This window comes from Streptococcus sp. OMI750 (assembly GCF_047463895.1).
In the GTDB taxonomy this organism is placed as follows: domain Bacteria; phylum Bacillota; class Bacilli; order Lactobacillales; family Streptococcaceae; genus Streptococcus.
Map to the genome: position 1 here is coordinate 1 of NZ_JASHCZ010000004.1, position 57671 is coordinate 57671.

Annotated in this window: 59 protein-coding genes and 2 tRNA genes (1 of these 61 running past the window's edge); 53 read left to right on the top strand and 8 right to left on the bottom strand. The window is 42.0% G+C overall.

Features of this window, described 5'->3' with window-relative positions; translation table 11 throughout:
- The 22 genes from QM830_RS08020 to rsmA all read left to right on the top strand — a co-directional run.
- A partial coding sequence (locus tag QM830_RS08020) for an LPXTG cell wall anchor domain-containing protein (protein WP_414326392.1) occupies positions 1 to 3399 on the top strand: 3399 nt, incomplete at its 5' end.
- A gap of 187 nt (positions 3400 to 3586) precedes the next feature.
- Positions 3587 to 4588 (top strand): sugar transferase, encoded by a 1002-nt coding sequence (locus tag QM830_RS08025; RefSeq protein ID WP_414326393.1) that lies wholly within the window; start codon positions 3587 to 3589, stop codon positions 4586 to 4588.
- Between the two features lie 227 nt (positions 4589 to 4815).
- A complete protein-coding gene (secY2, locus tag QM830_RS08030; protein ID WP_414326395.1) occupies positions 4816 to 6033 on the top strand; it encodes an accessory Sec system protein translocase subunit SecY2 in 1218 nt (405 codons plus the stop codon).
- An 8-nt stretch (positions 6034 to 6041) separates the two neighbouring features.
- The gene (gene asp1 / locus QM830_RS08035; protein WP_414326396.1) at positions 6042 to 7631 is read left to right on the top strand and encodes an accessory Sec system protein Asp1; all 1590 of its coding nucleotides are present in this window, start codon (positions 6042 to 6044) and stop codon (positions 7629 to 7631) included.
- Complete coding sequence (gene asp2 / locus QM830_RS08040; RefSeq protein WP_037613957.1) at positions 7624 to 9168, top strand: accessory Sec system protein Asp2; 1545 nt, start codon at positions 7624 to 7626, stop codon at positions 9166 to 9168. Before asp1 ends, asp2 begins: the two co-directional genes overlap by 8 nt.
- The gene (gene asp3 / locus QM830_RS08045) at positions 9165 to 9635 is read left to right on the top strand and encodes an accessory Sec system protein Asp3 (RefSeq protein ID WP_009731770.1); all 471 of its coding nucleotides are present in this window, start codon (positions 9165 to 9167) and stop codon (positions 9633 to 9635) included. The genes asp2 and asp3 overlap by 4 nt, the downstream gene beginning before the upstream one ends.
- Before the next feature lie 25 nt (positions 9636 to 9660).
- Positions 9661 to 12045 carry an accessory Sec system translocase SecA2 gene (gene secA2, locus QM830_RS08050; RefSeq protein WP_414326523.1) on the top strand — a complete coding sequence of 795 codons (2385 nt, stop codon included), beginning with the start codon at positions 9661 to 9663 and terminating at the stop codon, positions 12043 to 12045.
- 11 nt (positions 12046 to 12056) lie between these two features.
- The gene (gene gtfA, locus QM830_RS08055) at positions 12057 to 13571 is read left to right on the top strand and encodes an accessory Sec system glycosyltransferase GtfA (RefSeq protein WP_414326398.1); all 1515 of its coding nucleotides are present in this window, start codon (positions 12057 to 12059) and stop codon (positions 13569 to 13571) included.
- Positions 13555 to 14910, top strand: a complete 1356-nt coding sequence (gene gtfB / locus QM830_RS08060; RefSeq protein WP_414326400.1) for an accessory Sec system glycosylation chaperone GtfB — start codon at positions 13555 to 13557, stop codon at positions 14908 to 14910. Before gtfA ends, gtfB begins: the two co-directional genes overlap by 17 nt.
- Positions 14903 to 15094: an accessory Sec system protein Asp4 gene (asp4, locus tag QM830_RS08065; protein WP_037613955.1), complete on the top strand. Its 192-nt coding sequence runs from the start codon at positions 14903 to 14905 to the stop codon at positions 15092 to 15094. The genes gtfB and asp4 overlap by 8 nt, the downstream gene beginning before the upstream one ends.
- Before the next feature lies 1 nt (position 15095).
- On the top strand, positions 15096 to 15320 hold the full coding sequence (gene asp5 / locus QM830_RS08070) for an accessory Sec system protein Asp5 (protein ID WP_009731765.1): 225 nt from the start codon (positions 15096 to 15098) through the stop codon (positions 15318 to 15320).
- A 108-nt stretch (positions 15321 to 15428) separates the two neighbouring features.
- Complete coding sequence (locus QM830_RS08075) at positions 15429 to 16322, top strand: TDT family transporter (RefSeq protein ID WP_414326403.1); 894 nt, start codon at positions 15429 to 15431, stop codon at positions 16320 to 16322.
- Between the two features lie 83 nt (positions 16323 to 16405).
- Complete coding sequence (locus QM830_RS08080; RefSeq protein ID WP_414326405.1) at positions 16406 to 17083, top strand: lysostaphin resistance A-like protein; 678 nt, start codon at positions 16406 to 16408, stop codon at positions 17081 to 17083.
- Between the two features lie 78 nt (positions 17084 to 17161).
- Complete coding sequence (gene rnpA / locus QM830_RS08085; protein WP_414326406.1) at positions 17162 to 17503, top strand: ribonuclease P protein component; 342 nt, start codon at positions 17162 to 17164, stop codon at positions 17501 to 17503.
- Between the two features lies 1 nt (position 17504).
- Positions 17505 to 18320: a YidC/Oxa1 family membrane protein insertase gene (locus QM830_RS08090; RefSeq protein WP_414326408.1), complete on the top strand. Its 816-nt coding sequence runs from the start codon at positions 17505 to 17507 to the stop codon at positions 18318 to 18320.
- A 15-nt stretch (positions 18321 to 18335) separates the two neighbouring features.
- Positions 18336 to 19283 carry an RNA-binding cell elongation regulator Jag/EloR gene (jag, locus tag QM830_RS08095; RefSeq protein WP_009731760.1) on the top strand — a complete coding sequence of 316 codons (948 nt, stop codon included), beginning with the start codon at positions 18336 to 18338 and terminating at the stop codon, positions 19281 to 19283.
- A 76-nt stretch (positions 19284 to 19359) separates the two neighbouring features.
- On the top strand, positions 19360 to 19989 hold the full coding sequence (locus QM830_RS08100) for an HI_0552 family protein (RefSeq protein WP_414326410.1): 630 nt from the start codon (positions 19360 to 19362) through the stop codon (positions 19987 to 19989).
- Positions 19990 to 20136: 147 nt separating this feature from the next.
- Positions 20137 to 20271 carry a 50S ribosomal protein L34 gene (gene rpmH / locus QM830_RS08105; RefSeq protein ID WP_003003086.1) on the top strand — a complete coding sequence of 45 codons (135 nt, stop codon included), beginning with the start codon at positions 20137 to 20139 and terminating at the stop codon, positions 20269 to 20271.
- A 125-nt stretch (positions 20272 to 20396) separates the two neighbouring features.
- Positions 20397 to 21167: a TatD family hydrolase gene (locus QM830_RS08110; protein WP_414326412.1), complete on the top strand. Its 771-nt coding sequence runs from the start codon at positions 20397 to 20399 to the stop codon at positions 21165 to 21167.
- Positions 21139 to 21723, top strand: a complete 585-nt coding sequence (rnmV, locus tag QM830_RS08115; RefSeq protein ID WP_414326524.1) for a ribonuclease M5 — start codon at positions 21139 to 21141, stop codon at positions 21721 to 21723. Before QM830_RS08110 ends, rnmV begins: the two co-directional genes overlap by 29 nt.
- A gap of 20 nt (positions 21724 to 21743) precedes the next feature.
- Complete coding sequence (locus QM830_RS08120; RefSeq protein ID WP_414326414.1) at positions 21744 to 22370, top strand: DUF2185 domain-containing protein; 627 nt, start codon at positions 21744 to 21746, stop codon at positions 22368 to 22370.
- Positions 22371 to 22433: 63 nt separating this feature from the next.
- A complete protein-coding gene (gene rsmA, locus QM830_RS08125) occupies positions 22434 to 23309 on the top strand; it encodes a 16S rRNA (adenine(1518)-N(6)/adenine(1519)-N(6))-dimethyltransferase RsmA (RefSeq protein WP_414326415.1) in 876 nt (291 codons plus the stop codon).
- A gap of 446 nt (positions 23310 to 23755) precedes the next feature.
- Here rsmA and QM830_RS08130 read toward each other — a convergent pair.
- Together QM830_RS08130 and QM830_RS08135 are read right to left on the bottom strand one after the other, a co-directional pair.
- A tRNA-Ser gene (locus QM830_RS08130) sits at positions 23756 to 23844 on the bottom strand.
- Positions 23845 to 23848: 4 nt separating this feature from the next.
- Positions 23849 to 23931, bottom strand: a tRNA-Leu gene (locus QM830_RS08135).
- Between the two features lie 198 nt (positions 23932 to 24129).
- Between QM830_RS08135 and rsgA the strand changes: the two genes are divergently transcribed.
- The 11 genes from rsgA to gap all read left to right on the top strand — a co-directional run bounded on the left by rsgA (position 24130) and on the right by gap (position 34799).
- Complete coding sequence (gene rsgA, locus QM830_RS08140; protein WP_414326417.1) at positions 24130 to 25008, top strand: ribosome small subunit-dependent GTPase A; 879 nt, start codon at positions 24130 to 24132, stop codon at positions 25006 to 25008.
- Positions 25009 to 25022: 14 nt separating this feature from the next.
- Positions 25023 to 25682, top strand: a complete 660-nt coding sequence (gene rpe, locus QM830_RS08145) for a ribulose-phosphate 3-epimerase (RefSeq protein WP_155170280.1) — start codon at positions 25023 to 25025, stop codon at positions 25680 to 25682.
- Positions 25675 to 26307, top strand: a complete 633-nt coding sequence (locus QM830_RS08150) for a thiamine diphosphokinase (protein WP_414326419.1) — start codon at positions 25675 to 25677, stop codon at positions 26305 to 26307. The genes rpe and QM830_RS08150 overlap by 8 nt, the downstream gene beginning before the upstream one ends.
- 1 nt (position 26308) lies before the next feature.
- Positions 26309 to 27559: a DNA recombination protein RmuC gene (locus QM830_RS08155; RefSeq protein WP_049523441.1), complete on the top strand. Its 1251-nt coding sequence runs from the start codon at positions 26309 to 26311 to the stop codon at positions 27557 to 27559.
- Positions 27546 to 28493 (top strand): 3'-5' exoribonuclease YhaM family protein, encoded by a 948-nt coding sequence (locus tag QM830_RS08160; RefSeq protein WP_414326421.1) that lies wholly within the window; start codon positions 27546 to 27548, stop codon positions 28491 to 28493. Before QM830_RS08155 ends, QM830_RS08160 begins: the two co-directional genes overlap by 14 nt.
- 132 nt (positions 28494 to 28625) lie before the next feature.
- On the top strand, positions 28626 to 29441 hold the full coding sequence (purR, locus tag QM830_RS08165; RefSeq protein WP_037613949.1) for a pur operon repressor: 816 nt from the start codon (positions 28626 to 28628) through the stop codon (positions 29439 to 29441).
- A 23-nt stretch (positions 29442 to 29464) separates the two neighbouring features.
- Positions 29465 to 30043 (top strand): hypothetical protein, encoded by a 579-nt coding sequence (locus tag QM830_RS08170; protein ID WP_414326422.1) that lies wholly within the window; start codon positions 29465 to 29467, stop codon positions 30041 to 30043.
- Positions 30044 to 30248: 205 nt separating this feature from the next.
- Positions 30249 to 30662 carry a 30S ribosomal protein S12 gene (gene rpsL, locus QM830_RS08175; RefSeq protein ID WP_001142332.1) on the top strand — a complete coding sequence of 138 codons (414 nt, stop codon included), beginning with the start codon at positions 30249 to 30251 and terminating at the stop codon, positions 30660 to 30662.
- Between the two features lie 19 nt (positions 30663 to 30681).
- Positions 30682 to 31152: a 30S ribosomal protein S7 gene (gene rpsG / locus QM830_RS08180; RefSeq protein WP_003003105.1), complete on the top strand. Its 471-nt coding sequence runs from the start codon at positions 30682 to 30684 to the stop codon at positions 31150 to 31152.
- Positions 31153 to 31419: 267 nt separating this feature from the next.
- On the top strand, positions 31420 to 33501 hold the full coding sequence (gene fusA, locus QM830_RS08185; RefSeq protein WP_414326430.1) for an elongation factor G: 2082 nt from the start codon (positions 31420 to 31422) through the stop codon (positions 33499 to 33501).
- Between the two features lie 287 nt (positions 33502 to 33788).
- Entirely contained in the window at positions 33789 to 34799 is a 1011-nt protein-coding gene (gap, locus tag QM830_RS08190) for a type I glyceraldehyde-3-phosphate dehydrogenase (protein WP_009731746.1), read from the top strand.
- A 531-nt stretch (positions 34800 to 35330) separates the two neighbouring features.
- Here gap and QM830_RS08195 read toward each other — a convergent pair.
- Entirely contained in the window at positions 35331 to 35720 is a 390-nt protein-coding gene (locus QM830_RS08195; protein WP_414326432.1) for a hypothetical protein, read from the bottom strand.
- A 216-nt stretch (positions 35721 to 35936) separates the two neighbouring features.
- Here QM830_RS08195 and QM830_RS08200 point away from each other — a divergent pair, with 216 nt between their 5' ends.
- The 4 genes from QM830_RS08200 to glnA all read left to right on the top strand — a co-directional run bounded on the left by QM830_RS08200 (position 35937) and on the right by glnA (position 40051).
- Positions 35937 to 37136, top strand: coding sequence for a phosphoglycerate kinase (locus QM830_RS08200; protein ID WP_006151517.1), 1200 nt, complete (start codon positions 35937 to 35939; stop codon positions 37134 to 37136).
- 568 nt (positions 37137 to 37704) lie between these two features.
- Positions 37705 to 38238, top strand: coding sequence for an FUSC family protein (locus tag QM830_RS08205; protein WP_009731743.1), 534 nt, complete (start codon positions 37705 to 37707; stop codon positions 38236 to 38238).
- A 67-nt stretch (positions 38239 to 38305) separates the two neighbouring features.
- Positions 38306 to 38665: a MerR family transcriptional regulator gene (locus QM830_RS08210; RefSeq protein WP_414326433.1), complete on the top strand. Its 360-nt coding sequence runs from the start codon at positions 38306 to 38308 to the stop codon at positions 38663 to 38665.
- Between the two features lie 39 nt (positions 38666 to 38704).
- A complete protein-coding gene (gene glnA / locus QM830_RS08215) occupies positions 38705 to 40051 on the top strand; it encodes a type I glutamate--ammonia ligase (protein WP_009731741.1) in 1347 nt (448 codons plus the stop codon).
- Between the two features lie 251 nt (positions 40052 to 40302).
- Here glnA and rnjA read toward each other — a convergent pair whose 3' ends face one another.
- Positions 40303 to 41985, bottom strand: coding sequence for a ribonuclease J1 (gene rnjA, locus QM830_RS08220; protein WP_414326436.1), 1683 nt, complete (start codon positions 41983 to 41985; stop codon positions 40303 to 40305).
- Between the two features lie 3 nt (positions 41986 to 41988).
- Positions 41989 to 42219: a DNA-directed RNA polymerase subunit epsilon gene (locus tag QM830_RS08225; protein WP_414326437.1), complete on the bottom strand. Its 231-nt coding sequence runs from the start codon at positions 42217 to 42219 to the stop codon at positions 41989 to 41991.
- Positions 42220 to 42512: 293 nt separating this feature from the next.
- Here QM830_RS08225 and tsaB point away from each other — a divergent pair, with 293 nt between their 5' ends.
- The 9 genes from tsaB to QM830_RS08270 all read left to right on the top strand — a co-directional run bounded on the left by tsaB (position 42513) and on the right by QM830_RS08270 (position 48816).
- A complete protein-coding gene (gene tsaB, locus QM830_RS08230) occupies positions 42513 to 43196 on the top strand; it encodes a tRNA (adenosine(37)-N6)-threonylcarbamoyltransferase complex dimerization subunit type 1 TsaB (RefSeq protein ID WP_414326439.1) in 684 nt (227 codons plus the stop codon).
- The gene (gene rimI, locus QM830_RS08235; protein WP_414326526.1) at positions 43193 to 43633 is read left to right on the top strand and encodes a ribosomal protein S18-alanine N-acetyltransferase; all 441 of its coding nucleotides are present in this window, start codon (positions 43193 to 43195) and stop codon (positions 43631 to 43633) included. Before tsaB ends, rimI begins: the two co-directional genes overlap by 4 nt.
- Positions 43623 to 44633 (top strand): tRNA (adenosine(37)-N6)-threonylcarbamoyltransferase complex transferase subunit TsaD, encoded by a 1011-nt coding sequence (tsaD, locus tag QM830_RS08240; protein ID WP_414326440.1) that lies wholly within the window; start codon positions 43623 to 43625, stop codon positions 44631 to 44633. The genes rimI and tsaD overlap by 11 nt, the downstream gene beginning before the upstream one ends.
- The gene (locus QM830_RS08245; protein WP_414326442.1) at positions 44545 to 45750 is read left to right on the top strand and encodes a hypothetical protein; all 1206 of its coding nucleotides are present in this window, start codon (positions 44545 to 44547) and stop codon (positions 45748 to 45750) included. Before tsaD ends, QM830_RS08245 begins: the two co-directional genes overlap by 89 nt.
- A 45-nt stretch (positions 45751 to 45795) precedes the next feature.
- The gene (locus tag QM830_RS08250; RefSeq protein WP_414326444.1) at positions 45796 to 46335 is read left to right on the top strand and encodes a hypothetical protein; all 540 of its coding nucleotides are present in this window, start codon (positions 45796 to 45798) and stop codon (positions 46333 to 46335) included.
- A gap of 54 nt (positions 46336 to 46389) precedes the next feature.
- Positions 46390 to 46944, top strand: a complete 555-nt coding sequence (locus QM830_RS08255; protein ID WP_414326446.1) for a DUF3592 domain-containing protein — start codon at positions 46390 to 46392, stop codon at positions 46942 to 46944.
- A gap of 109 nt (positions 46945 to 47053) precedes the next feature.
- Positions 47054 to 47749: an AzlC family ABC transporter permease gene (locus QM830_RS08260; protein ID WP_414326447.1), complete on the top strand. Its 696-nt coding sequence runs from the start codon at positions 47054 to 47056 to the stop codon at positions 47747 to 47749.
- On the top strand, positions 47736 to 48062 hold the full coding sequence (locus QM830_RS08265; protein ID WP_414326449.1) for an AzlD domain-containing protein: 327 nt from the start codon (positions 47736 to 47738) through the stop codon (positions 48060 to 48062). The genes QM830_RS08260 and QM830_RS08265 overlap by 14 nt, the downstream gene beginning before the upstream one ends.
- 103 nt (positions 48063 to 48165) lie before the next feature.
- A complete protein-coding gene (locus tag QM830_RS08270) occupies positions 48166 to 48816 on the top strand; it encodes a hypothetical protein (protein ID WP_414326451.1) in 651 nt (216 codons plus the stop codon).
- 46 nt (positions 48817 to 48862) lie between these two features.
- Here the strand turns inward: QM830_RS08270 and gla are convergent, their stop codons facing one another.
- A complete protein-coding gene (gla, locus tag QM830_RS08275; protein WP_009731729.1) occupies positions 48863 to 49735 on the bottom strand; it encodes an aquaglyceroporin Gla in 873 nt (290 codons plus the stop codon).
- A gap of 123 nt (positions 49736 to 49858) precedes the next feature.
- On the bottom strand, positions 49859 to 51031 hold the full coding sequence (locus QM830_RS08280; protein ID WP_414326453.1) for an NAD(P)/FAD-dependent oxidoreductase: 1173 nt from the start codon (positions 51029 to 51031) through the stop codon (positions 49859 to 49861).
- A gap of 236 nt (positions 51032 to 51267) precedes the next feature.
- On the opposite strand from QM830_RS08280, the gene QM830_RS08285 reads away from it, so the two are divergent.
- Together QM830_RS08285 and QM830_RS08290 are read left to right on the top strand one after the other, a co-directional pair.
- Positions 51268 to 51648: a CidA/LrgA family protein gene (locus tag QM830_RS08285; protein WP_414326455.1), complete on the top strand. Its 381-nt coding sequence runs from the start codon at positions 51268 to 51270 to the stop codon at positions 51646 to 51648.
- On the top strand, positions 51641 to 52336 hold the full coding sequence (locus QM830_RS08290) for an LrgB family protein (protein WP_414326457.1): 696 nt from the start codon (positions 51641 to 51643) through the stop codon (positions 52334 to 52336). Before QM830_RS08285 ends, QM830_RS08290 begins: the two co-directional genes overlap by 8 nt.
- A 553-nt stretch (positions 52337 to 52889) precedes the next feature.
- Here the strand turns inward: QM830_RS08290 and QM830_RS08295 are convergent.
- On the bottom strand, positions 52890 to 53054 hold the full coding sequence (locus QM830_RS08295; RefSeq protein ID WP_141751547.1) for a MarR family transcriptional regulator: 165 nt from the start codon (positions 53052 to 53054) through the stop codon (positions 52890 to 52892).
- A gap of 352 nt (positions 53055 to 53406) precedes the next feature.
- Here QM830_RS08295 and QM830_RS08300 point away from each other — a divergent pair, with 352 nt between their 5' ends.
- From QM830_RS08300 to QM830_RS08320, 5 genes are all read left to right on the top strand, one after another.
- Complete coding sequence (locus QM830_RS08300; protein ID WP_049489289.1) at positions 53407 to 53619, top strand: helix-turn-helix domain-containing protein; 213 nt, start codon at positions 53407 to 53409, stop codon at positions 53617 to 53619.
- On the top strand, positions 53616 to 54314 hold the full coding sequence (locus tag QM830_RS08305) for a response regulator transcription factor (RefSeq protein ID WP_065426928.1): 699 nt from the start codon (positions 53616 to 53618) through the stop codon (positions 54312 to 54314). Before QM830_RS08300 ends, QM830_RS08305 begins: the two co-directional genes overlap by 4 nt.
- Positions 54307 to 55392: a sensor histidine kinase gene (locus QM830_RS08310; protein ID WP_070586693.1), complete on the top strand. Its 1086-nt coding sequence runs from the start codon at positions 54307 to 54309 to the stop codon at positions 55390 to 55392. Before QM830_RS08305 ends, QM830_RS08310 begins: the two co-directional genes overlap by 8 nt.
- Positions 55393 to 55670: 278 nt before the next feature.
- A complete protein-coding gene (locus QM830_RS08315; protein ID WP_070586690.1) occupies positions 55671 to 56054 on the top strand; it encodes a lactococcin 972 family bacteriocin in 384 nt (127 codons plus the stop codon).
- Between the two features lie 106 nt (positions 56055 to 56160).
- Positions 56161 to 57671, top strand: partial view of a membrane protein gene (locus QM830_RS08320; RefSeq protein WP_049489287.1) — the 5' portion only. Its footprint extends 658 nt past the window's final position; the window shows 1511 of its 2169 coding nt (coding positions 1-1511); its start codon is at positions 56161 to 56163; its stop codon lies off the right edge, out of view.

Here is a 57671-nt window from a genome sequence, read left to right on the forward strand (position 1 = left end):
GAGTCACAGGTTCAAGCATCAATCTCTGCAAGCCAATCTGAATCGCAGGTTCAATCTTCGACTTCAGCGAGTCAATCTGAGTCACAAGTTCAAGCGTCGATTTCAGCGAGTCAATCAGAGTCCTTGGTACAAGAGTCGGTTTCAGCGAGCCAATCAGAGTCCTTGGTACAAGAGTCCGTTTCCGCGAGTCAATCAGAGTCCTTGGTCCAAGCATCGACTTCTGCGAGTCAGTCAGAATCGTTGGTCCAAGCTTCAATCTCAGCAAGCCAATCTGAATCACAGGTTCAAGCTTCAACATCTGCGAGTCAGTCAGAATCGTTAATTAAAGAATCGACTTCCGTAAGCCAATCTGAATCGTTGGTACAAGCGTCCGTTTCAGCGAGTCAATCTGAATCGTTAATTCAAGCTTCAACTTCAGAAAGTCGTTCAGAGTCACAAGTCCAAGAATCAATTTCAGTGAGTCAGTCAGAATCCTTGGTTCAATCTTCGGTTTCGTCGAGTCAATCCGAATCGCAGGTTCGAGAATCAGCTTCAGCTAGCAAATCTGAATCGTTGATCCAAGCATCAATCTCAGCTAGTCGATCAGACTCGCTGGTACAAGCCTCAGTTTCGACAAGTCAGTCTGAGTCCTTGGTACAAGAGTCCATTTCAGTGAGTCAATCAGATTCCTTGGTACAAGCGTCAGTTTCTGCGAGCCAGTCTGATTCCTTGGTACAAGAGTCCGTTTCCGCGAGTCAATCCGATTCGTTGGTTCAAGCCTCAGTTTCGACAAGTCAGTCTGGGTTCTTGGTACAAGAGTCCATTTCAGAGAGTCAATCAGATTCCTTGGTACAAGAGTCGGTTTCCGCAAGTCAATCAGATTCCTTGGTTAAAGCGTCAGTTTCTGCGAGCCAGTCAGAGTCCTTGGTACAAGAGTCGGTTTCAACTAGTCAGTCCGATTCCTTGATACAAGAATCTGTTTCTGTCAGTCAATCAGACTCGCAATTAAAAGCCGCATCAGCATCTAAGAGTGAGTCTGAAAAAGCCTCGAAATCTGTTTCGTTGAGTCAGTCGGTATCCTTATCTAATTTGGTATCCAAATCAATTTCTGTGTCTCAATCGCAGTCAACATCGGCTGTTGGATCGGAAGAAGTGGTTTCTCAACTGATTTCCTTGTCGCAATCTATTTCGATGAGTCAATCTGAATCACTGGTTCAAGTGTCAGTTTCAGCGAGTCAGTCTGATTCCTTGGTTCAGGAATCTGTATCTGCAAGTCAATCAGAGTCCTTGGTTCAGGCATCGGTTTCGGCAAGTCAGTCAGAGTCCTTGGTTCAGGCATCGGTTTCGGTAAGTCAGTCAGATTCACTTGCCCAGGAATCCGTTTCCGCTAGCCAATCCGATTCGTTGGTTCAGGAATCTATTTCAGCTAGCCAATCAGATTCATTGGTACAGGCATCTGTTTCCACCAGTCAGTCAGACTTGCAATCAAAAGCCGCATCAGCATCTAAGAGTGAGTCTGAAAAAGCCTCGAAATCTGTTTCGTTGAGTCAGTCGGTATCCTTATCTAATTTGGTATCCAAATCAATTTCTGTGTCTCAATCGCAGTCAACATCGGCTGTTGGATCGGAAGAAGTGGTTTCTCAACTGATTTCCTTGTCGCAATCTATTTCGATGAGTCAATCTGAATCACTGGTTCAAGCCTCAGTTTCGGCAAGTCAGTCAGAGTCCTTGGTTCAGGCATCGGTTTCGGTAAGTCAGTCAGATTCACTTGCCCAGGAATCCGTTTCCGCTAGCCAATCCGATTCGTTGGTTCAGGAATCTATTTCAGCTAGCCAATCAGATTCATTGGTACAGGCATCTGTTTCCACCAGTCAGTCAGACTCGCAAGTTCAAGCGTCAGTCTCTGTAAGTCAATCTGAATCTATTGTTCAGGCGTCTGTATCAGCCAGTCAGTCAGAGTCGTTGCTACAGGAATCTGTCTCAGCCAGTCAATCCGATTCGTTGGTTCAAGAATCTGTTTCTGCAAGTCAGTCAGACTCGTTGGTTCAGGCGTCTGTCTCGGCTAGTCAATCGGATTCGTTAGTCCAGGCCTCAGTTTCGGCCAGTCAGTCAGAATCGCAAGTTCAAGCGTTAGTCTCAGCTAGTCGATCGGAATCACTGATTCAGGCGTCTGTATCAGCTAGTCAGTCAGATTCACTTGCCCAGGAATCCGTTTCAGCCAGCCAATCCGATTCGTTGGTTCAGGAATCTATTTCAGCTAGCCAATCAGATTCATTGGTACAGGCATCTATTTCCACCAGTCAGTCAGACTCGTTAGTTCAAGCGTCAGTCTCTGCTAGTCAATCTGATTCGCTAGTTCAGGAGTCAGTTTCGGCTAGTCAATCAGAATCGCTGGTTCACGCATCTGTATCAGCTAGCCAGTCAGCTTCACAATCTAAAGTTGATTCAGAATCCATATCCGAGATTGAGTCTGAAGAGACATCGAAGTCTATTTCTCAGTCTCAGTCAACATCGGCAGTCGGATCGGAGGAGGTAGTTTCCCAACTAGTTTCCTTGTCGCAATCTATTTCGATGAGTAAAAAACTGTCAGAATCCGTTTCAACGAGTCAATCTGAATCCTTGCTTCAGGAATCTGTATCGTCTAGTGAATCAGAATCTCTAGTTCAAGAATCGATTTCTGCCAGTCAATCAGAATCGCAAGTTCAAGCGTCAGTCTCAGCCAGCCAATCCGAATCGCTGGTTCAGGAGTCTGTGTCGGTTAGTCAATCGGACTCGTTGGTTCAGGCCTCCGTTTCGTCTAGTCAGTCAGAATCACTAGTCCAGGCCTCAGTTTCAGCCAGTCAGTCAGAGTCCTTGGTTCAGGCCTCCGTTTCAGCTAGCCAGTCAGAATCGCTGGTTCAATCATCTGTATCTGCAACTGAATCAGCTTCGACATCGAATGTTGTATCTGAATCGCAGGTTTCAGAGTCTGTATCGTTCTCGCGATCAGTTTCAGAGAGTCTATCTGCTTCACAATGGGCATCTCATTCAGAATCTCTAGCGTCAGCCTCGCTATCGAAGTCTGACTCCTATAGCCAATCAACTTTTTCTGCAAGTGAATCTACTTCAACGTCGATGCCAGTGTCTGAATTCCCTTTGACGAGTGCCTCAGTTTCCACAAGCACATCGTCAACAGTGAACCAATCTCAATCGAATGAAACATCTGAATGGATCCGTGTATCTTATGCGTCAAGTTTCTCTGCTGGGACAAGTCCTTCAGAGTCCTCATCAGATGTAAGCCCAGCGCCTGTGGCAAATTCTTCAGGACCTGCTCTTCCAGAGACAGGAGCCCATCCTTCGAACAATATCTTTGCTATAGTAGCTTCCATTCTTCTGTCTGGATTAGCCCTTTTAGGAATTCGGAAAAAAGATGGCAAATAGAACCTTAAAAGACCGGAATGAACCGGTCTTTTATTGATCTAGAATATCTAAGAAGTTGTGAAATATGTTATAATGAATGAGGAAGTTTTCGTTGAAGGGTATGAAAAAGGTTGCTTTGTGAAAAGCTCAGTTTGCCTTCATATCTTCAGGAAATATGGGATAAAAAAAGAAGAGTCAGAGGAAAGAGATGAAAATCCATTTTACAAATTTATTTGGGCAGTCTCCTCAGAGCGTGGCCCTGATGGCCCAAAACGATATCATGAATGTCGTTCGCGAGCTTGGGGTCAATGAATTAGGGATCTACTTTTATGATCATAGCAATGAACCAGCTAGTGAATTGAACTCGCGAATGGATGGGATTTTAGCAGGCGTTGCTTTTGGGGATATGGTCTTCGTTCAATCGCCTTCTTGGAATGGGATTGAGTGGGACCGCCGTTTGGTTGATAAGTTAAAACTCCTTCAAACCAAGTTGGTCATGTTTATCCATGATGTCCCACCGCTTATGTTTGAGAGTAATTATTACCTGATGCCCAACTATATCGACATGTACAATCAGAGTGATCTGGTCGTTGTTCCATCAGAGCAAATGTACTATCGTCTAGTATCAGAAGGGCTTACAGTTAAAAAATATGTGGTACAAAAATTGTGGGATTTGACCCACAGTTTGGATCTCTATACCCCGCAATTTGAGAAAAAACTGATCTTCTCAGGGAATCCGTCGCGTTTCCCTCATATCATCGACTGGAAATATGATACACCCCTTCATGTCTATGCTGAACCAGTTGAAGGAGTTGATTATTCCAAGGTCCATATTGAAGGCTGGCGAACCAAGCAAGAGTTGCTTTTGGAGCTTTCTAAGGGTGGTTTTGGGCTGGTCTGGGGAAATTCAGAGAACCCCGAGGATGAGCGAGATTACTACAAAGAAAATATTTCCTACAAATTATCGACTTACTTATCCGCAGGTCTTCCAGTAGTGGTGCCAGACTATTTGTCGAATTCGGACTATATTCGAGAAAAGGGAATCGGTTTTGTGGCATCAAGCCTGGAAGAAGCCAATCGTTTGGTTCAAGACTGCACAGAGGAAGCGTATGCCCAAATGGTTCAAAAGGCTCAGTATACTTCTTATTTGATTCGCAATGGCTATTTCACAAAGAAATTATTCGTCGATACCATCATGGCCTTGGGGTAATAACAGCCAATCAAACAAGATTCTTCAGACAAAGATCTGGAGAATTTTTTGTTGGATGCGGTACCAAATAGCGAAATTGGAAGATTATCAAATATTAGTGACAAATGAGTTTGGAAACGTCGCAAATTATGGTAAAATAAGTTGAGATAAGATGCTTAAGAAGCACGTATGTATAGGCTAATCCCAAGACGGTGGAGCCAAAATGACGAAGAGAAAGTTTAAAAGAAATGTTAAAACGATCTGAAGTAGGAAAGCGATTTTGTTGGACGATTTTTTTCGTCTTTATTTATGTTTTTGGAAGTAAAATTTCTCTGCCTTTTGTTGACTTATCAAAGGCCTTGAAACTTAATGAGGGGACGACAACTGGTCTACAGCTCTCAAGTGCTGTGATGGGGGGGAACCTTCGCGGGATGTCGATCTTTTCGATCGGTCTATCTCCGTGGATGTCCTCCATGATTTTGTGGCGGATGTTTACCGTTTCAAAACGCTTTAATCTCGAAAAAACCAGCTCGGAAATTGTGGAGCGGCGAAAGATGTATGTGACTTTGGCGCTTGCCATCGTCCAGTCCTTGGCAGTGGCCATGTATCTGCCCTTGAAGACAGGGTTGAACCCTGGACTCGTCATTGCAGTTAATACGATGATTATGGTAGCTGGAGCCTTCTTTTTGGTTTGGCTTTCAGATTTAAATGCTGCTCTGGGTCTTGGTAGTTCTGTTGTGATCATGATGGCGGGGATGGTTATGTACCTTCCAGAAGACGTGATGAAGACTCTTTCAAATATTAATAATATTCCAGAGATCGCTTATATTGTGGGTGTGATTGCCCTCTTGATTTTTGTCTTTGTTGCAGTCTTAGTGGAATATTCCAAGTATCAAATTCCTGTCAATAAATTAGGGATTCACAACAACCTAAAAAGCTATACTTTTTTAGATATCAAGCTCAATCCGGCTGGGGGAATGCCCTTCATGTATGCCATGACCTTGGTGTCGATTCCTCAGTATGCCATGCTCTTGATTTTGTCGATGGATTCCAATGCTAAATGGGCTGCTCAGCTCGCCAAGCGTTTGGTGATGGGAGATCCCATCTGGATTCTTCTATACATTCTCATGATTGCCCTGCTTTCGTTTGCTTTTGCCTTTGTCAATGTAAATGGAGAAGAAATTGCAGATAAGATGATGAAGGCTTCGGAATATATCGACCATGTCTATCCGGGAGCAGATACACGTCGCTACATCAATCGTATTGTACTCCGCTTAACAGTTTTTGGGACCTTGTATCTGATTCTCTTTACGGCGCTTCCTTTTTCTCTCTTATTATGGGACAAGGAGCTCTTGCGCTTGACCATGATCCCAGGGACTTTCCTCATGTTTGTCGGAATGATTTACAATATCCGAGAAGAAATTCGTGCCCTTCGCGTCAACCAACGTTATACAAGAATATTCTAGGAGTAACCATGTATTATTTTGTACCAGCCTGGTATGGAACGGACCGCATCTGGCAGCAATCAGCTACCCCTTGGTACTGGATGCGCGAGTCCATTGAATTTGATGATACCATTAATCAAGTTCGTATTTTTCAAGAAGCAGAAATGGGTCGGATTTTATTGTTACCTCAGTATAATCCCCAACTGCGTTATTTTTTACACCGCCAAGATATACTAGAGACAGATGTGATCTCCATTTTTGATGGGATCCAAGGTGTCCCGTCTGATTTGCCTATGCGTCCAATCCAGCTTCAGGATATGCAATGGCCTAGTGGGACTATCTTTTCCTATACTCCTTTTTTGGCCATAGCCTTTCGAAAAGGCAAATGTCTCGCCAAGATTGATATGGGAGTGGATGGGAATATCCTCTCCTTGACCCGTTATAAGGATGAGGAAATCATCTATATTGACTACATGGATGATCGTGGCTTTATCTCTAGCAGACTCTACTACAATGAGGGGAAACCTTATTTCCATGAGTACCTGCGTTTTGATGGGCAGTGGATTTTGAGAGAGATGTTGATTGAAGAAAATCGCTCTGTCATGGTCAATGAAGCTTTCTTCCATGCATTCAAAAAAGAAAGCTATGCCAATATTGGGGAAGTCGTCTCTGAAAAAATGAAGGAACACTTGATGGCTTTGATTCCAGGGCGAGATCAGTTGGTCTTGGCAGCTCATCCAGCCAATCTTGCTTTTTTACAAGATACAGCGAGTGGTGTTAAGAAGGTCCTCTCTTTCTATGGGGATCGCCAGCCCTTGTCTGCAGAAAACTTTGTCCTCTATTTTGATATGATTGATGCCCAGCTTTTAATTACGGACAGTGAAAAAACCAAAGAAGCGATTTCGGTCTTTTCCCCTAGCTTAGCTCAAAAAACACATCGGATTACCTCTTTTGACTCTCGCCTCCGTTTGGGCTCTAGTCAAGAGCGTAAGGAATCAAAGATTTATTATTATATCAAGGAGAACGAGCTTCCAACCAAGAACCAGCTCAAAAAAATCTTGGAAGTTTTGGGGCAACATCCCTTATTTGAAGTCGTCTTTGCATTTTACAATGGGACACCAGAGCGGGTCAAAGAAGTAGAACAGCAACTAGAGGAATTGATCGCTAGTGAGCAGAACTTGAATCTTGTTCAGTCGCCAGCCCAGCTAGAAGGGCTTGGAGAAAACCAGATTATTGATAAGGAGTTTGTACAAGACGCACCGGACTACCGTTTTGTGGTCAAGAATTTTTCAAATGAAAATGACATTATTCAGGAGTTGGAAAAAACACGCTTGATCGTAGATTTGAGTGAGGAACCGAACCTCTATACGCAGATTGCAGGGATCTCTGCGGGGATTCCACAGGTCAATCGTGTTCAAACAGAATATGTGGATCATTTAAAAAATGGTTATGTCCTGTCTAAGGGAGACAAGGAATTAGAGAAGGCCCTGACTCACTTTTTATTGGAATTGAAGCCCTGGAATGAGGCCTTGGTCTATTCAATCGAAAAAATTCAAGAATACACCGGTCAACGCTTGATCGAGAAATGGGAAGGATGGATGAAAGAACGTCATGGATAAAAAACTACAGATACCCCATATTCTCCAAATCGGCTCAAGTAGCTGGCAGGATCAAATGGAACTTCCTGCTGGACTTGGCTGGCACTTTTTTCAGGCCACCGCTCTTCCATCGCTCAAAGACTATATGGAAGAAGAGGAAATCTCTAAATTTAAAGCCTTGATCCTAGAGAATCCAGAAGATTTGTTGGCTTTAGGAGAAGACCTGACCTATTTTCAGCCTTATACCGTTTTTTATGACGAAAGGCGTAAGCTAGAGGTGCCTTCTGCAGAATTAGCCCATCTCTTAACGCTTAAACAAGCGAGACCCTGGGATTTCTCAAACAAGCATCAATTTCTCTATGTTTTAGACCGCTTTTTATACGACAATCAATATGGGGATGCCTTTACAGTTCGTGATCTGCAAGTGAGACCTGATTTTGCTGGTCAGCAAACAGTCTTGGGGCAACATTTCCTCAAGCTTGATGGAGCATACGGGGAAGAGTTTACGCCGATTGCCCAGTGGGTTTACAATTATGTGTATGACGCTAGCCGCCCCATCAATTTTTGGTTGGAATACGAAAAAGATCCAAGCTGTCAGCTGCAATTGCGGATCCAATTTTACCGCTATGGAGCTTTGGGTGATTGGGTCAAAGATGCGGTCTTTTCAGAAGAAGAGATGCTGCAACCACTAGAATTGGATGGAGCAGAGCCTTATTACCTAGCCTTCTCGCTGGAAGCAAAAGGAGAGGGGGCTCTTACGATTGGAGCCTTACACAAACGCTTGTCCCATGGTCCTTTAGGAGGGATGACGGTAGGCGCTCAGACTCTTCGGGACCACAAGCGCCAAGAGATTTTTGCTTATTTCCATCCGGGCGATATGAAGCCACCTTTAAACATTTACTTTTCTGGGTATCGTCCGGCCGAAGGATTTGAAGGATTTGGGATGTTGCGTGCTATGGGCAGTCCCTTTATTCTCTTCTCTGACCCAAGACTGGAAGGTGGATCTTTCTACATGGGATCAGAAGAGCTGGAAAATCAAATTACAGCCTTTATTGATCAGCATTTGGATCTGCTCGGTTTCGAGCCCAAAGAGATGAATTTTTCAGGTTTGTCCATGGGGACCTTTGGTGCACTTTATTATGGGGCCCTTTATTGCCCTCATGCCATCCTAGTCGGAAAACCCATTGTCAACCTGGGGGATGTCGCTGCTAACCTGAAATTTAAACGTCCAGATGAGTTTGGAACGTCCTTAGATATGATGCAGTTGATCATCGGCCAAGTATCACAAGAAGGCATTGGTCAGCTCAATCAACGCTTCTGGGATCGGTTTGAACAAGCAGATTTTAAGGATACAATTTTGGCACTTGCCTATATGAGAGATGATGACTACGACCAGCAGGCTTATCCAGATATTTTAGAAGCCTTATATGAATTGCCGGTTCGTATTATTAGTACTAGCCGTGCCGGTCGCCACAACGACGCGAGTGGTCCGATCATTGAATGGTTTGCGACCCAGTACAAAGAAATCATGGAAAGAGACTTTGGAAGAAACCAATGATACAAATAAAAGAAAATGAAGCCAGACGCGTCTACTGGGGCGATACCGTTCTGGCAGATTATCTTTGGGGGTCAACTATTCAAGCGACTGCCCAAGGGAGCGTTCACTTTCAGAACCCCCTCATGCCATCTGGTCAAGTATTGAAAACCTGGCATTCGCAGACAAATTTTGGCGCGACGCGTCAAATTCCTAGTCTGCCTCTGCTTAAAAGAGAGCAGGATTATGAACTGCTTATTACGATGGAAGCGACTCCCTCCCATACCGTTATGGTAGAAATTGTCTTCAAAGATCGTTTTGGAGAGGTCGTTGGCCGTCGCGTAACCGCAGAAGGTCGCTTGCAGTTTACCTATCCAGATCAAGCCTACGCCTATGAAGTACGCTTGCTCAGTGCAGGCTTGCAAGAGTTTACCTTCCACTATTTTACTATTCAACCAATATCGTCTGAGGGAGCAGAAGTTCTCGAATAGACGAACATCACTGCAAAAAAAGAGGATCACATTGGATTACGTTAAATTAAGAAACATCAAAAAAATCTTAAAAGAAGTCAATAGCTGGAAGGATGACATGGCCCGCTTGACGGATCGACAACTACAGGAGAAGACTGCAGAATTTCGGGAACGTCTAGCAGAGGGCGAGACCTTGGATGATCTCTTGCCAGAAGCATTTGCTGTTGCGCGTGAAGCCGATAAACGGGTCTTGGGTATGTTTCCTTATGACGTGCAAGTCATGGGAGGGATTGTCCTGCATCAGGGAAATGTCGCTGAAATGAATACCGGTGAAGGGAAGACCTTGACGGCAACTATGCCAGTTTATCTCAATGCTCTAGAGGGCAAAGGGGTTATGGTTATTACGACCAATACCTATCTGGCAACTCGGGATGCAGAAGAAATGGGACAGGTCTATCGTTTCTTAGGTTTGACGGTCGGCGTACCTTTAAAACAATCTGAAGACGAAGAGTTAGATCCAGAAGTCAAACGTGAGATCTATCGCTCAGATGTCATTTATACGACCAATACCAGTCTGGGCTTTGACTATCTAACAGAGAATTTGACCGCTTCTGCAGATGGACAATTTTTAGCTGACTTCAATTACGCCATTGTCGATGAGATTGATTCGGTGCTCCTAGATAGTGCTCAGACCCCCTTGATTATTTCTGGTTCTCCTCGGGTCCAGTCCAACCTTTATGGGATTATTGACACTCTGATCCAAACCTTCAAAGAGGGGGAAGACTTCAAGTTTGACGAAGAAAAGAAACGGGTTTGGTTGACTCGAAAGGGAGCTCATGCAGCAGAAGCTTTTCTTGCCATTCCCAATCTCTATGATCCCCAATACCGTGACTTGGTCCGCCATATCAGCCTAGCCCTGCAGGCCAATAAAAACTTTATTAAGGATAAGGACTATGTCATCCATCCTAATGTCGAAGGACAACCTGAGATTGTTTTGCTAGACCAGGCGACGGGTCGCTTGATGGAAATGACCCGCTTGCAAGGAGGACTCCACCAGGCGATTGAAGCCAAAGAAGGTCTCAAACTCACCCAAGAAACACGGGCTATGGCTTCTATTACTTACCAAAACCTCTTTAAGATGTTTCGGAAGTTGGGAGGCATGACGGGGACTGGGAAGGTCGCTGAGGCAGAATTTCTCGATACCTATGCCATGTCAGTGATCAAGATTCCAACCAATCGCAAGAAGATCCGTAAGGATTTGCCGGATGAAATCTATCAAACCTTGCCAGAGAAAATCGTGGCTTCTTTGGACTATGTGAAGAAAATCCACGAAAAAGGTAATCCGATTCTGGTCTTTGCCGGATCGGTTGAAATGTCGATTCTTTATTCGAATCTTCTCTTGCGTGAAGGAATTCCACACAATCTTCTCAATGCCAACAATGCTCCTCGAGAGGCCCAGATCATTAAGGAGTCTGGCCGAAAAGGTGCCGTGACCGTAGCGACCTCAATGGCCGGTCGGGGAACTGATATCAAGTTGGGACCAGGAGTCGCTGAGTTAGGTGGCTTGGTGGTTGTCGGAACTGAGCGGATGATGAACCAGCGGATTGACCTTCAAATTCGAGGGCGTTCAGGTCGCCAAGGAGATCCTGGTTTGACCAAGTTCTTTGTCTCTTTAGAAGATGATTTGATGAAAAACTGGGGGCCAGACTGGATCCAGGATACTTATCAAGACTATGATGTGGATGAGCGAATTGGAGCAGCTAAGTCCCTGACCAAGCGCAAGTATAGAAACTTGGTGGAACGAGCTCAAAATGCTAGTGAAAGTTCTGGTCAGGCTAGTCGTCGGATGACGCTAGAATTTGCGGAAAGCATGAACATTCAGCGTGCGATTGTTTACGAAGAGCGCGATCGTTTGATCAAGCAAGAAGGCCGCTTGGATGCTATCGTTGAAAAAGCGCTTCGTTCCGTCTTTTCAAGCGTAGTCCACAAAAAAGAATACAAGGAACCAGTAGCCTTTTATCGCTATATTTTAGACAATGTCAGCTACCAGGTGGATCCTGAAAAAGCCCACCAAACCTTCCGTAGCAAGAAAGCAAAAGAAAATTTCTTGTGGGAAATCGCTAAAAGTGAGTTAGAGGCTAAGTATGAGGTCTTAGGCACCGATGAGGTGATCGCACAGTTCCAACGCATGGCCATCTTAAAAGCCATCGATGAAAACTGGGTAGAGCAGGTAGACTATCTGCAACAATTGCGGATGGCTCTCTCTGGTCAATACACCAGTCAGAAAAATCCTTTGGTAGAATTTTTCCAAGAAGCCTACCAATCCTTTGATCGAATGAAAGGAGCGGCCAAAGAGCAAATGGTCCGCAATCTTTTACTGAGTCGAGTAGAAATCAATAAAAAAGGGGAAATTGTCTTGCATTTCCCATAAAAGAGGACATTATGACAGTATACAATATCAACCTTGGAATCGGTTGGGCCAGTAGTGGTGTTGAGTACGCCCAAGCCTACCGGGCCCAGTTGTTACGCAATATCCATCAACCAGCTAAATTTGTTTTTATGGATATGATTCTAGCCGATAATATCCAGCATTTGACAGAAAATATCGGTTTTAAAAATGATGAAATCATCTGGCTCTACAGCCATTTTACAGATATTAAGATTGCACCAACCACCTATACCATTGATCAGGTCTTAGCAGGATTTGCCGGGAAACCGACTCGTGAAGAAGTCGACGGCAAGATCAAGCGCTTCTTTTATGAGGACCAGGACAATTTTTTGACCTGCTACTTGCGGTCTGAAAACAGTCCCTATGTCGAACGCTGCGAGTATGTGTCTAGAGGAATCTTGGTGAGAAAGGATTATTTCTCCTATACCCGCTATTGTACAGAGTATTTCATTCCTAAGAACAACCAAGCTAACTTGATTGAGCGCCGTTTTTACAACGAAGACGGGACGGTTGCCTACAGCATGCAGATGGCAGATGGCCGAGAGGTTTATCGTTTCCTAGATCGCTATCTGGTTGGTCGCCAAGAATTGATCCGCTACTTCATGCAAACTCTTCAATTGACCAAACAAGATCTGGTGATTTTGGATCGGGAAACCAACATCGGTCAGCCTATCTTTGAAGAAGCGCAAAAGGCCCGCCTGGGTGTGGTCGTCCATGCAGAGCACTTCAGTGCCAATAATGTCGACGATCAGTATATCCTGTGGAACAACTACTACGAGTACCAATTTACCAATGCAGACAAGGTGGACTTCTTTATTGTTGCGACCGACCGTCAAAAAGAAATCTTGGCTGAGCAGTTTGCCAAATACACCAACCATCAGCCGGCTATCTATACCATTCCAGTTGGAAGCCTTGCAAGCTTGCCACAAAACGAAAACCGCACCCCATTTTCTATGATCACAGCCTCTCGTTTGGCGACTGAAAAGCATATTGACTGGTTGGTGCGAGCAGTGGTTCGTGCCAAAAAAGAATTGCCAGAGCTGTCCTTTGACATCTATGGAAAAGGTGGAGAGGAAGGCAAGCTGCGTTCTCTAATTGATGAATTGGGGGCGGCAGACTATATCCATCTCAAAGGGCATGCCAATCTCGAGGAAATTTATAAGAATTATGAGGTTTACCTGTCAGCATCGACCAGTGAAGGCTTTGGGTTGACCTTGATGGAGGCGATTGGTTCTGGACTTCCGATTATCGGTTTTGATGTTCCTTATGGCAACCAAACCTTTGTCACAGAAGGGAAAAATGGCTATCTCATTCCACCATCAGCAGACCAAGTAGTAGACCATATCGCTTCTGCCTTTGCGGAAAAAATCATCCAGCTATACAAAAAAGATGATCTAGCCAGCATGCGTCAAGCATCTTATGCGCGTGCAGAGGACTTTTTGACCAGCCGAGTAGAAGAAGCTTGGGCACAATTGATAGAAGAGGTGACACATGCTGAACGTATTTGATAGCTATTCTCGTGAAAGCCAAGACTTGCTCCACTCCATGAAAGAGTCTGGCTTTGACCATCCGACAGTTGTTTTGGAGCCAAATGGTTTCTTGCCCGATGGTGTTGAGTCTCCATTCATCTATTTCTTAGGCCAACCAAAAGGGGAGAAGCGCGGACGCTACTTTAATGAAGTACCAGTGCCTGATTTCTGGGAAGTTTCTGGGGATAACAGTTCGGGAAAAGTGACCTACTATGGTCAGGAAAAGGCTCGGATTACTTACCATACAGCTTCTTATAAACGCATCGTTGAGCGCCTGGAGTGGTTGGATGATAAGGGGCAAGTGGTCATGATCGAGCGCTATGACCAATACGGTCATAAGATTGCCGTGACAACCTGTGGCGATCAAGGCCAGCAATTGGTAACCACTTATTTTGAAGGGGATATCGAGCGCTTGACAGAGAATCACCAAACAGGGGATTTGATCTTGACCTTGGACCATCAACCTATGCGAATTTTCAAGAATCGCTTAGAATATTTTGTCTTTTATCTAGAGCATCGTGGTTTTGATTTGGATGGATTGGTCTACAATACCCTTGCCACCTCCTTTAGCATTAGTCTTCAGTTGGGCAATAAAGGGATCAAAGGGCGCGACGTCTTGGTATGGCAAGAACCTCTTCATGATAGTCTTCCAGGCAACATGCAGTTGATTCTAAATAGCCCAGAAATCCGGACCAAGAAGATCTTGATTCCACAAAATGTAACCTACCATCGCGCATTGCAGTTGACCTCACAAGACCAGCACGCCTACTTTGCTCCTCTTGGCTACCTGTATGACTTCAAGGTGAAAGATGATATCCGCAAAGATGCCTTTGTCTTGACTAACTCGGATCAGATCGAAGCCTTGACCTACCTAGTAGAAAACTTGCCGAATGTGACCTTCCGTGTAGCGGCTTTGACAGAGATGTCTGCGAGTCTCTTGTCCATGGTCCGCTATCCAAATGTGGTCTTGTATCAAAACATCAGCCAAGAACGGATCAAAGAATTGCTCAAGGTTTCTAGTATTTATCTAGATATCAATCACTATGCAGAAGTGCAAGGAATTGTCCGCAAGGCCTTTGAACACCAGCAAGTTATTCTTGCCTTTAGTCACACTCTGCATGATCGCCACTTCCTAGCGCAAGCTAATATCTTTGACCAAGGAAAAGAAGCAGATATGGTAGCCCGTATCAAGGAAATCTACCAATCAGTTGATAGCTATCGAGAAGCAGTGGCACAACAAATTGCCCAATCAAGTAGCATCGAGCCAGCTGATTTCAAAGCTCGCTTGGAAGAAGGGATAGGTGGACACAGTGAGTGATCGTAAGAAAGATTTATTTTACAAAGAAGTAGAAGGCCGGATGGAGTCTCTTAAACGCCGTCCAGCCGAGAAAGAAAAGACGACGCGTTCTGAAAAAATCAATGTCATCTTTAATGTGGTCATTGGTTTGGTCATTTTGCTGGGAGTTATTTTTACCCTCTTGAGAGTGTTGGGAGGATCCTAATATGGAAATGGTATTTGCGATTGTCGTCGCGTTCCTATCGTTGGCGCTAGTAGTCCTCATTACGCTGCAACCGCGTCAACAACAGTCCTTGTCAACAGATGCAACCAGTAACTTAGGAAAACCAAGCTATTGGCGCTCCCACCGAGGACTTAAGTTAGCGACCCTGGTTGTTAGTATCGTCTTTCTCTTATCCTTGTTTCTTTATATGATGGTCGTACAGGCCTAGTTTCTAATAGAATGGATAAAAGAAGTTGGTATTCTCCAACTTCTTTTTTTATCATGCATCCCTCTCTTTTATGGTATACTGAAAGCGACAAAATGATGGGAGATCAATATGAAAAAGATTCCTTTAGTATTTTCAGGTTGTCTGTTAGGTTTGGGTGGTGCTGGAAACCTTCTTGCAGACTCGCTACCCCTTCTGGGTCATGCCTTCAGTCTAACAGGTTTATTGCTCTGGTTTTTCTTTTTAGTTTATCATGTGATTCGCTGGCAAGAAAGCAAGATAGAACTCCAACAAGCCACTCTTTTATCTGGGATGGCCACTTTTCCCATGGCCGGGATGATTTTATCGACCTATCTTTTTCGTCTCTTTCCTAGCTTTACAGGTCTATCTCAGTTGGTATGGTGGTTCGCTTTCCTTTTGGATCTGTGTCTGATTCTCTATTTTACTAAGACCCATGTCATGGCGCGACCAAGGGCCAAAGCTACTCCGAGTTGGACGGTTCTCTATGTGGGTATTGCAGTGGCTGCCTTGACCTATCCGGTGGTAGGAGTGATGGAGCTAGCCTATCTTACCCTGGGGTTTGGCTTTATTTTGACCTTGTGTCTGTACCCGCTTATCTATCAGGATTTGAAAAGCAATCCCTTACCGAGCCACTTATTGGGACAAGAAGGTATCTATTGTGCTCCCTTTTCTCTTCTTTTAGCAGCCCTGGTTCGTGTGGGTGGAGCAAGCCTTCCTACCTGGCTCTTACTGATCATGGTGGTTGCCTCGCAAGGGTTTTATTTCTTTGTTTTGACGCGCCTGCCAAGAATGATCAAAGAAGGTTTTCAACCCGCTTTTTCAGCTCTTACCTTTCCAACCGTTATCACAGCGACCTCTCTGAAAATGGCTCAAGGTCTGCTACAGATTCCTTTTTTGACAGGTCTTGTATGGATGGAAACTCTTCTATGTCTCTTGATTTTAGTCGCTGTATTGGGGGGATATGTGGTTTATCTTAGAGACTAGGACGGCATCCTTTTTCGTTGAAACCTTGTTATGATTATGGTAAGATGCACTATACGATCTGTCATGCTCTAGGAAAGGTATCTATGAAATTTATTAAAGAAAAGCTCTCTCTGCTTTACCCCCTCTTTCTCCTCTTGTTTTATTTTTATATCCGGCCCCAATTTCGTCCCTTGGCCCAATATGTCTCTAATAGCTTAGCGAGCGCAAATAGTTATTATTGGACCTTATTTGGCTTGGAGACCATCTATGCAGTCTTTACAGGATTTTTGGTCTACCGTTTTTCCAAGAAGTCCAAGTTTTCATGGGGGAAGAACTCGCTTCAATCCTTGCTGGAAGCTATCTTTGCGGCTTGTTTGGTCTATTGGTTGGACTACTTTATCAGTGGTTTTGTTCAGGGGCGTGCAGCCGTTTTGAGTCTCTTTCCTCGAGAAATCAGCCCGACAGGGGTGGTCATCCTAGTGGTTGCGATGGTCGTTATCCGGCCTGTGACAGAAGAGCTGATCTTTCGTGGGGCCTTGGTAAATGCCTATTTTAAAGGTTGGCCCATCTATGCAGAGATTTGGCTCCCTGCCCTCATATACAGTGGGCTACATTTTGTCCATCATCCTTTTTCGCTAGGAGCTTTTATGATTTATCTCTTACCGAGTTTGATTTTTGGGACTCTTTATTATCGGAGCAAGGCGCTTCTTTCTCCGCTTTTAGGCCATATCTTGCTCAATTTCTATTATACCTTGCCATTGCTTTTATCCGTATTCCAGTAGCAACCGATTTCCTAAGGGAGATTGGTTTTTTTTGAAAATGTGGTATAATAGAATAAATTTAATAGAGGGAGTGGAGGTTTGAAAAAAAGCTACCGCGTCAAACGTGACAAAGATTTTAATGCTATTTTTAAAAGTGGTCAAAATGTTGCCAATCGGAAATTCGTTATTTACCGCCTGCGCAAAGACCAACCGCATTTTCGAGTCGGCCTGTCTGTTAGTAAGAAACTGGGAAATGCTGTGACCAGAAATCGCATCAAACGTTTGATTCGCCATGTTTTGATCAAACACCAAGCCTGCCTTACGACCGATGATTTTGTCGTCATTGCTCGTAAAGGAGTGGAGGAGCTCGACTTCCATCAAGTAGAGAAAAATCTCGTACATGTCTTAAAATTAGCGCATGTCTACCAAGAAAGGGAATAATGTGAAAAAGAAACTGAAGTTAACTGGATTATTAGGAGCGGCCTTATTGGTCTTGACAGCTTGTGGGACGTCTCAAGTGACAGCCGAATCGACAGGTGGTTGGGAACGCTTCGTCTACTTCTTTGCAGAAGCCATCCGCTTCTTGTCGTTTGGTGGCAGTATCGGTGTTGGGATTATTGTCTTTACCATTGTCATCCGGACGGTCCTCTTGCCTCTCTTCCAGTATCAAATGAATTCAACCCGCAAGATGCAAGAAATTCAACCCTTACTCAAGGAATTGCAAGCCAAGTATCCTGGCAAGGATCTAGATAGTCGGACCAAGCTTTCTGAAGAGATGCGGGCCCTTTACAAGGAAAAAGGTGTCAAAACATCTTCAGCCTTCCTTCCTCTCTTGATCCAGATGCCGGTCTTGATGGCCCTATTCCAAGCGCTGAGCCGTGTGGAATTCCTTAAAGTCGGTCGCTTCCTTTGGTTGGACCTTGGAGCGATTGACCCGACTTATATCTTGCCTCTTCTTGCTGCCCTCTTCACATTTTTCAGCAGTTGGTTGACCAATAAAGCCCTGCCAGAGCGTAACGGGAGTGCGACAACCATGATGTATGTGATGCCTGTGATGATTTTCTTCTTCGCCTTGTTCTCAGCCAGCGGGGTTGCTCTATACTGGGTGACTTCAAATGCTTACCAAGTCGGACAAACCTATCTCTTGAACAACCCATTCAAGATTATCGCAGAGCGTGAAGCAAAAGAGCAAGCTACTCGAGAAATGGAAAAACAAAAACGTCGTGCCTTAAAGAAAGCACAGAAAAAAAGAAAATAAGAAAGAGGTGGACATATGGTCCTATATACCGGTGCAACTGTAGAAGAAGCTATCCAAAATGGCTTGAACGAATTAGATATTCCCCGTATGAAGGCACATATTACGGTTGTGGCTCGTGAGAAGAAAGGTTTTCTTGGCTTATTTGGTAAAAAACCAGCCCAAGTAGAGATTGAACCGATTGCAGAAACAACAGTTGTCAAAGCCAATCAACAAGCTGTAAAGGGTGTACCAGAAGAAATTAACGCGCAGAACGAACCGGTTAAGACCGTAAGTGAAGCAACAGTTGATTTAGGACGTGTCGTTGCAGCGATCAAAAAGGTCGAAGAAGAAGGAGAAGTTGTCTCTGAAGAAATCAAGACAGAAATCCTCAAACATGACAAAGAAGCAGACACCGTTCTGGAAGAAAAAGGGCATGAACATATTCTTGAGAAGGTTAAAGAACCAGTCGCAAAAGAAGCAAACGAGTCTGATTTCTCAAATCTTGGTATTGAAGTAGAAGAAAACTACGACATCGAAGAAGTTGTCACAGATGTAACTGCTTATGTTCAAACTGTTGTTGATGAGATGGATGTCGATGCAACGCTTTCAAGTAGCCATAACCGTCGTACGGTCAATATGCAGATCGATACCAATGAGCCAGGGCGCGTGATTGGTTACCATGGTAAAGTCTTGAAAGCTCTTCAACTCTTGGCACAAAACTATCTCTATAACCGCTACTCAAAGAATTTTTACATTACCATTAATGTCAATGACTATGTAGAGCATCGTGCAGAAGTTCTCCAAAGCTATGCTCAGAAGTTAGCAACACGGGCCCTCGAGGATGGCCAAGCCCAACAGACCGATCCAATGTCCAATAGTGAACGTAAAATCATTCACCGAATTGTCTCCAAGATGGAAGGGGTCACTAGCTATTCTGAAGGGGAAGAACCAAACCGCTATGTAGTTGTGGACATCGAAGGATAATCTAGCTATTATTGCCCATGAGAGAGGGACGGGATAGAACCGCTCTCTCTTTTTGTTAGGAGTAGAAAGGAAACAGATGGCATTTGCAGCGATTCGAGAGTTTTTAAAGCTTCAAGGAATCAAATACCAGTCACCAGCGAAGGCAGGAGTGTTAGCCCAAGAGATGGAACAGTACCGCGCAATGGGACAGGCGGCTCGTAAGGAATTTACGGATTTAGTCTCAGCCTTTCAAAAACGGTATTCTTACTTAGAGCAGGAGCGAACCAGCCAGTGGATGAACCAGGCCCAGGTCCTAAGGCCTCATTTTTGGGCCTATTTAAAAGGAGAAGGGACTCTGGCAGAGCCCATGTATGCCTTGAGGCTCTATGGAGATGCAGCTGATTTTGGTGTTTCCTTAGAGGTGAGCTTTATCGAGAGGAAAAAAGATGATCAGAGCCTTCCAAAGCAACTCAAGGTTCTCACCCTTCCTATTTCTCAGCCAGTCTATTATCTGGCTCAAGAAAATGGAGAGAGTCGAAGGATCGAAGGAACAGAAAAGAATCGCCACTCTCTTCTCCAAGCAGTAGCAGATGGGGCGGTTCGTAAGGTCCTCGTCAAATACGACATTCCCCTACTTGAGGCAGGCTCTCTCGAAGATGTCTTGGCTCAATTCCAGAACGCCATGACAGCGCTAGAACCCTATTATCTAGCGACGCGTCAAGGATAGGAAGGTCTTGTCTAGCCTATATTTGCAACATTTTTGCCATAGCTATTGACAAATAGAGTCGAATCAGATAGAATAGTAAAGTATGTTTAGTAACTGATCACAACTAGCCGGCTAAACGAATACAAAATCTATGAGGAGGTATTCATCGTGAAACGTACTTATCAACCAAGTAAACTTCGTCGTGCGCGCAAACATGGTTTCCGTCACCGTATGGCAACTAAAAATGGCCGTCGCGTATTGGCAGCTCGTCGTCGTAAAGGACGCAAAGTTTTGGCTGCGTAATTCAGATAAAAAGCTAAAAACCAGTAGAAACTCGAGACTACTGGTTTTTGTTTTGTCCGAAAGTGAATTTAGAGGCGCTTTCTGCTATAATAGAAAGAAGAAAAAATCGGAAGAAAAGGAAGATCATGCAGATTTTTGATACCCACACCCATCTCAATGTGGAAGAATTCGCAGGAAAAGAACAAGAAGAACTCGACTTAGCCAAGGAAATGGGGGTTGTAGCTCACAATATCGTTGGTTTTGACAAACCGACCATTGAGCGAGCATTAGAATTGGCAGACCAGTACCCAGAACTCTATCTGACGCTTGGGTGGCATCCCACTGAGGCGGCCGATTATAGTCCTGAGGTAGAGGCCTATCTACTGGAACAGTTGAAACATCCAAAAGTCGTTGCTCTAGGAGAAATTGGTCTGGACTACCACTGGATGACGGCACCAAAAGACATTCAAGAAAAGGTTTTCCGTCGTCAGATTCAGCTGTCTAAGGAACTGGACTTACCTTTTGTGGTTCACACCCGTGATGCACTAGAAGACACTTATGCCATTATCAAGAGTGAAGGAGTGGGTCCACGCGGTGGGATCATGCATTCTTTCTCAGGGACTTTGGAGGACGCTAAAGGCTTCATGGATCTGGGAATGATGATCTCTTTTTCGGGAGTGGTAACCTTTAAAAAAGCGACAGACACTCAGGAGGCAGCCAAAGAGTTACCTTTGGACAAAATCTTGGTCGAAACAGATGCTCCTTATTTAGCTCCAGTTCCTAAGCGAGGCCGAGAAAATAAAACAGCCTACACCCGTTATGTCGTAGACTTTATTGCAGAGCTTCGTGGAATGACTAGTGAAGAAGTAGCTCAAGCTACCTATGCCAATGCGAGAAAGGTATTTGGCCTTGACTGAGAAAAGAATAATACCCGAAGTGATTGTCGTGGAGGGCAAGGACGACACAGCTAATCTCCGTCGGTTTTATGAAGTAGATACTTATGAAACCCGAGGCTCTGCGATCGATCAAGATGATCTCGAACGAATTGCTATCTTGCAAGAGTTGCGTGGAGTCATTGTCTTCACGGATCCAGACTACAATGGGGAGCGCATTCGTAAGGTCATCATGCAAGAAATTCCACAAGCCAAGCATGCCTTTTTAAATCGTGGTGAAGCAGTACCCAAATCCAAAACCAAGGGCCGTTCCTTGGGAGTAGAGCATGCTAGCTTTGAAGACTTAGAAAAGGCCCTATCTGGACTAGTGGGCTCCTATGAAGATGAGCATTTCTTTGATATTACCAAGTCGGACTTGATGCGGCTCGGTCTGCTGATGGGCAGTGACAGTCGCAAACGACGGGAATATCTAGGAGAAGCCTTGCGTATCGGCTACTGCAATGGCAAGCAATTGCTCAAACGCTTGGAGTTGTTTGGGATTTGTTTGGCCCAAGTTGAAGAAACGATGGCTAGTTATTAAAAAAGAGATAGAGGTAGAAGATGGGATTGTTCGACCTGTTTACAGATAAGAAAAAAGTGATAGGCTTTTCGTTAGAGAATGTTCAAGTGGAGCACCAAAAGAACCCGCGACATTTTTTGATTCCGAGCCAAGAAGAAATCAACCAATTGAAGCTTGGGGACCAGGTTCGCCTCATCTTTGTGCTAGATACAGTCTTGGAGAATGGGTGTCGAGCAGAGCGTATGTGGGTCGAACTCACTGCAATCCACGATGGGAAGTTCAAAGGACGTTTAACCAATCAACCCGCTTATATTACCTCCATCCAGCTTGGAGATGAGCTGGATTTTGCACGGGAACATATTGCAAGCCTGATGGTTCCTCCGCTGAATCTTGATACACAAAAAGGAGCCATGATTACCAAGGATTGCTTCCTGAGACGTGAGATTAATTGGGCCATTCACGATGCCCCTCATCATCCACAAGATAGTGGTTGGCAATTCTTTACAGGCTTTGAGTCCCAGGAAGACTTGGATGATCCATCTAAGATCACTATTATCAGTCTTGAAGACGCCTTGGAAATGGAGCCCTTGTTGGAAACCATCTTAGATAAGAACGGGGAGGCTTATGTTTATCAAGCGGAGCAGAATGCCTTTGTGGAAGACTGTTAGATTAGCCTGCGGAGAAAAAAGAGAGAGTATATCTCACACTAAACGGATTAGAAAAGAGAAAAAATGAGAATTGCAGATTATAGTGTGACCAAGGCAGTCCTTGAACGCCATGGCTTCACCTTTAAAAAATCCTTCGGTCAGAATTTTTTGACTGACACTAATATCCTTCAAAAGATTGTCGATACTGCTGAGATTGATAAGCAAGTCAATGTCATCGAAATCGGTCCCGGAATTGGTGCTTTGACAGAATTTTTGGCAGAAAATGCCGCAGAAGTCATGGCCTTTGAGATTGATGACCGCTTGGTTCCCATCTTAGCGGATACCTTGCGGGATTTTGACAATGTAACAGTCGTCAACCAAGACATCCTCAAGGTAGACCTCAACCAGTATATCGCGGAATTTAAAAATCCAGAGCTTCCGATTAAGGTAGTGGCTAACCTTCCTTATTACATCACGACTCCCATCCTCATGCACTTGATCGAGTCTAAAATTCCTTTCCAAGAATTTGTGGTTATGATGCAAAAAGAGGTGGCAGACCGCATCTCAGCCGAACCTAATACCAAGGCTTACGGGTCTTTATCCATTGCAGTCCAATACTATATGACGGCTAAGGTAGCCTTTATTGTACCACGAACCGTCTTTGTGCCAGCACCAAACGTCGACTCTGCAATCCTCAAGATGGTGCGTCGCGAAGAACCAGCAGTAACCGTCAAGGATGAAGATTTCTTCTTCTCTGTCAGCAAGGCCAGCTTTGTCCACCGTCGCAAGACTCTTTGGAACAATTTGACCAGTCGCTTTGGCAAGACTGAAGAAATCAAAGCCAAACTGGAAGCAGGAATCCAAGCAGCTGACTTGAAACCATCTGTACGAGGAGAAGCTCTTAGCTTAGAAGACTTCGCCCGCTTGTCAGACGGACTTCTTGATGCAGGGATAAAATAATAGAAAAAACATAGGTTCGTAATCTTCTTTCTCAGTCCTAAGTGTGTTATGAAGTACTATATTTTTATGTGTTTTCGAATGATATCGGGTATAAATTGAGACTTTCCGCTGTGAGAAAAGAGCCTAAATAAAAGGTAGTTTAGGCTCTCGGAATTTTTGAGACTTAAGGCTCAAAAATTAGTTATGGAACTTCGGAGAAGTTCGCTAACGCCCGTACTCACCTAAGGAAAGTCTCAAAGAAGTTTTATAAGTAATAAGAGGCTGGGACAAAAGTCCTAGCCTCTCAACTATTTTTGGATTGTTGAGCAAGACGCAGTGGTTGAGTGGGCTCTACTACGCTGATTTCATCAGCTTTTACAGCCCTACTCAACTGTGCGGAGGTGGGACGACGAAATCGAATTCTAACGAATTACCGATTTCTGTCCCACTCTCTTATTTGTATCGTAAGGAAAGGACGGGATTTGAACCCGCGCGTGAAGAAAATCCACTTGCCGGATTTCGAGTCCGGTGCCGTACCAAGCTGGGCCACCTTTCCAAGATGCGGAGAAAGGGATTTGAACCCTCACGCCCGAAGGGGCACATGCGCCTGAAGCATGCGTGTCTGCCGTTCCACCACCTCCGCATAGTTCTATTATACACTTTTTAGGAAAAATACCAAAGAAAAAAAGGAATCACATTAAAGTCCCTAACAGGAAAACCATAAACAATATGAGACTACAACCTGTTACGGGAAATGCTGGCAGATTTTCTTATCAAGCAATCCAGCCTTATTTCTCATTTTTTGGTATAATAGATAGTATTAATCTCAAAGGAGTGCGATTTGCAAGGAACAATCGTCAAGGCCTTGGCTGGCTTCTACTATGTAGAGTCAGACGGTCACATTTACCAGACACGGGCTCGTGGAAATTTTAGGAAAAAAGGACAGACTCCTTATGTGGGGGATCAGGTGGAGTTTTCAGCTGAAGAGAATTCAGAAGGATACATCTTGAGCATTGCGCCTCGAAAAAATAGCCTCGTGCGTCCTCCGATTGTCAATATTGATCAGGCAGTAGTCATCATGTCAGCTAAGGAGCCGGATTTCAACGCCAATCTTTTAGACCGTTTCCTGGTCCTTTTGGAGCATAAGGGAATTCATCCCATTGTCTATATTTCCAAACTAGACTTGCTAGAAAATCTGGAGCCTATTCACTATTACCAAGGAATCTACCAGGCTATTGGCTATGACTTTGTCTTGTCGATTGAGGAACTCTTGCCACTTTTGACAGATAAAACCACTGTCTTTATGGGACAGACCGGTGTCGGAAAATCAACCTTGCTCAATAAAATCGCTCCGGATTTAGAACTTGAAACGGGTGAAATCTCAGATAGTTTAGGCCGCGGTCGACATACAACCCGAGCTGTCAGCTTTTACTATCTAAATGGTGGCAAGATTGCAGACACCCCTGGTTTTTCATCCCTTGATTATGAAGTGACAACCAGTGAAGATTTAAATCAAGCCTTTCCAGAGATTTCAGATGTGAGCCACTCTTGTAAGTTTCGTACCTGTACTCATACGCATGAGCCTGCTTGTGCAGTGAAACCAGCTGTTGAAGCAGCAGAGATTGCGACTTTTCGTTTTGAAAATTACTTGCAATTTCTAAGTGAGATTGAAAACCGTCGCGAAACCTACAAAAAGGTTTCTAAAAAAATGCCAAAATAGGAGACAATAGAAGAATGAAAACAATGAAAATAGCACCCTCAATTTTGAGTGCAGATTATGCCAATTTTGAAAGTGAGTTGAAACGCTTAGAAGCAGCTGGAGCTGACTATGCTCATATCGATGTCATGGATGGTCATTTTGTGCCAAATATCAGCTTTGGGGCTGGAGTCGTAGAGAGTATGCGTCCGCATAGCAAGTTGGTCTTTGATTGCCACTTGATGGTGACCAATCCCGAACACCACATTGAAGAATTTGCCCGTGCAGGTGCGGATATCATCAGCATTCATGTGGAAGCGACTCCTCATATCCACGGAGCTCTTCAAAAAATTCGTCAAGCCGGTGTGAAAGCTAGTGTTGTGATTAATCCAGGAACTCCTGTAGACAGTATCAAACACGTCTTGAACTTGGTGGATCAAGTCTTGGTCATGACCGTTAATCCAGGATTCGGTGGCCAAGCCTTTCTTCCAGAAACAATGGACAAGGTGCGCGAATTAGCAGCTCTTCGTGAAGAGAAAGGCTTAGACTTTGATATCGAAGTCGATGGCGGAATTGATGGCCAAAGTATTTCCCAAGCAAAAGAAGCCGGGGCTAATGTTTTTGTAGCGGGCTCTTATGTCTTTAATGGCGATGTCAATGAGCGTGTGCAAACGCTCCGAGATGCCATCAATGGTTAATATAGGAGTATTGGCGGGTGGAGATTCCTCTCTCTTGCCAAAAAATCAAGATATTTACCTCGGTGTTGACGGGGGCTGTTTGAAGCTACTGGAACAAGGTTTGTCTTTAGATATAGCTGTAGGGGATTTCGATTCCGTCTCTGAGGTTGATTTGCGTAAGATCCAGGCCCAAGCCAAGCAAGTTGTTCAATCCGTCCCTGAAAAGAACGATACGGATTTGGAATTGGCCTTGAAAACAGTCTTTGAAGACTATCCAGATGCTGCAGTCACAGTTTACGGTGCTTTTGGTGGTCGCTTGGATCACTTCTTGTCTAATATCTTTTTGCCGACCGATCCAGACCTAGCTCCCTATATGGAGCAGATTCAATTAGTCGATGAGCAAAATCGCTTAGTTTTCAGACCAGCGGGCTCTCATGAGATCCAGCCAGATCCAACCATGACCTATGTTGGTTTTATGCCTGTTGGAGAAGGTCGTTTAGAGATCACAGGGGCCAAGTATCCGCTCCATTCAGAAAATTATTTTCTAAAGGCTATGTATGGTTCCAATGAGTTTTTGGATCAAGCAATTCAAGTGAGTCTTGATCGGGGCTATCTTGTCATTGTTTATAGTAAAGACAGAGGTTAATATGAATATCATTTTGCTTCTGATTGGCCTGCTTAATCTGGGACTTCTCATCTATCTCTTGCAACGGTCAGATGACACAAGACCGGCTTTACGAGAGATGCTGGAAGACCACGAGGATCATTTGACAGACCAGTTGGACTATCGTTTTGAAAAAGAAAGACAGGCGACTCAGATTGCCAACCAGCAGTTAGAGATCGCTCTGACAGATCGCTTGACCGAGATGCGGGTGGAGATCCACCAGCAAACGACAGCCCTGCGCGCTGAGATGAACGAGCACTTTACCAAAAATCGGGACAAGACAGATGAGCGCATGCGCCAGATTCAAGAGTCTAACGAAGTGCGGCTAGAGCAGATGCGCCAAACGGTTGAAGAAAAATTGGAGAAAACCTTGCAGCACCGTTTGCAGACCTCCTTTGAGACCGTATCGAAACAGTTGGAATCGGTCAACAAAGGGCTGGGGGAAATGCAGTCAGTTGCACGGGATGTTGGAACCCTCAATAAAGTTCTCTCTAACACCAAGACTCGTGGAATCATGGGCGAATTGCAACTGGGCCAAATCATTGAAGATATCTTGACGCCAACCCAGTATGAGCGGGAATTTATCACAGTTCCTCAGTCCAGTGAGCGCGTGGAATATGCCATCAAGCTTCCGGGACAAGGAGAGGAGCCAGTCTATCTACCGATTGACTCTAAGTTCCCATTGGAAGACTACTATCGTCTGGAAGAGGCGTATGAATCAGGGCAAAAAGAGGAGATCGAGCGTTACCGCAAGGCTCTTTTGGCTAGTATCAAGCGTTTTGCCAAAGATATCCAACAAAAATACCTCTTTCCACCAGCGACGACCAATTTTGGGATTCTCTTTTTACCGACTGAAGGACTCTACTCAGAGGTGGTTCGAAATCCTGAATTTTTCGATCGTTTGCGTCGGGAAGAACAAATTTTAGTGGCTGGTCCAAGCACCCTATCCGCCCTTTTGAACTCCTTGTCTGTTGGCTTTAAGACGCTTAATATTCAAAAGAGTGCAGATGATATCAGTAAAGTACTGGGATCTGTCAAATCAGAATTCCATAAATTTGGAGGTGTTCTAGCCAAGACCCAACGGCATTTAAAGAATGCTTCCAATAATATTGATGATTTACTAACCAGACGGACCAGTGCCATCGAGCGGACGCTCCGCCAAATCGAAAGTGATGAGGACCTGCTGGGACTAGATATATACATAGAAGATGGAGAAGATGATGGTCAAAATTAGCCAAATGAAAAAAGATGAGCTGTTTGAAGGATTCTATTTGATCAAGTCAGCAGAAGTGCGTCAGACGCGCGCCGGTAAGAATTACTTAGCCTTCGTCTTTCAGGACGAGACCGGCACGATTGAAGGAAAACTGTGGGATGCTCAGCCCCATAATGTGGAGAGCTTCACAGCAGGTCGTGTGGTCCACATGTCTGGGCGCAGAGAAGTCTACAATAATACTCCGCAGGTCAATCAATTGAACATGCGATTGCCACAAGCAGGAGAACCCAACAATCCTGCAGACTTCAAGGAAAAACCACCAGTAGATCCTAAGGAATTGCATGAATACCTGTCAAACATGATTTTCAAAATTGAAAATCCAGTCTGGCAACGGATTGTCCGTGCCCTCTATGGAAAATATGAGAAAGAGTTTTACAGCTACCCAGCTGCCAAGACCAACCACCATGCCTTTGAAGCAGGTCTTGCTTTTCATACAGCGACCATGGTCCGCTTGGCAGATAGTATCGGCGATATCTATCCTCAGTTGAATAAGAGCTTGCTCTTTGCGGGGATTATGTTGCACGACTTGGCTAAAGTGATCGAGTTAACGGGCCCTGAAAATACAGAATACACTGTTCGGGGCAATCTCATTGGTCACATTGCGCTGATCGATGAAGAAATCACCAAAGTCTTGCAAGACTTGAAGATTGATGACCAAAAAGAAGAAGTGATTGTCCTTCGCCATGTGATCTTGAGTCACCATGGCTTGCTCGAATACGGTAGCCCTGTTCGCCCCAAGATCATGGAAGCAGAGATTATTCATATGATCGATAATTTGGATGCAGAAATGATGATGATGACGACAGCTCTTGGCTTAATTGGACCTGGCGAGATGACCAATAAAATCTTCGCTATGGAAAACCGATCTTTCTATAAACCGAATATCGATCAGTAAAAATAGAGATAAATACGGAAACTATTCCAAAAAAAAGAAAAAAATTAGGGAAAAACGGCCTTCTGTAAATCAGAATGTTCGTTTTTTTCGCTTCTTATGGTATAATGGTAGAAAAAACTACATGGTGAGAAAATGAAATTAAGAAGAAGTGAACGGATGGTCGTAATTTCTAATTACTTGATCAATCATCCTTATGAATTAACGAGTCTCAATACTTTTGCGGAAAAGTACGAGTCGGCTAAATCCTCTATCTCAGAAGATATCGTGATTATCAAACGGGCTTTTGAAGAGATGGAGATCGGAAATATTGAAACCATTACAGGAGCTGGAGGAGGAGTTGTCTTTACACCGTCTATCTCCGATGAGGAATCTAAAGAAATCGTTGAAGATTTATGTAAACAGCTGTCTGAAAGTGATCGTATTCTTCCAGGTGGTTACATTTATTTATCCGATCTATTGAGCAATCCAAAGATTTTAAATAGCATCGGTCGCATCATTGCCAAAGCCTTCCGTAATAAGAAGATCGATGCTGTTATGACTGTTGCGACTAAAGGGGTTCCCCTAGCCAATGCAGTTGCAAATGTCTTGAATGTTCCATTTGTTATTGTTCGTCGTGACTTGAAAATCACAGAAGGATCAACCGTCAGTGTCAACTATGTATCAGGTTCCAGTGGAGATCGTATTGAAAAAATGTTCCTTTCAAAACGTAGCCTAAAAGCAGGAAGTCGGGTCTTGATTGTTGATGACTTCCTAAAAGGTGGTGGAACGATTAACGGAATGGTCAGCCTCTTGTCTGAATTTGATTCTGAATTAGCAGGAGTTGCAGTCTTTGCAGATAATGCTTCAACCGACCGTGAATTCTTTGAGCACAAATCCTTATTGCGCGTGACCAAGATCGATGTGAAAGAAAACAAATTAAACGTCGAAATTGGGAATATCTTTGATTAAGAAGAACAAAGGAGGATCAAAAAGTGAAAAGAATTTTAGATCGATTTGATAATAGCCCTTTGTGGATTCGCTTGGTGACAGTTCTGTCTCTATCCTTTATTTTAGTCGCTGGTTTGTATACAGTCAAAAAGAACACAGCAGCCCAAGTGACGACAGAGATCCAACCTGCTAAAAAAACAGGTTCCCTTCCAGTGAAAAAAGAAACAAAGGAAGAAAAGGAAAAGAAGGAAGATAAGAAAAATATCGAAGCGGCAGAAAAAGCAGTCGTTCAAATGGAAACGGCTCCAAGTCAGGAGTCTGTAAATGCTGCCCAGACTGCTGTGAAGAAAGTAAAAGATGCGACTCAAAAGCAATCACTTGAGGCTCGTATCCAGTACATCGCGAACTATTATGGTCTTACCTATACAAGCGATGCAGCAACTACACAGCAAAATCAAACGGATGCTAATGCAAGTGCCAATGTGAATTCAAATGCGAACGCAAATGTCAATGCGAACGTAGAATCGGGTGTAAGCAATGCGACAGTTCCAATACAACCACAACCACAGTATGCACCAGTTGCAGATGCTGGGGTAGAAGAAGTAGTTGAAACAGGACAATAATCAACCTTCCTAACTTCTCGAAAAAATAAAAAAATATCTTGCAATCAAAGTGCCGTCATGTTATAATAATAGACGGTACTTTTTACTTTTGGTCTCTCAAGAGTGTACAGGGACGTGCTGACAAATGTTGCAAAAGTACACACAGATGGTAGCTGTCACCAAGTGTATCATCACCAAAAATAAAAAAAATCACAGGAGAATGTAGATGCCTACAATTAACCAATTGGTTCGCAAACCGCGTAAATCAAAAGTAGAAAAATCTAAATCACCAGCTTTGAACGTTGGTTACAACAGTCATAAAAAAGTTCAAACAAACGTTTCTTCACCACAAAAACGTGGTGTTGCAACTCGTGTTGGAACAATGACACCTAAAAAACCGAACTCTGCCCTTCGTAAATTCGCTCGTGTACGTTTGAGCAACTTGATCGAAGTTACTGCCTACATCCCAGGTATCGGACACAACTTGCAAGAACACAGCGTGGTTCTTCTTCGTGGTGGACGTGTAAAAGACCTTCCAGGGGTACGTTACCATATCGTCCGTGGTGCACTTGATACTGCAGGTGTTAACGATCGTAAACAAGGCCGTTCTAAATACGGTACGAAACGTCCAAAAGCATAAGGAAAGGGGATAAAGAGAAATGAGTCGTAAAAATAGAGCTCCAAAGCGCGATGTATTGCCAGATCCGCTTTACAATTCACAATTAGTTACTCGTCTTATCAACCGCGTTATGCTTGATGGTAAACGTGGTACAGCTGCTTCAATCGTTTACGGAGCTTTCGAACAAATTAAAGAAGCTACTGGAAACGATGCTCTTGAAGTATTTGAAACAGCAATGGAAAACATCATGCCTGTACTTGAAGTACGTGCTCGCCGTGTCGGTGGTTCTAACTACCAAGTCCCAGTTGAAGTTCGTCCAGAACGTCGTACAACACTTGGACTTCGTTGGTTGGTAACCATCGCTCGTCAACGTGGTGAACACACAATGGTTGATCGTCTTGCAAAAGAAATCTTGGATGCTGCAAACAACACTGGTGCAGCAGTTAAGAAACGTGAAGACACTCACCGTATGGCTGAAGCTAACCGTGCCTTCGCACACTTCCGTTGGTAAGATTAAGATACTAAGGGCGTTAAAAAAGCGACTGAAAATTAGGAAGCTTGACGCAGAATCAAAGATTCTAGGAAAGCTTATCTATTTTCCGAGCTTATAGCCCGGGTTCAATTTAGCTCGGTCAGCTCTTAGCTTCTATTCAACTCACCAACGAGTTGAAACCAACAAATCATGAAAACAATGAGAACGGGTAGGTCCTGCCTATCCGTTTTTGTTAAATCATGTTATAATAGTATAGAAATAAAAAATATAGGAGAACAAAACCTCATGGCACGCGAATTTTCACTTGAAAAAACTCGTAATATCGGTATCATGGCTCACGTCGATGCTGGTAAAACAACTACAACTGAGCGTATCCTTTACTACACTGGTAAGATTCATAAAATCGGTGAAACTCACGAAGGTGCGTCACAAATGGACTGGATGGAGCAAGAGCAAGAACGTGGGATCACGATCACATCTGCTGCGACAACAGCTCAATGGAAAGACACTCGTGTAAACATCATCGACACACCAGGACACGTGGACTTCACTATCGAAGTACAACGTTCACTCCGTGTTTTGGACGGTGCTGTAACCGTTCTTGACTCACAATCAGGTGTTGAGCCTCAAACAGAAACAGTTTGGCGTCAAGCAACTGAATACGGAGTTCCTCGTATCGTATTCGCCAACAAGATGGATAAAATCGGTGCTGACTTCCTTTACTCAGTAAGCACTCTTCATGACCGTCTTCAAGCAAATGCTCACCCAATTCAATTGCCAATCGGTTCAGAAGATGACTTCCGTGGAATCATCGACTTGATCAAGATGAAAGCTGAAATCTACACCAACGACCTTGGTACTGATATTCTTGAAGAAGATATCCCAGCTGAATACCTTGACCAAGCTCAAGAATACCGTGAAAAATTGATCGAAGCAGTTGCTGAAACTGATGAAGATTTGATGATGAAATACCTTGAAGGTGAAGAAATCACAAATGAAGAATTGAAAGCTGGTATCCGTAAAGCAACTATCAACGTTGAATTCTTCCCAGTATTGTGTGGTTCAGCCTTCAAGAACAAAGGGGTTCAATTGATGTTGGATGCAGTCCTTGACTACCTTCCAAGCCCACTTGATATTCCAGCGATTAAAGGTATCGACCCAGATACAGACGAACAAGTGGAACGTCCAGCATCTGACGAAGAGCCATTTGCAGCGCTTGCCTTCAAGATCATGACAGACCCATTCGTAGGTCGTTTGACATTCTTCCGTGTTTACTCAGGTGTCTTGAACTCAGGTTCTTACGTATTGAACACTACAAAAGGTAAACGTGAACGTATCGGACGTATCCTTCAAATGCACGCCAACACTCGTATGGAAATCGAAACAGTTTACTCTGGAGATATCGCTGCAGCTGTTGGTTTGAAAGATACTACAACTGGTGACTCATTGACTGATGAGAAAGCAAAAGTTATCCTTGAGTCAATCGAAGTTCCAGAACCAGTTATCCAATTGATGGTTGAGCCTAAATCTAAAGCAGACCAAGATAAGATGGGTATTGCCCTTCAAAAATTGGCTGAAGAAGATCCAACATTCCGCGTTGAAACAAACCCTGAAACTGGTGAAACAGTTATCTCTGGTATGGGTGAGTTGCACTTGGATGTCCTTGTTGACCGTATGAAACGTGAATTCAAGGTTGAAGCAAACGTTGGTGCTCCTCAAGTATCTTACCGTGAAACATTCCGCGCTTCTACACAAGCACGTGGATTCTTCAAACGTCAATCTGGTGGTAAAGGTCAGTTTGGTGATGTTTGGATCGAATTTACTCCAAACGAAGAAGGTAAAGGATTCGAGTTCGAAAATGCTATCGTCGGTGGTGTGGTTCCACGTGAATTCATCCCTGCAGTAGAAAAAGGACTTCAAGAATCTATGGCAAACGGTGTCCTTGCTGGCTACCCAATGGTTGACGTGAAAGCGAAGCTTTATGATGGTTCATACCACGATGTCGACTCATCTGAAACTGCCTTCAAGATCGCTGCATCTCTTGCTCTTAAAGAAGCAGCTAAATCAGCACAACCAGCTATCCTTGAACCAATGATGCTTGTAACCATCACAGTTCCTGAAGAAAACCTTGGGGATGTTATGGGTCACGTAACTGCTCGTCGTGGACGTGTTGACGGTATGGAAGCACACGGTGCAAGCCAAATCGTTCGTGCTTATGTACCACTTGCTGAAATGTTCGGTTACGCTACTGTCCTTCGTTCTGCAACTCAAGGACGTGGTACTTTCATGATGGTATTTGACCACTACGAAGATGTACCGAAATCAGTACAAGAAGAAATCATTAAAAAAGCTAAAGGTGAAGCATAATTCATCTAAACTCAAAAGCTCCTCCCAGTTAGGGAAGGGCTTTTGTTTTTTTAAAAGATTAAATTAGGTTTGAGGGTGAAAATAAGATTTTTTCTATGACCGAGAACTTTGTGAAAAACTTTAATAAAATAGGATCTACTCTGCGATAAATCGTGCTTTTCTTGGGGAAATAGTTGCTTTTTAATGCAATAAAGTATATAATAGAGACTGTTAAAAGATGTTTGGCGCTGTGTCAAGTTACTTTTTTCACAAAAAATTTTTTGATTTTCATAAGGAGGAAATCACGAATGGTAGTTAAAGTTGGTATTAACGGTTTCGGTCGTATCGGTCGTCTTGCTTTCCGTCGTATCCAAAACGTAGAAGGTGTTGAGGTTACTCGCATCAACGACCTTACAGATCCAGTTATGCTTGCACACTTGTTGAAATATGACACAACTCAAGGTCGTTTCGACGGTACTGTGGAAGTTAAAGAAGGTGGATTCGAAGTTAACGGTAAATTCGTTAAAGTTTCTGCTGAACGTGATCCAGAACAAATCGACTGGGCTAACGACGGTGTAGAAATCGTTCTTGAAGCAACTGGTTTCTTTGCTAAGAAAGAAGCTGCTGAAAAACACTTGCATGCAGGTGGAGCTAAGAAAGTTGTTATTACTGCTCCTGGTGGAAATGACGTTAAAACAGTCGTATTCAACACTAACCACGATGTTCTTGATGGTACTGAAACAGTTATCTCAGGTGCTTCATGTACTACAAACTGCTTGGCACCAATGGCTAAAGCTCTTCAAGATAACTTCGGTGTTGTTGAAGGATTGATGACTACTATCCACGCTTACACTGGTGACCAAATGATCCTTGACGGACCACACCGTGGTGGTGACCTTCGTCGTGCACGCGCTGGTGCTGCTAACATCGTTCCTAACTCAACTGGTGCTGCTAAAGCAATCGGTTTGGTTATCCCTGAATTGAACGGTAAATTGGACGGATCTGCACAACGCGTTCCAACTCCAACTGGTTCAGTTACTGAATTGGTAGCTGTTCTTGAAAAGAACGTTACTGTTGATGAAGTAAATGCAGCTATGAAAGCAGCAGCTAACGAATCATACGGCTACACTGAAGATCCAATCGTATCTTCAGATATCGTAGGTATGTCTTACGGTTCATTGTTTGACGCAACTCAAACTAAAGTTCTTGACGTTGACGGTAAACAATTGGTTAAAGTTGTTTCATGGTATGACAACGAAATGTCTTACACTGCACAACTTGTTCGTACTCTTGAATACTTCGCAAAAATTGCTAAATAATTCATGTGTATGAAGAGAGGAGGGTTCCCTCCTCTTTTTTTCTTTTTTTAGTTATGGCATAAGACTAGATGAATTGAAAGTGAGGAATCGATTAGATTTTCGTATTCTTGCTTAGAGCTTTTCAATACAGATGAAGGAAATGTGCTTCTACAGAGCGGATCCTACTCTACTGAAGGTGGGAGTTTCAAAACTAGTTCCAACAAAGACAAGTATAGAGCATGTTCCTAAAAGGTGAGAAGGGATTCTTCTAACAAGGAGGTTCCTGGATAGAAAGAAGTATACTCTAGTGATGATCCTTTGGATGGACTGACTAAAATATTAAGACCTCTCCTGTACTTGTCAAGAGAGGTTTGATTTTGTTTAAACAATCTTAAAAGGCATTCCAAAGGAAGAAAAAGATCAGAATACAGCCCCAAGCATTTTCTGTACGTCTATGAACTTGGAGCATTCCATAAATTAGAATGAACACAGTCGCTTCTTGAAGGAGTGACAAGGAGTCAAGGCCGATCATCCCGTGGACGAGCAAGCAGATCAAGGTGCAAACAAAGGCTCCAAGATTCCACATCCCCGAGGATAGCGGAGGTTGATCTTTTGGGCAATTAAGACATAATAAAAGCCTTCCCAGAATCCCCATATAAGAGAAATGAAGAGATAACCTAAGAAATTGATGGGGAAGGGACTGGCTAAGACTTCTTTAGTTAGGAGGATGGATTGAAAAGGAAGATAGGAGTGTACCTGGCCTGAAGCCATGAGAAAAATAAGAAGAGGTAAGGCAATCAGGGCTGTTTGAAGGAGTGTTGGGAAGATTTCTTTTCCGACTAATCCATATTTCTGTATACCTTCCTGACGATAGATCAGGATGACGCTAGCTCCCAAGCCCGCTATAGAAAATTGACAAAGTGCGAGAACGAATAAGCGCATCCAGAGAGAATGGTCTGGGTTTCGACTGAAGCTGATGATCGGCTCCTTTTGTTGACTAGATCATTCTTGTTTCAACTTGATCTCCTTTTTTAAATCTATTATGGATTCTCTGGACTGGACTGTCAATTAGAGGGGAAAAGCATTGGGTTTTTCTACCTCTTTTACATCTTTTGTGATATAATTATCATGTATAAAAAATAGAAGGAGTCATATCCAATGGCAAAATTGACTGTTAAAGACGTTGACTTGAAAGGGAAAAAAGTTCTCGTTCGTGTTGACTTCAACGTACCTGTAAAAGATGGCGTGATTACTAACGACAACCGTATCACTGCAGCTCTTCCAACTATCAAGTACATCCTTGAACAAGGTGGACGTGCAATTCTTTTCTCTCACCTTGGACGTGTGAAAGAAGAAGCAGATAAAGAAGGTAAATCACTTGCTCCTGTAGCTGCTGACTTGGCTGCTAAATTGGGTCAAGAAGTTACATTCCTTCCAGGTGTTACTCGTGGTGCTGAATTGGAAGCAGCGATTAACGCTCTTGAAGATGGACAAGTTCTCTTGGTTGAAAACACTCGTTATGAAGATGTTGATGGCAAGAAAGAATCTAAAAACGATCCTGAACTTGGTAAATACTGGGCATCACTTGGAGATGGTATCTTCGTAAACGATGCATTCGGTACAGCTCACCGTGCGCACGCTTCAAACGTTGGTATCTCAGCAAACGTTGAAAAAGCAGTTGCTGGATTCCTTCTTGAAAACGAAATTGCTTACATCCAAGAAGCAGTTGAAGCTCCAGAACGTCCATTCGTGGCTATCCTTGGTGGTTCAAAAGTTTCAGACAAGATCGGTGTGATTGAAAACTTGCTTGAAAAAGCTGATAAAGTTCTTATCGGTGGTGGGATGACTTACACATTCTACAAAGCACAAGGGATCGAAATCGGTAACTCACTTGTAGAAGAAGATAAATTGGATGTGGCTAAAGCTCTTCTTGAAAAAGCAAACGGCAAATTGATCTTGCCAGTTGACTCAAAAGAAGCGAACGCATTTGCTGACTACACTGAAGTGAAAGACACTGAAGGTGAAGCAGTAGACCCAGGATTCCTTGGTTTGGATATCGGTCCTAAATCTATCGCTAAATTTGACGAAGCTTTGACTGGTGCTAAAACAGTTGTATGGAATGGACCAATGGGTGTATTTGAAAACCCTGACTTCCAAGCTGGTACAATCGGTGTGATGGACGCTATCGTGAAACAACCAGGTGTTAAATCAATCATCGGTGGTGGTGACTCAGCTGCCGCAGCGATCAACCTTGGACGTGCAGACAAGTTCTCATGGATTAGTACGGGCGGAGGCGCTTCAATGGAACTCCTTGAAGGTAAAGTATTGCCAGGTTTGGCTGCACTTACAGAAAAATAATTTCAGCCCGTTAGTCTCTACAAAATCCTGATTTTGTAGAAAAAGGAACAAAACTGAAACGTTAACAAAAAGGTGGCTCTGTCACCTTTTTGTGTTAGTGTAGGTATTTGTGACGCGGTGGTGGAGCTTCAATGGAACTTCTTGAAGGTAAAGTTCTTCCAGGACTTGCAGCCTTGACTGAAAAATAAGACGGTTCCTCATGAACCATAGAAGAAGCACCGAAAGGTGCTTTTTTTAGAATGTATACAAACTAATTTTTATATAAGATAAGTGATTCTGTATCGAAATAAAATGTGATTTCATTTTTGAAATTAATCAAGAAAATCCAGAAACTTTCCGCCGTGAGAAAAGTGCTTGAAACATTTGTTTCAAGGACTCGGGAGTTTTGAAACTTTAGGTTCAAAACTAAGTCATGGAACTTCTTCGAAGTCCGCTGACGTCCGTACTCACCTAAGGAAAGTTTTTAAGATGACTTTGTAGAGTAGAAGGAAGCTAGTCGATCTTCATTTCCCTGCTTGAACCTTTCTGGAAATATGTTAGAATAAAAGAGATAGAAAGATAGGGGACAATGGATTACTTTAAACGACATAAATTTGACCGTTCCAAATTTCGATTGGGAATGCGAACCTTCAAAACAGGGATAGCCGTTTTTCTGGTTCTATTGATTTTTGGGATCTTTGGCTGGCGGGGCTTGCAGATTGGGGCACTGACAGCTGTCTTTAGTTTGAGAGAAGATTTTGATAAGAGTGTTCACTTCGGAGCTTCGCGTGTCATGGGCAACAGCATCGGTGGTTTTTATGCTCTGCTGTTCTTTATGATTAAGATCCTCTTCCACAATGCTTTTTGGGTAACCCTGATTTTTGTGCCCATTGCGACCATGTTAACCATTATGACCAATGTCGCTATGAACAACAAAGCTGGAATCATCGGTGGTGTTTCAGCCATGTTGATTATTACTCTCTCGATTCCGACAGGAGAAACTTTCCTATATGTTTTTGCCCGCATCTTTGAAACCTTTATCGGAGTCTTCGTTGCGATTTTGGTTAATTCAGATGTGGATCGCATTCGTGACCTTCTTAAGAAGTACAAAAAACCTATGTGAGATTATGTAACATTTAATCTTGACATAGATTTTTTTTTCGATATAATAGAATAGAAAGAGGAATGGTATGAAGGAAAAGGAATTACGACGCTCGCTGGCAGTCTTTCCGATTGGAAGTGTTATGAAGCTGACCGACTTGACAGCTCGCCAGATTCGTTATTATGAAGATCAAGGGTTAATTTCTCCTGATCGAACGGAAGGCAATCGTCGCATGTATTCATTGGACAATATGGATCGCCTGTTGGAGATTAAAGATTATATCTCAGATGGCTTAAATATTGCGGATATCAAGAAGAGATATGCGGAAAAAGAGCAAGTGCAAAACAAGGTGGTTAGCCAAGAAGAGATTCGTAAGGCTCTTCATCGTGATATTGTTCAACAGAGTCGCTTCACATCTTCCCCATCGCCATATGGTCAATTTCGTTGATCATTTCATAAGCTTGTAATCTATTTTAAGGAGACAAAAATGTCAATTACTGCTGCAGATATTCGCCGTGAAGTGAAAGAAAAAAATGTTACTTTTATTCGCTTGATGTTTTCAGATATTTTGGGAACCATGAAGAACGTCGAAATTCCAGCTACCGATGAGCAACTGGATAAGGTTCTGTCAAACAAGGCTATGTTTGATGGTTCCTCTATCGAAGGATTTGTCCGCATCAACGAGTCAGACATGTATCTGTACCCAGATTTGGATACATGGACAGTCTTCCCTTGGGGAGATGAAAATGGTAGCGTAGCTGGCTTGATCTGTGATGTCTATACGACAGAAGGGGAGCCATTTGCAGGAGACCCACGTGGTAATTTGAAACGGGCCCTTCGTCATATGGAAGAGCTTGGATTCAAGTCCTTTAACCTTGGTCCAGAACCTGAATTCTTCCTCTTCAAGTTGGACGAAAATGGAGATCCGACTCTTGAAGTAAACGACAAAGGTGGCTATTTTGACTTGGCTCCAACAGATCTTGCAGACAATACTCGTCGTGAAATCGTAAATGTCTTGACCAAGATGGGCTTTGAAGTAGAAGCCAGTCACCACGAAGTGGCCGTTGGTCAGCATGAAATTGACTTCAAATACGATGAAGTGTTGCGTGCTTGTGATAAGATCCAAATCTTTAAACTTGTTGTAAAAACCATCGCTCGTAAACATGGTTTGTATGCAACCTTTATGGCTAAACCTAAATTTGGAATTGCTGGATCAGGTATGCACTGTAATATGTCTCTCTTTGACCAAGATGGCAAGAATGCTTTCTTTGATCCAGAAGATCCTCGAGGAATGCAATTGTCAGAAACCGCTTATCACTTCTTAGGTGGTTTGATTAAACATGCCTACAACTTTACAGCTGTGACCAACCCAACTGTCAACTCCTACAAACGTTTGGTTCCAGGATATGAAGCACCTGTTTACATTGCTTGGGCAGGACGCAACCGTTCCCCATTGGTTCGTGTACCAGCTTCACGTGGGATGGGAACCCGTTTGGAATTGCGTTCCGTAGACCCAATGGCTAATCCATACATTGCCTTGGCAGTCTTGCTTGAAGTCGGCCTTCACGGTATTGAAAACAAAATCGAAGCACCTGCTCCGATCGAAGAAAATATCTATGTAATGACACCGGAAGAACGCAGAGCAGCTGGAATTACAGATCTACCTTCTACCCTTCACAATGCCTTGAAAGCCTTGACTGAAGATGATGTGGTAAAAGCCGCCTTGGGTGAGCACATCTACACCAGCTTCCTTGAAGCCAAACGAATTGAATGGGCAAGCTACGCTACCTTCGTATCTCAATGGGAAGTAGACAACTATCTAGATCTTTATTAAGAAACAAGAGCAAAGAGAGTGGGACAGAAATCGGTAATTCGTTAGAATTCGATTTCGTCGTCCTACCTCCGCACAGTTGAGTAGGGCTGTAAAGCTGATGAAATCAGCGTAGTAAAGCCCACTCAACCACTGCGTCTTGCTCGACAATCCAAAAACAATTAAGAGACTAGGACTTTTGTCCTAGCCTCTTCTTTGCTCTTCAAAATGCAAGAATAAAACCAGTTGAGATAGGTTTCTCAACTGGTTATTTTTTAATTTTCGTCATCTGGTGTGAGAATCATTGGAATAATGATGGGTTCACGTTCCGTACTTTCGTATAGAAATGGGCGAAGGGCATTGACAATCGCACCGTTAACAGTTTGGATATTGGCATCCTTGTTCTTCAGGGCGATCCGAATGGCATTGAAGAGGATGCGTTGGCTTTCACGGATCAAATCCCCTGATTCACGCATGTAGATGAAGCCGCGGCTGAGAATATCTGGTCCAGCTAAAATCATTTTTGACTTGAAGTCAACGGTTGCAACAGCAAGCACGACACCGTCTTCAGATAAGTCTCTCCGGTCACGGAGAACGGCAGCTCCGATTTCACCGATGCGGTTTCCATCGACATAGATGTCTTGGGCATTAAAGCTTCCTGCAATACGAGCAGAGTTGGCTGTAAGGGCGAGGACATCACCGTTACTCATGATGAAGATATTGTCTTTTTCTACTCCGCAATCACGCGCAAGTCCTGCGTGGATCTTCTGCATCCGGTATTCACCATGGACAGGCATGAAGTATTTTGGTTTGATCAAGCGGAGCATGAGTTTTTGTTCTTGTTGCCCCCCGTGTCCAGATGTATGGATGTTGTTGATCTTCCCGTGAATGACATCGACACCCGCTTCAGAAATCGTATTGATCAATTTGTTCACACTGGTTGTATTCCCAGGAATCGGACTAGATGAGAAGATAACGGTATCTCCTGGTTGGAGTTGCACTTGGCGGTGGGTTCCGTTGGCGATCCGAGAGAGGGCTGCCATCGGCTCTCCTTGGCTTCCTGTACACATGATCAGGATTTCATTAGCCGCATAGTCTTTGATCTCATTTGGCTCGATAATGGTTCCAGCAGGGACCTTGATGTAGCCAAGCTCAATTCCATTGACAATGGCTTTTTCCATCGAGCGTCCAAAGACCACGATCTTACGACCAGTCTTGACAGCAGCCTCCGCCGCTTGTTGGAGACGGAAGATATTCGACGCAAAGGAAGCAAAGATGATACGTCCATGGATGCCTTCGATGATCTTCAGGATGGATTGGCCAACTACTTTTTCAGAGTTGGTGAAGGTTGGGATTTCCGCGTTGGTTGAGTCTGAGAGCAGACAGAGAACGCCTTCTTCCCCAAGGGCCGCCATCCGATGGAGGTCGGCTGGTTCACCAACAGGTGTAAAGTCAAATTTGAAGTCTCCGGTACAGACAATCTTTCCTTGAGGGGTGTGAATCACAATCCCCAATGGTTCTGGAATCGAGTGGGTCGTACGGAAGAAGGTTGCTTTAAGATTTTTAAATTGAAGCTCAGTGTTTTGGTTGATTTCGTAGAGTTTAGCATCGCGAAGAAGGCCATGCTCTTCTAATTTTCCACGGATCAAGGCAAGCGCTAAAGGCCCAGCATAGATAGGGACATTGGCTTGTTTCAACAGGAAAGGAATCCCACCGATGTGGTCTTCGTGTCCGTGGGTAATGAGGACCGCTTTGACACGATCGATATTATCAACGATATAAGAGTAATCAGGGATCACATAGTCGATCCCAAGGAGGTCATCTTCTGGAAATTTGATCCCAGCATCGACAATGATAATTTCATCTTGGTATTCGATCCCGTAGGTATTTTTCCCGATTTCTCCAAGTCCACCAATGGCAAATACACCAACTTCTTCAGGTTTTAAGGTATAAGCCATGGATTAGTACTCCGTTAGTTCAAAGGCACCTGACTCTTTCTCGTAAGCAAGGTGTTGCTCAGAAAGTGGTGTGATAAATTCAATGTTGAAATCAGTGTTTTGTTCAACCAATTGACGTGCTTGGATGCGTCCTTCGCGTTCGTTTGGTGCATCAATATCAAGATAAAGTGCATGTGTCGTTTCGCGACGAGGGTTTCGTTCTTTTGTTTTCTGATAAAAAACTTTGTAAATCATGAAGTAATTTTCCTTTCGTTATTTCGGTCCATTTTATTGGTTGCGAAGGAGTGCAATCACTAGAGTTTCCGACTCGCAACTAGCAGACCTGATTCGATACAATTAATTATCATTATATCATAAATTCACCTGTAAGTAAAAGGTAGACTGGAAAAGACGGAGAGACAAAGTCCTATAATAGGTAAGCTTTTGAGCTGTTTTGGATATGAAAATCCTCCTCTCTAAAGGAGAGTTTCGCTGGGATTTGAAGGGAATTTGTAGTATAATATAATGCAGTTCAAGAGGAGTAGGAAATGAAATTATTAGCATTTGATACCTCGAGTAAGGCTCTTTCTGTAGCGATTTTAGAAGATGAGACTCTACTTGCAGAAACAACATTAACTATTAAAAAGAATCATAGTATCACCTTGATGCCGGTCATCGATCTTTTGATGCAACAAATCGACTTGACACCCAAGGAGTTGGACCGCATCGTGGTGGCAGAAGGCCCTGGGAGCTATACTGGACTGCGCATTGCGGTCGCAACCGCAAAGACCTTGGCTCATACCTTAGGGATTGAATTGGTCGGGGTTTCGAGCCTCTTAGCCCTAGTGCCAGATGGTCTAGAAGGTTTAGTAGTGCCTGTCATGGATGCCCGTCGGAACAACGTTTATGCGGGTTTTTATCAAAATGATCAGCTGGTCGCACCTGAAGGGCATTTTCCGTTTGAAGAGGTCTTAGAGCGTGCAGCAACGAGTGAGCAGGTCACCTTTGTCGGAGAGGTCACGGCTTTTAAGGAGCAGATTGCCTCTAGCCTCCCAAGTGCTACTTGCTCTGAAACGCTGCCAGATGCAGTGAAAATCGGACGTCTCGGCCTCAAACAAGTACCTGCTAGCCTCCATGATTTTGTCCCCAATTATCTCAAACGGGTCGAAGCAGAGGAAAATTGGCTCAAAGACCACAAGGAAACAACGACCTCCTACATCAAGCGTCTATGATCAAAGTAGAAATCAAAAAGGGACGAATTCAGGATGCAGCCGCCATTCTTGCTGTGATGGAAGATGTCTATGGCCACAGCCCCTGGAAGTTGGAGCAGATCCAAGCCGATTTAGAGCAGGCATCAAGTACTTATTTCATAGCTCTGGATGAGGAGCGGCAAGTCCTTGGGTTTGTCGCCATTCAAGAGACTCTCTATGAAGCAGAGGTTTTGCAGATTGCGGTCAAGCCTGCCTTTCAGGGGCAAGGCCTAGCCCAGCAGTTACTCGCGCAGTTGCCGGACCAAAAAGAGATTTTCTTGGAAGTGCGCCAGTCCAATCAACCGGCCCAAGGCCTATACAAAAAAATGCACTTTGAAGAAATTGCACGGAGGAAAAACTACTATCACGATCCCGTAGAGGATGCCGTGATCATGAAGAGGAACCCGAATGAAAGATAGATATATTTTGGCTTTTGAGACATCTTGTGATGAGACCAGCGTGGCTGTCTTGAAAAATGACGACCAACTCTTGTCCAATGTCATTGCCAGTCAAATCGAAAGTCACAAGCGTTTTGGTGGGGTAGTGCCTGAGGTAGCCTCTCGTCACCATGTGGAAGTCATCACCGCTTGTATTGAAGAAGCTCTGGAAGAAGCCGACATCACAGAAGCTGATGTCTCAGCTGTGGCTGTCACCTACGGTCCAGGACTGGTTGGGGCTCTGTTAGTCGGCCTGGCTGCAGCCAAGGCCTTTGCCTGGGCGCACGGTCTTCCTTTGATTCCTGTCAATCATATGGCAGGGCACTTGATGGCCGCTCAAAGCGTGGAGCCCTTAGAATTTCCGCTCTTAGCCTTGCTGGTGAGTGGAGGACATACCGAGCTAGTATACGTCAGTGAAGCTGGTGATTATAAGATCGTCGGAGAGACCCGTGATGATGCTGTCGGAGAAGCTTATGACAAGGTCGGGCGCGTGATGGGCTTGACCTATCCAGCAGGACGTGAGATTGATCAGCTGGCCCACCAAGGGGCTGATATCTATGATTTCCCACGGGCTATGATCAAGGAAGACAATCTGGAATTCTCTTTTTCAGGGCTCAAATCAGCCTTTATCAATCTGCACCATAATGCCGAGCAAAAAGGAGAAAGTCTCTCTAATGCGGACCTGTCAGCGAGTTTCCAAGCAGCCGTCTTAGACATTCTCATGGCCAAGACCAAGAAGGCTTTGGAGAAATATCCAGTCAAGACTCTAGTCGTTGCGGGTGGAGTCGCAGCCAACCAAGGTCTCCGTGAACGCTTGGCTTCTGACATCACAGATGTCAAGGTCATCATTCCGCCTCTGCGTCTCTGCGGGGACAATGCAGGGATGATTGCCTATGCCAGTGTTAGTGAATGGAACAAAGAAAACTTTGCAGGCTGGGACCTCAATGCCAAACCAAGCTTGGCCTTTGAAGGAATTGAATAAGAAAAAGGAGCCAATTGGATGTGCAAGGTCCAATGGCTTTTTTACTGAGATCTCACCAACTAGTAGCGGATTTGCGAGTCGAAAGAAAATTCGGTATGATAGAGTGAATAAAACTGAGGTGGAAGAGAGAATAGAGATGAAAAAAGAAAAGAGATCTAAATATAGAATTGGCACGATGCTTATCTTTGCGGTCTGTTTGCTACTGGCTGCAGGATGCGAATCACAAAAGAAAATTGAAAAAAGTGACAAGGATAAAGATTCCTACGAATTCTCGGTCTATAATGCGAAATCTGATATTAAAGACTTTCAATTTATCCATAATAAAAATGGGCTTGTGGTCGAATGGAAGTTTGATGAAAAAGAACGGAAGAAATCTTTACAGTCTCCCGATTCATCAGATTGGGTTGAGGTGAACTCTAATTATTTGGTTAGGAAAAGAAACAGAGTAAGAGGTATTATTCCATCGAAAAAAATGAAGTCAGATGAATACGCCCATTTAGAAATCTATGATTTAACAGGGAGTAAGGCGAAACGAAAGGAAGTCGATCTTTGGAAGATGATGGTGGAGTATGTAAAAAATGATGATTTTGAGCTCTATAGTCCTTTCCCGACTCTTCGAAAAATGAATGGGAAGGACTACGCTATCATTGAAATTAGGAAGCAAACTCAGCCACGTTATTTTTTGCTTAATCTTAAAACCCTTAAAATTGATAAGGAAATAACGGAAGAAGAAGTAAATGAGAAAAATAGAGTGTATCTCTCAATTTCTACCCTTGAGGGTTACACTGCTGGAGTTCTTCCGTTTGATAATTATTTTTGGAAGGAAAAATCTTTCAAAGGGGATATCAATTTAAGAGCGTCTTATCCGACAGCATTTAACCTCTTTTCAAAACCAGAAGGTTTTGCGTATAAAGTGATCAATTCTGAGAATGGTGCCATTACGAATGGAAAAGAACTGATAGATCTTGAATCAGAATTTCTTAAATTAGGTTCTTCTGTGTACGATCATGCTTACCTACCTAAAGAACTGAGTATAGAAAATAAGGATACGAAAATCTCTCAGTTCGACGAGATTCAAAAGTATTATAACGGTAAACCTATTTCAAATTGGTACTGAGAGAATTTTTAGAAAACATACAAGGAGAATGAAAAAGAGATTATTATGCCAACAATGATTAATTTAGGAATATGGGAGAACAAGAATTACCATTTTGATTGGGAGGAAAAAGTTTTACTAGAAGAAACATCTTCTCCTACTAACTGGTCTTATCTACTGCTTCCAGTCACATTATTTCTTATCCACAAAATTTCGGATGGATTAGCGGAAGCTAGACTATTTGACAATCAGTTGGTACGACTTGGAACGATTCCAATTTTAGGTGTCTTCTCCTACTTTCTTGCTGCGTGGATCATTCGATATTACCATGCGAGTCTGAAATTACAGCCATCCAAGTTAGAAGAGGATCAAAGCAAAAAGTTGATCAGGTCCTTGAAGAGACGGAGGGTGTACTTCACCTGTATCCTTAATCTTTTTAGACTTCTAACCGTAGCCGCGATTCTTTTGTTTGTGATTGGCAATGAAACCATTGCAGTCCTCTTTTTGCTCATTAGTTTTTTAGTGATATTTATGTTTAAATTTGATTACCAACTTCATAAATGGAATGATATGATAGAGATCATATCTCAAGAAGTGGGGAAATAGTGAGTAAGAAAGATTTGACAGCTATTAAAATTCTTTAAAATAGGAGGTAGAAAGATGCCATTATATATTATATTTCTTTTTGCAATAGGGGGCGGGTCGATCTATTTCCTAACTGCTTTCTTCATCTACTCTTACATTTCTATGCGTTTTGCAAGAAGGAAAAATCTAGCAACAGAACGGGTTGATGGTATAGTTGTTGGGTATGCATACGCAAAACAGGTGATTCCACCAATTGTAGAATATATTGTTGATGGAATAGCATATAAGAGACAATTAGAATATCGTTGGACCGTAGTGAAATCTGCCCCTTGGATGAGTCGAAAGGCGGTAGCTGATACACTGGATCTTTTAAGTGAAAATTTAGTGATTTCTAGAAACTCAATGGTATCCTATACAAACGTTTTAGAAGAAGCCTTTCCTAAAGGATCTACCATGACTGTCTGGTATAATCCTCAAAATCCAGAAGAGTCCTATGTTGAACGTTTTTGTAATAAAGATAAACTGTATAAAAAGTTAGCTCTTCTCTTTCTCGTTCTCTACATCATTTTTATGATCGTTTTTGTGACACTTACTATTTTATCTATCATATACAATTGGAAAGCAAATTAAGAGTTAAGCATTAAGTGTAGTAGGAGTAGTTGGAGTTTATCATCGGTCCTTTTTCAAGCTTTTTTCTTGTGCTATAATAGAGGTCAACGATTCAGAAAGGAGTAAGAGTATGGAAAAATATTTTTGGCAGGGGGTGAGGGACGCGCTGCCGACAGCTCTAGGCTATATCAGTATTGGCCTGGCTTGTGGTGTGGTGGCGTCTCCCTATCTTTCTCCTTTGGAGATGGCCTTGATGAGTATTCTAGTCTATGCTGGGGCGGCTCAGTTTGCGATGATCTCTCTGATTGCGGCCCACTCTTCGATCTTGAATATGGCCTTGACCGTGTGTTTGATCAATCTCCGGAATATGTTGATGAGTCTGCATACGTCCTCTGATTTTAAGGATGCGAGTCTTGCTCATACCATTGGGATTGGAAGCCTCTTGACCGATGAGAGTTATGGGGTTTACTTGAGTGAGAAGTTAAAGACGGATACCATTACAGTTCCTTGGATGCATGGGAACAATCTAGTAGGCTATGTGGCTTGGATCAGTGCGACGGTTATCGGAACAGCTCTGGGATCTCTCCTACCTGATCCAAAGGCTTTTGGGCTTGATTTTGCCTTAGTGGCTATGTTTATTGGGATTTTTGCAGCCCAGTTCCAAGGAATGCAACTGACAGAAAAAACCAAGACCATGCTAATGGTGCTCTTAGCAGTAGCAGTGAGTTTCTTTCTTTTCCTCTTTTTTGTTTCGCAACCGCTTGCTGTGCTAGCTGCGACCTTGATCGGCTGTTTTGTGGGGGTAGTTTGTGATGCGCGTGAATAGTTCTATCTTCATGGCCATTCTGGCCTCAGCCCTCGTTACCTGGATTCCTCGGATCTTACCCTTCCTCTTAGTCAAATACAAGGGACTACCGGCTCCTGTGACCCGCTTTCTCAAATACTTGCCCATTTCCATTATCTTTGCCTTGGTTTTATCGAGTTTAGTAGACGGGAAAATGGGAAGCCTCCCACAGTTCCACTGGTTGGACCTCATGGTGACCATTCCTAGCTTCTTTGTAGCCTTTCGTTACAAAAATCTTATGGGAACCGTTTTGTTTGGAATTGTCTTTATCGCTCTATTACGATTGGTATTTTAAATGGAAAAATATGTTACAAAAAAATTACGATTGTTACAAAAAAAACTTGATTTTTGTAACAATCGGAGTATAATGGGAGGCAGAAAGATAAAGAGGTGATCGTATGAAAAAATCAATCTTCCGTTGGAGTGCCGCTGCTCTGGTGGCTGCTTCACTTGGTCTAGCTCTCGGTGGTTGTGGTGCTAAGGATAAAAAGACAGCTTCCTCATCCGCAAAAGCATCTACCAGTAAGGTAGAGAAAAAAGCCAAAAGTAATAGCAAAAAGAGTACAGCATCTTCTGCTCAGGCAAACGATGCAGCTAGCTCTTCAACGCAAGCCAGTAGCGAGACAGCTACAAAAGACTCTAGTAAGACCGAGAATGCTTCTGCTACTGTCCCTGCAGAACTGGTGGGAACTTGGGTAGGATCTAGTCCACAAGCGGATGCGATTAAAATGACAGTGGATGCCAATGGGGATGTAACAACAGTGGTAAGCTTCAAAAATGATAGCGAACCGACTCGAACAGCGACCTATACAGCAAGAGCCGTCCAAGCAACAGGCAATATCTACTATTGGAATGTTGAAGGCTTTGATGGGGCTGATGCCTTACTCCCTGGGATCACAGGTTTAGGTGGAGCAAACTTCCGATTTGAACCTGGTTTTATCTTGGAAGACGGACACTATACACCGATTGTTTTCACAACGGATCTCAATACAGAATTTGACTATACCAAATACAATGATTTCCGTTTTTCATTAACCAAAGAACAATAAAAAGACGAACTCGATGGGAAATCGAGTTCGTTTTTTAGTAGTTAGATTATCCAAGATAGATAACTTTGAACAATAGTACAGCTAAGATAGCAGCAAGAATAGGGGCTAAAACGGGTACCCAAGCATACCACCATTTAGAATCACCCTTGTGCTCTCCTAAGACAGACTTTGGAAGGAAGGCGTGAACCAAACGAGGACCAAAGTCACGTGCAGGGTTCAAACCAGGTCCAGTAGGACCACCGAGTGACGTAACAAGAGCCATAACAAGGAAGCCAAGAGCCAAGTGGGCAATACCTAGTCCTGAAGCATGTGCTTGTGATAAAGCCAATTTGGCTGCTGTTGAAGTAGCATTAAAGACTCCTCCTTGTTCAGCCGCAGCTTTTTGAGCTAGACCAGCAACCTCTGCTCCGAAGAAATTCTTGGTTAAACCAAGTGCACAAAAGAAAAGTACGAAAGATCCTGCAAATTCGTTGATAAAACCATTGATGGTAGCAGCTTTACGTGATTCAGGAGTTCCTTTATCCAAACTAGAAATCGTTGAGAATGTTCCTAAGATGTTGTTAGGATTTTCAGTCTGGAGATAATATGGACGGTGACTTACAACGACAACCAATTGTCCAAACATAGCTCCAAGAAGTTGAGCGGCGATGTATGGTAAAACATTTGCCCATGGGAAGAGCCCGCTAACCGCAAGTCCAAGAGTAAAGGCAGGGTTAATGTGGTTTCCTGAAACATTACCAAACATCAAGGCTGGCATCATAACACCCATTCCGTACCCGATCGCAATGACAAGCCATCCACTTTGATGACCTTTAGTTCCTTTTAATTCAACGTTTGCAACAGCACCGTTTCCGAGGATCAGTAGCAATGCCGTACCGAAAAACTCAGTCATGAGTTTAACACTAAAATCAAAATCCATGATTCTAATAATCTCCTTTATAAATTTTATACCAATCCATTCTATCAAGTAAATACTAACTTGTAAAGATTTTTTCAAAATTTTGTTTCAATAGGTGGAGAAAAAAGTATGGAGAATGATTTATCAGTAATGAAGACTTCCTGCGACCCAACCGGTACAGAGGGCAGATGTGATATTAAAGCCACCTGTATGAGCATTGATATCGAGGACTTCTCCGGCAAAGTGGAGGCCAGGAACCAGCTTACTTTCTAGGGTTTTAGGATTGATTTCTTTGAGGCTAACGCCGCCCTTGGTTACAAAGGACTTAGCTAGAGACATCTTCCCAGTGACAGGAATAGGCATCTCTTTGATTTTTTGAATGATCTCTTCTGTCTGAGGAGGAGTGAGTTGCTTGGCTTTTTCAGGGAATCCTTGCACCAAGAAATCAGCTAACCGTTCAGGAAGAAGGGTTTTGAGGCTATTTTTAATGGACTTTTCTCGATGTTCTTCTAGAAAATATTTTAACTCTTGAGAAGAAGTGGTTGGAAGGAGATCTAAAGTTAAGATTTCCCCACCTTTGACAAAGCTAGACATCCGAAGGGCTGCAGGGCCAGAAAGACCGAAATGCGTAAAGAGCAGGTCATGGGTGATCATGTGCTTGTCATAGCTAAGAGTCACATCTGTCAGAGAGATCCCTTGGAGGGCCTTATGTGGGAAGTCTGTCAAAAGAGGACTTTCTGCCGCTTCGAGATCGGTGATGGTGTGTTTGAAGTGGCGGGCAATTTCGTGTCCGTAGCCAGTAGAGCCGGTAGAAGGATAGGATTTGCCCCCAGTTGTGACAATCAGCTTGTCAGCTGTCCAAGTTTTTTCAGCAGACTTGACGATAAAGACGTCTTCTGGTTTGGTGACGGAGACCACTTCGCAGTTGGTAGCCATGATAGCACCTAGCTCAAGGATCTTATTTTCTAAGGCTTGAATAATGGTGCGAGATTGATCACTAGCAGGAAAGACCCGGCCATGATCTTCGACTTTTAGCTTGACGCCATTATCGGTGAAAAATTGGATGATATCATGATTATCAAATTGAGAAAACACACTGTAAAGGAAACGGCCATTTCCAGGGATACCAGCCATCAAATCGTCTAAGGTCCCGTTATTCGTAACATTACAGCGGCCTCCTCCGGTACCAGCGAGTTTCTTACCCAGCTTTTTATTTTTTTCGATGAGAAGGGTGGCTTGGCCATAAGAGGCGCTGGCAATGGTCGCCATCATACCTGCCGGACCACCACCGATGACAATGGTGTGATAGTGAGTCATGTAGCTCCTTTCTTGGTAGCTGAACCGTTTTTGCTTTCATTGTATCATAAAATGGATGGTAGGGATCAAAATAACAACTAGCAATTTGAAAAAGGAGTGATAATATTTAGAAATATACTTGCAAATTTTCTGAAAAATAGTAAACTGATAGGGGACAAGTGGATGGTTACTTTTAAGTCAATAGAGGCAAAAGGATCTGAATCTTTACTGGACATGATATAAAAAGGGAGATGGAGATGAAATTATATGTTCAACTGACGATTATTTTTACGATTTCTTTAATTGGTGAAATCATTTCTGAAGGCTTGCGCTTACCAATTCCTGGAAGTATGATCGGGTTGTTGATCTTGTTTTTATTACTGCAATTTAAGCTCTTGCGCATGCGCCATGTAAATATGGTGGGAAATTTTTTATTAGCCAATATGACGATCCTATTTCTTCCCCCTGCTGTCGGTATTATGGATAAGTTTCATGTGATTGCACCTTATCTGTTTCCAATCATGTTGATTCTACTTGGAGCCTTGGTCATCAATGTAGTTTTAATTGCAATCGTGGTTAGTTTTATAAAAAATCGTTTGGAGGGTGATTATCCAGAAGGGGGACGCAAGCATGGCTAATTTTGTGAGTAATCCTTTATTTGGGATTGTCTTATCTATTTGGGCTTATTTGATTGGGATGTTAATTTTCCGCAGGTATCCCCATCCAATAACAACGCCACTTTTAGTGGCCACAGTAATCGTGATTTCATTCTTACTGATGACAGGAATTTCTTATAAAGATTACTATGTCGGTGGTTCCCTGTTAAATCAGTTGATTGGCCCATCAACAGTTGCCTTGGGGATTCCTCTCTATAAAAGTTTCCATTTGATGAAGCATCATGTACGGAGTATTCTAGTCGGCTCGACATTGGCAGTTGTTGTGAATACCATTTTTACAGCCTTGATCGCGAAAGCATTTGGAATGAAGTACTTTCTAGCCATTTCGCTCTTTCCAAAATCGGTTACCACTGCCATGGCAGTTGGAATTACTGAAAAAATGCAAGGAATTACGACCATCACTCTTGTGGTAGTTGTAGCAACTGGATTATTAACAAGTGTCTTGGGTCCAACGATATTGAAACTGTTAAAAATAAAAGATCCAGTAGCTATTGGTTTAGCCCTTGGCGGAACAGGACATGCAGTAGGAACAGGGACGGCATTTAAGTATGGTCATGTGGCTGGTGCTATGGCAGGATTGGCAATAGGGATCACAGGAATTTTGTATGTTTTCATTAGTCCAATTGTCGCTTCCATGATTTTATCCTAATACATTTTATTATTTTCTAAGAGAGGCTCGAGAAGGGTCTCTCTCATTTTCTAGGAGAATGATCAAAATCAATCTAGAGAGAAGGGAGCTTTTCATGACAATGTGTCCAAGGCTTTTCCAAGCGTCTAAAAAATGGTATAATGAACTGTAAATTTCAGAAGTTGGAAGGAATGTGATTGCTATGATGAATATGCAAGACTTAATTTAAGATTCTTTAGGTCTTGATATCATTAGAAATCTTGATTTTAAAGGCTTTAGAGTTCAAAAAAAATAACGATATTCAATAATATTACATTATATTGGACAGTAAATGGACAGTGACAGAGTGTTTGAAGGAGAACAAAAGAGGCTTAAATGCCTCTTTTTTATATGTTTGTGGACTAGAAGTAGATAGAATATATAGATAATATGTAACAGTTATACAAGCTATGTATTTTTTAAATGATATCACTTTGATAAATAAATAATCTAGTAGCCTCTAAAAAGACACTAATATATAGGGTGTTATTTGGTATTTTAAATTGACTAGGCTTTTATTCGAACTTGCTTGGAATTACTTATTTTCGGTTGATAGTAGCATAAATGATTTTTCTGTTAATCCAATCAATTTTTTTCTCAAATCAGATTGGTCGAATTTCCGAAGTATCCATCTTTCTTTTTCCATCGATTTTAATAGTTTCGTGACTGTTGGATTGGATAGATCTAAAAAATGCTCGATATTGGAATTCTGTCAATATTTTGGACACATTTTGTGAGGAAAATTTGAAGGCTAGCGCCCTTTGGTTGTTGGTGCACTTCTACGAGATCATAAAATGAATTTTATAATCACGTAGATTGATGTATTGAATATATTTATCAAATACAGTAGATATGTTAATTTTATCAGAAGAGATGGTTCAGACTAAATGGATACTAATCATATAATATTTACTATTTAATTATCAAAATGAATATATGACGGTATAATTAAAATTTCAGAACAAAATTAATCCTCAAATAAAAATTGAGTGTACCCAATGGTTATGGTATAATACACATAAAAATTATATCTAAAGAAAAGAGGAAACGGCATAGCATTAAATTATAAACCCTTGTGGATACAACTCGCCAAAAAGGGATTAAAGAAAACAGAAGTTATTGTTATTACACAGATTACAACTAATGTCATGGCACAGATGGGAAAAAATAAGCCAATCACATTTAAAAATTTGGCAAAAATATGTAATGCATTGGAATGTACTCCAAATGATGTATGTAGTTTTAAGGAGGGTGGAAATGAATGACTGAAATGAAAATAATGCTTGTAGAAGATGATACTAACTTAGCAGAGCTTATAAGGATGTATTTAATATCAGAGAATTGGGAAATCAGCATTTTTCATACTGGAAAAGAGGCGTTAGAGGAATTTGAAAAAAATAAATATGACTTGATATTATTGGATATTTTACTTCCTGATATAAATGGATTTGAAATATGCAAAAAGATAAGAGAAACGTCCACTATGCCAATCATTATGCTTACTGCCTTAGAAGATCCTATTCATAGAGTGCAAGGATTGAATATAGGTGCAGATGACTATATCGTAAAACCGTTTGAACCATCTGAATTGATTGCGAGAATTAATTCTCATTTTAGAAGAAATTATGTATTTACAAAAAATATTGTAAATACAATTAATTGTGATAGAGAAGTTAATAATTTAAAGATTAGCATTAAAACACATAAAGTTTACTATGGTAATATAGAGATTGAACTAACACCAAAAGAATTTGATATTTTGTGGTTGCTTATGGAAGAACCTGGTAAAGTGTATAATATGGATGATATACACTATAAAATATGGGGTGATAAGGTGCTAGAAAATGAAGTTAATCCAGTTATGGTTCATGTAAGAAGAATTAGAAGTAAGTTTGAAAAGATTGGGTTAAAATCAGTCATATTAACTGTTTGGGGAGTGGGGTATAAAATCAATGGGTAAGAAAAACCGTTTTTTTGTGGAAGGTATTATTTATCAAATACTATGGATATTTTTAAGTACAATCCTATTTTTCATTATTTACAAAATAATGGATAATTCTTTTGTTGACAGTGTAGATCCAGAATTGCCATTAGATAAATTTGCTTCCTTTTATTTTGAAATAGGTAAATATATAATACTTTTACTAGGGGCTGTTGCTATATTGATAGGGACATTTATAATACAGGAAAAAAGGTTTTATGTATATAATCAATATTTTGAGTCTGGACTGAATTATCTTAAAAGTGAAGATAAAGATTTAATACCATTTCATGAGTCATTATCAAAGGAACGAGATTTGTTTATAGAACTTCATAATTACAATAAAGAACTTGAAAAGGAGTATGAACTGGTATATAAAGAAAAAACAGATCTGCTAACGTATTTAGCTCATGATATAAAAACTCCTCTTGCGAATATGATAGGTTATATAACACTATTAAAAGACGAAAAAAATCTTTCTGAAGAACAAAAAAATAAGTTTGTTGATGTTATATATGAGAACATAAAATATTTAAATCGTTTAAGTGAAGATTTTTTTTCATATTTAAAATTCAATTTAAATGAAATTCCACTAAATTTAACGGATGTAGATATAAAAATTTTTTTTAGCCAGTGGGAAGAAGAAAAAAGTTTATCTATAAAAGATCATCTTTTAATTTTGGAGTTTTTAAATTTGGAAAACAGTAAGATTAAAACGGAACCACAACTTTTACTTAGAATAATGGAGAATCTGATTACAAATGCAGTTAATTATTCTGTGAAAGGAACAAGCATAAATATAAAGGTTGAGGAAATTAATGGAATGTTAAAAATAAGTGTTATAAACGATGTTTCTCCAAATTTAAATGTGAATTGGAATATGGTTACTTCAAAGTTTTATAGGGGAAATTTATCAAGACGAATAAGCAATAATGGATCGGGACTTGGACTTACAATTGTAAGTGACATTGTAAAACACTTGGGTGGAAATTTTGAAATTGGAGAGGAGAATAAAAGAGTTTGTGCTAAAGTAATACTTCCATATATATTAAATTAAATCGCAAAGAAAACGCAAGAATTATTTAAAGATACCGTTAAGTATAAAGCAAAGAGCTATTCTATAATATAAATAAGGATAGCTCTTTTATATTTGAATGGAATTATTAATTTGAATCATCATCTGTGATTATAAATATATAAAATGGAGGTGGAGTTTTATGAATTATAATAATTCTCATAGGTATAGGAACGGAGATTGAGTAGAGTTTTTGAAAACTTTATTCGGAAGAAAAATTTTACAAAAAGTTTAAGTATTTGAGAGAGGAGAATTTTATCATGAAAAAATCATTGTCATTAGTATTATTAACAGGTTTTATGTTAGTATCATTCGTACCAGCATTTGCAGCAGAAAAAACAAACTTACCATATGTTGAAGGTCTTGGTTATGAGGTGGAAGTATTTGAAGAAGATTATACTCTGCCAAGGTTGTTCAGTTATGATAGCGGATGGAAAAGTTTTTTAGGTGGAAAATGGAGACATGGTGTAGGTAGTGTCTATGTTTGGTCTAAATACGATCACAATAATAAAACACATAAAACTACAGTACAAGGCGCTGGTGGTCAATTCTCTTATTCGGGTTGGACAAGAGCTGGAAGTAGAGCAGAAGCTTCTTGGGAAAAAGCTTCAAGTGGTAATAGAGCTTGGGCTGATGTTAAATAACAATAAATAAAAATAGTTGAACGAGTTTGAGCGGTGCCACGTTGTTATTTTAGTATTGTGGCATTACTCATACTCGTTATTTTTATAAAGTTGGAGATGATGCAGAATGAAAAAAACAGTGGGTATACTGGCAATTTTACTAATTATAGTGATTGGTATAGGAAAGTTTTTCTATTCAGACGGTATGTTTTTAAATATATTCTTAAAAGAGTTTAATACTACTGTAAACATTGTAACAAAGCCAGAAATAGCTGATAAAACAATAATTGAATTGCAGAAAATCGCCAATAAAAATGATTTAAGCTTCATAAAGGAAGAATATATTCCTAAGAATAGTAGATTTGATAAACAGAAAATAAAGATTTACATTCATCTAAATGATTCTGAATGGTTCAAGAAATCTTTTAGAGATATATCTATTGCTGATAGCAAAGACAAATTGAATGATTTTGAGAATGTAAAATCAATGAGTTTACTCACGTCAAAAGATATAAGCTTAATTCCTTTTGAAAACGTCAGCAAGGAAAAAGTTAATGGGGATTATCATGTAAGAGGTACGGAAGTAAATATTAATAAGTTTATTGAAGAAATAAATCAAAATGAAAAATTAAAAACAGAGGTCGTGGTTAATCCGGATTATACTGTTTCTAGTGAATTCACACAGAAACAAGCATATCTATATATGCTTACGGTTTTTATTATATTTGTAGCTACTGTCTTTTGTCTAATTATTTATAATGGGATGCTTTCAAAGGAATTATCGATATCAATTTTACTAGGATACGACAAATTAACTTTAGCTATTTCTAAGGTTTTAAATATTCTTGCAATACCAGCAATAGTGGGACTTGTACTGACGATTGGAATTATAGAATATTTAGTTGCTCCTAGTGATATTTTAGGATTTATGATATCAATGAAAACAATACTTATTTTAGTTGCTTTTATAATAGGGGGGCTAATATCAATAGAGTTTATATTGATTTATCTCAAATTAAAAGGAATTAATGTTATTACCTTATTGAAAGGTTATAGAAGAAGTTATCATAGAAGTTCTTTTCTTATAAAAACAGGGTCGATTGTTATGGTTCTTTATTTAGCAATTGTAAGTATTTTAGGACTCGCTGATTACTCGAGTATGAAACAATACATTCCAACTTGGGAAAGCTCAAAATATTATGCAAATATGGCTTGTGCATGGTCTTGGAGTTATGAAAAAGATGATGATAAGTTCCATGAGATTGTTATTCCAAAGATGAATAATTTATGGAATAGTTTGGACGATAGTGGAGCAATATTATTTAATGCCCCAAACGTTAGAAAAGAGGGAATGAATGATGATGAGGAGTATCTAAATCAACAACCGTTTCAAGGCAATTATGCCTATGTAAATAAAAATTATTTACATATTGCTAATCTCTTAGATAAAGATACGAATAAAATAGAACAATATAAAATACATGAAAATGAGTGGATTGTTTTTGTTCCAGAAGATGTTAAAATTACTGAATTTGACAAAGAAAAAATTCATGAAGATCATATTTTTCAAAATATAAAAAAACAAGGTACAATTACAGAAACATATGTAAGGCTGAAAGATAATCAAAGTGTATTTTC

Coding starts and splice junctions, on each gene's coding strand:
- QM830_RS08025 (WP_414326393.1), top strand. CDS start 3,587: ATGAAAATCCATTTTACAAATTTATTTGGGCAGTCTCCTCAGAGCGTG.
- QM830_RS08160 (WP_414326421.1), top strand. CDS start 27,546: ATGGTCAAAATTAGCCAAATGAAAAAAGATGAGCTGTTTGAAGGATTC.
- QM830_RS08250 (WP_414326444.1), top strand. CDS start 45,796: ATGCCAACAATGATTAATTTAGGAATATGGGAGAACAAGAATTACCAT.
- asp2 (WP_037613957.1), top strand. CDS start 7,624: ATGGATAAAAAACTACAGATACCCCATATTCTCCAAATCGGCTCAAGT.
- QM830_RS08290 (WP_414326457.1), top strand. CDS start 51,641: ATGGCTAATTTTGTGAGTAATCCTTTATTTGGGATTGTCTTATCTATT.
- QM830_RS08255 (WP_414326446.1), top strand. CDS start 46,390: ATGCCATTATATATTATATTTCTTTTTGCAATAGGGGGCGGGTCGATC.
- QM830_RS08225 (WP_414326437.1), bottom strand. CDS start 42,219: ATGATTTACAAAGTTTTTTATCAGAAAACAAAAGAACGAAACCCTCGT.
- QM830_RS08310 (WP_070586693.1), top strand. CDS start 54,307: ATGGGTAAGAAAAACCGTTTTTTTGTGGAAGGTATTATTTATCAAATA.
- QM830_RS08265 (WP_414326449.1), top strand. CDS start 47,736: ATGCGCGTGAATAGTTCTATCTTCATGGCCATTCTGGCCTCAGCCCTC.
- QM830_RS08200 (WP_006151517.1), top strand. CDS start 35,937: ATGGCAAAATTGACTGTTAAAGACGTTGACTTGAAAGGGAAAAAAGTT.
- QM830_RS08080 (WP_414326405.1), top strand. CDS start 16,406: ATGAAATTTATTAAAGAAAAGCTCTCTCTGCTTTACCCCCTCTTTCTC.
- purR (WP_037613949.1), top strand. CDS start 28,626: ATGAAATTAAGAAGAAGTGAACGGATGGTCGTAATTTCTAATTACTTG.
- gtfA (WP_414326398.1), top strand. CDS start 12,057: ATGACAGTATACAATATCAACCTTGGAATCGGTTGGGCCAGTAGTGGT.
- gap (WP_009731746.1), top strand. CDS start 33,789: ATGGTAGTTAAAGTTGGTATTAACGGTTTCGGTCGTATCGGTCGTCTT.
- QM830_RS08205 (WP_009731743.1), top strand. CDS start 37,705: ATGGATTACTTTAAACGACATAAATTTGACCGTTCCAAATTTCGATTG.
- QM830_RS08195 (WP_414326432.1), bottom strand. CDS start 35,720: ATGCGCTTATTCGTTCTCGCACTTTGTCAATTTTCTATAGCGGGCTTG.
- jag (WP_009731760.1), top strand. CDS start 18,336: ATGGTCCTATATACCGGTGCAACTGTAGAAGAAGCTATCCAAAATGGC.
- gla (WP_009731729.1), bottom strand. CDS start 49,735: ATGGATTTTGATTTTAGTGTTAAACTCATGACTGAGTTTTTCGGTACG.
- QM830_RS08075 (WP_414326403.1), top strand. CDS start 15,429: ATGAAAAAGATTCCTTTAGTATTTTCAGGTTGTCTGTTAGGTTTGGGT.
- QM830_RS08150 (WP_414326419.1), top strand. CDS start 25,675: ATGGTTAATATAGGAGTATTGGCGGGTGGAGATTCCTCTCTCTTGCCA.
- rnmV (WP_414326524.1), top strand. CDS start 21,139: ATGCGAGAAAGGTATTTGGCCTTGACTGAGAAAAGAATAATACCCGAA.
- QM830_RS08315 (WP_070586690.1), top strand. CDS start 55,671: ATGAAAAAATCATTGTCATTAGTATTATTAACAGGTTTTATGTTAGTA.
- QM830_RS08270 (WP_414326451.1), top strand. CDS start 48,166: ATGAAAAAATCAATCTTCCGTTGGAGTGCCGCTGCTCTGGTGGCTGCT.
- QM830_RS08260 (WP_414326447.1), top strand. CDS start 47,054: ATGGAAAAATATTTTTGGCAGGGGGTGAGGGACGCGCTGCCGACAGCT.
- QM830_RS08110 (WP_414326412.1), top strand. CDS start 20,397: ATGCAGATTTTTGATACCCACACCCATCTCAATGTGGAAGAATTCGCA.
- QM830_RS08285 (WP_414326455.1), top strand. CDS start 51,268: ATGAAATTATATGTTCAACTGACGATTATTTTTACGATTTCTTTAATT.
- rimI (WP_414326526.1), top strand. CDS start 43,193: ATGATCAAAGTAGAAATCAAAAAGGGACGAATTCAGGATGCAGCCGCC.
- asp1 (WP_414326396.1), top strand. CDS start 6,042: ATGTATTATTTTGTACCAGCCTGGTATGGAACGGACCGCATCTGGCAG.
- QM830_RS08210 (WP_414326433.1), top strand. CDS start 38,306: ATGAAGGAAAAGGAATTACGACGCTCGCTGGCAGTCTTTCCGATTGGA.
- secY2 (WP_414326395.1), top strand. CDS start 4,816: ATGTTAAAACGATCTGAAGTAGGAAAGCGATTTTGTTGGACGATTTTT.
- rpe (WP_155170280.1), top strand. CDS start 25,023: ATGAAAACAATGAAAATAGCACCCTCAATTTTGAGTGCAGATTATGCC.
- tsaD (WP_414326440.1), top strand. CDS start 43,623: ATGAAAGATAGATATATTTTGGCTTTTGAGACATCTTGTGATGAGACC.
- QM830_RS08155 (WP_049523441.1), top strand. CDS start 26,309: ATGAATATCATTTTGCTTCTGATTGGCCTGCTTAATCTGGGACTTCTC.
- rpsG (WP_003003105.1), top strand. CDS start 30,682: ATGAGTCGTAAAAATAGAGCTCCAAAGCGCGATGTATTGCCAGATCCG.
- QM830_RS08100 (WP_414326410.1), top strand. CDS start 19,360: ATGGCATTTGCAGCGATTCGAGAGTTTTTAAAGCTTCAAGGAATCAAA.
- tsaB (WP_414326439.1), top strand. CDS start 42,513: ATGAAATTATTAGCATTTGATACCTCGAGTAAGGCTCTTTCTGTAGCG.
- QM830_RS08120 (WP_414326414.1), top strand. CDS start 21,744: ATGGGATTGTTCGACCTGTTTACAGATAAGAAAAAAGTGATAGGCTTT.
- QM830_RS08245 (WP_414326442.1), top strand. CDS start 44,545: ATGCCAGTGTTAGTGAATGGAACAAAGAAAACTTTGCAGGCTGGGACC.
- glnA (WP_009731741.1), top strand. CDS start 38,705: ATGTCAATTACTGCTGCAGATATTCGCCGTGAAGTGAAAGAAAAAAAT.
- QM830_RS08305 (WP_065426928.1), top strand. CDS start 53,616: ATGACTGAAATGAAAATAATGCTTGTAGAAGATGATACTAACTTAGCA.
- fusA (WP_414326430.1), top strand. CDS start 31,420: ATGGCACGCGAATTTTCACTTGAAAAAACTCGTAATATCGGTATCATG.
- asp5 (WP_009731765.1), top strand. CDS start 15,096: ATGGAAATGGTATTTGCGATTGTCGTCGCGTTCCTATCGTTGGCGCTA.
- QM830_RS08280 (WP_414326453.1), bottom strand. CDS start 51,031: ATGACTCACTATCACACCATTGTCATCGGTGGTGGTCCGGCAGGTATG.
- rnjA (WP_414326436.1), bottom strand. CDS start 41,985: ATGGCTTATACCTTAAAACCTGAAGAAGTTGGTGTATTTGCCATTGGT.
- rsmA (WP_414326415.1), top strand. CDS start 22,434: ATGAGAATTGCAGATTATAGTGTGACCAAGGCAGTCCTTGAACGCCAT.
- rpsL (WP_001142332.1), top strand. CDS start 30,249: ATGCCTACAATTAACCAATTGGTTCGCAAACCGCGTAAATCAAAAGTA.
- asp3 (WP_009731770.1), top strand. CDS start 9,165: ATGATACAAATAAAAGAAAATGAAGCCAGACGCGTCTACTGGGGCGAT.
- gtfB (WP_414326400.1), top strand. CDS start 13,555: ATGCTGAACGTATTTGATAGCTATTCTCGTGAAAGCCAAGACTTGCTC.